Source organism: Myxococcota bacterium (genome assembly GCA_039030075.1).
Classification (GTDB): Bacteria; Myxococcota_A; UBA9160; order UBA9160; family SMWR01; genus JAHEJV01.
In genome coordinates this window covers 1-57,671 of record JBCCEW010000009.1, presented here as the reverse complement: position 1 = coordinate 57,671, position 57,671 = coordinate 1, and the positions used below count along the sequence as shown (strand labels likewise).

The 57,671-nt window shown below is 70.9% G+C and carries 32 protein-coding genes (1 of these 32 running past the window's edge); 8 read left to right on the top strand and 24 right to left on the bottom strand.

The features are described from left to right. The 4 genes from AAF430_11540 to AAF430_11525 all read right to left on the bottom strand — a co-directional run. Nucleotides 1-755, bottom strand: the 5' portion of a protein-coding gene (locus AAF430_11540) for a PLP-dependent aspartate aminotransferase family protein (protein MEM7410859.1). Its footprint begins 409 nt before the window's first position; 755 of the gene's 1,164 nt are visible here — the first part of the coding sequence; it begins with the start codon at nucleotides 753-755; the stop codon falls past the left edge of the window. A 62-nt stretch (nucleotides 756-817) separates the two neighbouring features. Further along, nucleotides 818-1,483, bottom strand: coding sequence for a DUF899 family protein (locus tag AAF430_11535; protein MEM7410858.1), 666 nt, complete (start codon nucleotides 1,481-1,483; stop codon nucleotides 818-820). Nucleotides 1,484-1,505: 22 nt separating this feature from the next. Then, entirely contained in the window at nucleotides 1,506-1,943 is a 438-nt protein-coding gene (locus AAF430_11530) for an SRPBCC domain-containing protein (protein MEM7410857.1), read from the bottom strand. After that, on the bottom strand, nucleotides 1,936-2,289 hold the full coding sequence (locus AAF430_11525) for a metalloregulator ArsR/SmtB family transcription factor (protein MEM7410856.1): 354 nt from the start codon (nucleotides 2,287-2,289) through the stop codon (nucleotides 1,936-1,938). Before AAF430_11525 ends, AAF430_11530 begins: the two co-directional genes overlap by 8 nt. A gap of 119 nt (nucleotides 2,290-2,408) precedes the next feature. Between AAF430_11525 and AAF430_11520 the strand changes: the two genes are divergently transcribed. Next, nucleotides 2,409-2,915 carry a gamma-glutamylcyclotransferase family protein gene (locus AAF430_11520; GenBank protein MEM7410855.1) on the top strand — a complete coding sequence of 169 codons (507 nt, stop codon included), beginning with the start codon at nucleotides 2,409-2,411 and terminating at the stop codon, nucleotides 2,913-2,915. A 112-nt stretch (nucleotides 2,916-3,027) separates the two neighbouring features. Here AAF430_11520 and AAF430_11515 read toward each other — a convergent pair whose 3' ends face one another. Then, nucleotides 3,028-4,650, bottom strand: a complete 1,623-nt coding sequence (locus tag AAF430_11515; GenBank protein ID MEM7410854.1) for an NAD(P)/FAD-dependent oxidoreductase — start codon at nucleotides 4,648-4,650, stop codon at nucleotides 3,028-3,030. A gap of 140 nt (nucleotides 4,651-4,790) precedes the next feature. Between AAF430_11515 and AAF430_11510 the strand changes: the two genes are divergently transcribed. Together AAF430_11510 and AAF430_11505 are read left to right on the top strand one after the other, a co-directional pair. Beyond that, nucleotides 4,791-5,747 carry a hypothetical protein gene (locus AAF430_11510; protein MEM7410853.1) on the top strand — a complete coding sequence of 319 codons (957 nt, stop codon included), beginning with the start codon at nucleotides 4,791-4,793 and terminating at the stop codon, nucleotides 5,745-5,747. Nucleotides 5,748-5,843: 96 nt separating this feature from the next. Continuing rightward, nucleotides 5,844-6,641: a tellurium resistance protein TerC gene (locus AAF430_11505; protein MEM7410852.1), complete on the top strand. Its 798-nt coding sequence runs from the start codon at nucleotides 5,844-5,846 to the stop codon at nucleotides 6,639-6,641. Nucleotides 6,642-6,651: 10 nt separating this feature from the next. On the opposite strand, the gene AAF430_11500 is transcribed toward AAF430_11505, so the two are convergent. After that, nucleotides 6,652-7,605, bottom strand: coding sequence for a CmcJ/NvfI family oxidoreductase (locus tag AAF430_11500; protein MEM7410851.1), 954 nt, complete (start codon nucleotides 7,603-7,605; stop codon nucleotides 6,652-6,654). Nucleotides 7,606-7,806: 201 nt separating this feature from the next. Between AAF430_11500 and AAF430_11495 the strand changes: the two genes are divergently transcribed. Together AAF430_11495 and AAF430_11490 are read left to right on the top strand one after the other, a co-directional pair. Then, complete coding sequence (locus tag AAF430_11495) at nucleotides 7,807-8,511, top strand: hypothetical protein (GenBank protein MEM7410850.1); 705 nt, start codon at nucleotides 7,807-7,809, stop codon at nucleotides 8,509-8,511. Nucleotides 8,512-8,550: 39 nt separating this feature from the next. Next, complete coding sequence (locus AAF430_11490; GenBank protein MEM7410849.1) at nucleotides 8,551-10,521, top strand: AsmA-like C-terminal region-containing protein; 1,971 nt, start codon at nucleotides 8,551-8,553, stop codon at nucleotides 10,519-10,521. A 14-nt stretch (nucleotides 10,522-10,535) separates the two neighbouring features. Here the strand turns inward: AAF430_11490 and AAF430_11485 are convergent, their stop codons facing one another. Next, complete coding sequence (locus AAF430_11485; GenBank protein ID MEM7410848.1) at nucleotides 10,536-11,195, bottom strand: TetR/AcrR family transcriptional regulator; 660 nt, start codon at nucleotides 11,193-11,195, stop codon at nucleotides 10,536-10,538. A 66-nt stretch (nucleotides 11,196-11,261) separates the two neighbouring features. Here AAF430_11485 and AAF430_11480 point away from each other — a divergent pair, with 66 nt between their 5' ends. Beyond that, nucleotides 11,262-14,363: a hypothetical protein gene (locus AAF430_11480; protein ID MEM7410847.1), complete on the top strand. Its 3,102-nt coding sequence runs from the start codon at nucleotides 11,262-11,264 to the stop codon at nucleotides 14,361-14,363. Here AAF430_11480 and AAF430_11475 read toward each other — a convergent pair. The 11 genes from AAF430_11475 to AAF430_11425 all read right to left on the bottom strand — a co-directional run bounded on the left by AAF430_11475 (nucleotide 14,360) and on the right by AAF430_11425 (nucleotide 24,484). Continuing rightward, complete coding sequence (locus AAF430_11475; GenBank protein MEM7410846.1) at nucleotides 14,360-15,001, bottom strand: helix-turn-helix domain-containing protein; 642 nt, start codon at nucleotides 14,999-15,001, stop codon at nucleotides 14,360-14,362. The genes AAF430_11480 and AAF430_11475 overlap by 4 nt on opposite strands. After that, nucleotides 14,998-15,840, bottom strand: coding sequence for a metal-dependent hydrolase (locus AAF430_11470; GenBank protein ID MEM7410845.1), 843 nt, complete (start codon nucleotides 15,838-15,840; stop codon nucleotides 14,998-15,000). Before AAF430_11470 ends, AAF430_11475 begins: the two co-directional genes overlap by 4 nt. A gap of 212 nt (nucleotides 15,841-16,052) precedes the next feature. Further along, nucleotides 16,053-16,610 (bottom strand): hypothetical protein, encoded by a 558-nt coding sequence (locus tag AAF430_11465; protein ID MEM7410844.1) that lies wholly within the window; start codon nucleotides 16,608-16,610, stop codon nucleotides 16,053-16,055. A gap of 14 nt (nucleotides 16,611-16,624) precedes the next feature. Then, nucleotides 16,625-17,134 carry a hypothetical protein gene (locus AAF430_11460; GenBank protein MEM7410843.1) on the bottom strand — a complete coding sequence of 170 codons (510 nt, stop codon included), beginning with the start codon at nucleotides 17,132-17,134 and terminating at the stop codon, nucleotides 16,625-16,627. An 87-nt stretch (nucleotides 17,135-17,221) separates the two neighbouring features. Next, entirely contained in the window at nucleotides 17,222-18,343 is a 1,122-nt protein-coding gene (locus tag AAF430_11455) for an acyl-CoA dehydrogenase family protein (GenBank protein ID MEM7410842.1), read from the bottom strand. 104 nt (nucleotides 18,344-18,447) lie between these two features. Further along, nucleotides 18,448-19,668, bottom strand: a complete 1,221-nt coding sequence (locus AAF430_11450; GenBank protein ID MEM7410841.1) for an acyl-CoA dehydrogenase family protein — start codon at nucleotides 19,666-19,668, stop codon at nucleotides 18,448-18,450. Between the two features lie 127 nt (nucleotides 19,669-19,795). Then, nucleotides 19,796-20,542: an SDR family oxidoreductase gene (locus tag AAF430_11445; GenBank protein ID MEM7410840.1), complete on the bottom strand. Its 747-nt coding sequence runs from the start codon at nucleotides 20,540-20,542 to the stop codon at nucleotides 19,796-19,798. 5 nt (nucleotides 20,543-20,547) lie between these two features. Next, nucleotides 20,548-21,426, bottom strand: coding sequence for a crotonase/enoyl-CoA hydratase family protein (locus AAF430_11440; protein ID MEM7410839.1), 879 nt, complete (start codon nucleotides 21,424-21,426; stop codon nucleotides 20,548-20,550). A gap of 138 nt (nucleotides 21,427-21,564) precedes the next feature. Next, the gene (locus AAF430_11435; GenBank protein ID MEM7410838.1) at nucleotides 21,565-22,431 is read right to left on the bottom strand and encodes a hypothetical protein; all 867 of its coding nucleotides are present in this window, start codon (nucleotides 22,429-22,431) and stop codon (nucleotides 21,565-21,567) included. A 213-nt stretch (nucleotides 22,432-22,644) separates the two neighbouring features. Continuing rightward, complete coding sequence (locus AAF430_11430) at nucleotides 22,645-23,787, bottom strand: aromatic ring-hydroxylating dioxygenase subunit alpha (protein MEM7410837.1); 1,143 nt, start codon at nucleotides 23,785-23,787, stop codon at nucleotides 22,645-22,647. Between the two features lie 79 nt (nucleotides 23,788-23,866). Next, a complete protein-coding gene (locus AAF430_11425; protein ID MEM7410836.1) occupies nucleotides 23,867-24,484 on the bottom strand; it encodes a glutathione S-transferase family protein in 618 nt (205 codons plus the stop codon). A gap of 225 nt (nucleotides 24,485-24,709) precedes the next feature. Here AAF430_11425 and AAF430_11420 point away from each other — a divergent pair, with 225 nt between their 5' ends. Continuing rightward, nucleotides 24,710-25,453: a siderophore-interacting protein gene (locus tag AAF430_11420; GenBank protein MEM7410835.1), complete on the top strand. Its 744-nt coding sequence runs from the start codon at nucleotides 24,710-24,712 to the stop codon at nucleotides 25,451-25,453. 35 nt (nucleotides 25,454-25,488) lie between these two features. Further along, the gene (locus AAF430_11415) at nucleotides 25,489-26,508 is read left to right on the top strand and encodes a tetratricopeptide repeat protein (GenBank protein MEM7410834.1); all 1,020 of its coding nucleotides are present in this window, start codon (nucleotides 25,489-25,491) and stop codon (nucleotides 26,506-26,508) included. A 35-nt stretch (nucleotides 26,509-26,543) separates the two neighbouring features. Here AAF430_11415 and AAF430_11410 read toward each other — a convergent pair whose 3' ends face one another. The 6 genes from AAF430_11410 to AAF430_11385 are packed head-to-tail and all read right to left on the bottom strand — an operon-like array spanning nucleotide 26,544 to nucleotide 57,653. Continuing rightward, entirely contained in the window at nucleotides 26,544-35,996 is a 9,453-nt protein-coding gene (locus tag AAF430_11410) for an SDR family NAD(P)-dependent oxidoreductase (GenBank protein MEM7410833.1), read from the bottom strand. Next, nucleotides 35,993-37,645 (bottom strand): cyclic peptide export ABC transporter, encoded by a 1,653-nt coding sequence (locus tag AAF430_11405; protein MEM7410832.1) that lies wholly within the window; start codon nucleotides 37,643-37,645, stop codon nucleotides 35,993-35,995. Before AAF430_11405 ends, AAF430_11410 begins: the two co-directional genes overlap by 4 nt. A 21-nt stretch (nucleotides 37,646-37,666) precedes the next feature. Then, nucleotides 37,667-37,879 (bottom strand): MbtH family protein, encoded by a 213-nt coding sequence (locus AAF430_11400; GenBank protein MEM7410831.1) that lies wholly within the window; start codon nucleotides 37,877-37,879, stop codon nucleotides 37,667-37,669. Between the two features lie 39 nt (nucleotides 37,880-37,918). After that, nucleotides 37,919-43,894 (bottom strand): amino acid adenylation domain-containing protein, encoded by a 5,976-nt coding sequence (locus tag AAF430_11395; protein MEM7410830.1) that lies wholly within the window; start codon nucleotides 43,892-43,894, stop codon nucleotides 37,919-37,921. Then, nucleotides 43,891-51,480, bottom strand: coding sequence for an amino acid adenylation domain-containing protein (locus AAF430_11390; protein MEM7410829.1), 7,590 nt, complete (start codon nucleotides 51,478-51,480; stop codon nucleotides 43,891-43,893). Before AAF430_11390 ends, AAF430_11395 begins: the two co-directional genes overlap by 4 nt. Continuing rightward, on the bottom strand, nucleotides 51,477-57,653 hold the full coding sequence (locus tag AAF430_11385) for an amino acid adenylation domain-containing protein (GenBank protein ID MEM7410828.1): 6,177 nt from the start codon (nucleotides 57,651-57,653) through the stop codon (nucleotides 51,477-51,479). The genes AAF430_11390 and AAF430_11385 overlap by 4 nt, the downstream gene beginning before the upstream one ends. Nucleotides 57,654-57,671: the final 18 nt, after the last annotated feature.

Below are 57,671 nucleotides of genomic sequence, written 5' to 3'. Positions count from 1 at the left end.
AGGGTCTTCACGCCGCGCGCGACGAGCCAGGTGTCGAAGGGGGACGGGTTGAGTCCCACCGCCTTCTGGGCGAAGACCATCTGTTCCTGCCATGCGGCGTCGCGCGTCACCACCACGCCGCCCAGGCAATCCGAGTGGCCGTTGACGTACTTCGTGGTCGACGAGAGCGAGAGCGTGGCCCCGAGCTCGAGAGGGCGCTGGAAGTACGGCGACGCGAAGGTGTTGTCGACGAGCACCGGCGCTCCGACGCGCGCCGCCACCTCGCTGATGGCGGCGATGTCCAGCACCTTGAGCAGCGGGTTCGTCGGGGACTCGAGCCACACGAGGGCGGGACGGGACTCCTCGAGCACGGCGAGGGCCGCCGGATCCGTGAAGTCGACGTAGCGCACCGACACCCCGAACTTCTCGAACACCCGGTCGAAGATGCGGAAGGTGCAGCCGTAGACGTTCTCCTCGGCCAGGACCTCGTCGCCCTGCCCGAGCGTCGAGATCACCGCGGTGATCGCGGCCATCCCACTCGCGAACACCGTCGCGTACTCGCCGCCTTCGAGCGAGGCCAGGGTCTCGCCGAGACGGGTGAAGTTCGGGTTCCCCGAACGCGTGTAGTCGTAGCCGCGCGTCACCCCCGGGCGCTCCTGGGCGAAGGTGGAGGTGGTGTAGATCGGCGGCATCACCGCGCCGGTTTCGGGATCGGCGTGGTTTCCGACGTGGATCGCCCGTGTTTCGAACGCGGCGTCGGCGAGCGGTTTGGTCATGCGCGGCCCCCCTGGGTTGGCGGCTGCGCATTGTAGCGGGCGGGCTTGCCGCGCGTTCGGCGCTAGCCGCCGTAGCTCCGCGACGGGAAGAAGTCGCCCCGGCCCTCGGGCAGGAGGTCCAGGAAGTGCCAGATCGGGGACAGCAGATCCATGCCGCGGAAGCCCTCGGCGCCGAGCAGCGCCGACTGGGAGTAGAAGTGGGAGACCCGGCCGTCCGCGTGGCGTTCGAAGATCGAGACGCCTGGGTTCTGGCGCCCGTCTGCGTCTTCGAAGCCGAGATCCCGCTTCAGGTCCGCGTCTCCCGCGCTCACCAGCCGCAGATGCTGCCAGCCGCGCTCGCGCGCGTAGTCGGCGAACGCCGCGATGTCCCCCGCGACGAGGACCGCGAAGTTCGCCGTCTCGGTGATGTGGGGCATCGCTCCGTCGTAGCCGTCGGCGAAGGCCGTGCACATCGGACACGGCGACTCCTGGGACTTGCCGTACATGAACTGCATCAGGATCAACGGCTTCGCCGGGTCGTTGAAGAGCTCCGAGAGCGTCACGGGCGCTGGCTGGCCGTCGCGCAGCTCCTGGAAGACGAGATCTTCGACGAAGTGATCGCGCGGAAGTGCCCGGCGTAACGCCGCGACCCGTTCGCGCTGATCGCGCAGGGCGACCTCGGCCTGCTGCAGTTCTTCACGCAGCTTCGCGTACTTCGGGGATTCATCGGAAAAGCGGGCGATCGGCATCGTTTCCTCCAGAGGGCCGCTCTCAGGCGACGGTGAGATGCTGGCTCAGCGCCGCAAGGATGCGCTGCCAGCCTTCGCGATGTCCCTGATAGGCATCGCCGTCGGGAAGATCGCGGTGTTCGAGGGAAAGCCGGGTTCCCCCGTCGACCGCTTCGAAGGACACCACGAGACGCGTCACGGCGTGTTCGGGTGGCATCCATTCGGACACCCAGCGCAGCTCGATACGACGACCGGGCTCGATCGCGAGGTATTCCCCGTGCTGAACGTAGTCGCGCTCGCCGCCATGCATCGCGATCCGGAAGCGACCTCCCACGCGGAAATCCACCTCGACCGTCGCGTGGGAGATCTCATCCGACGGACACATCCACACGGAGAGACTCTTGGCGTCGGCAAAGGCGTCGAAGACACGCTTCGGCGATGCCGACAGCACGCGCTCGATGCGGATGACGTTCTCAGTCATCCGTTGGCCCCGATTGGGCGTCGTCGGCCAGGAACGTTTCGAGTGCGTCGAGTCGAGCGTTCCAGAACGCTCGGTAGTCGGCGGCGAAGGCCGCGGCGGCGCGCAGGGGCTGCGCCTGCAGGTGACACCGACGTTCGCGACCCCGGTTCTCGCGACTCACCAGGCCCGCGTCCTCGAGCACGCGCAAGTGCTTCGACACCGCGGCGAAGCTGATGGAGAACGGCGCGGCCAGGGCCGTGACACTGGCAGGCCCAGCCCGCAGCTGCGCCAGGATCGCGCGGCGGGTCGGATCCGCGAGAGCGCGGAAGGTGCGATCCAGCGTGGATTCCGGAGCCACTCCAGCCATGCGATGATATTAAACCAGTTGGTTTAACAATGCACCGGCGTTCGGCTGACACTCTGCCCGCCCCCCGAGGCCGAGCCGGAGCGATGGGCCGCGCGCGTCCTCCGGATACGCTCGTGGGTATGGCGACGGAGACACAGTGGTCCTGGTACTTCGCCTACGGCAGCAACCTCGACCCGGGCACCTTCGTCGGGCGCAGGCGGATGCGTCCCCGCGACGCGTGCGTCGGCCGCCTCGACGACTACGCCCTCGTCTTCGACCTGCCCGTCGGTCCGGGAGAACGCGGCGTCGCGAATCTACGCCGCACGCCCGGAGCGCACGTCCACGGCGTCCTCTACGAGATCGCCGACGAGCAGGCCCAGCTCCTCGACCGTACCGAGGGCGTGCAGCACGGCTTCTACACGCGCGCCGGAGTCGCGGTCGACCTCGAGCACGGAACCAAGCGGTCCGCGTTCACCTATGTGTCGCAGCGGGGCGTGGCGGGACGGAAGCCCTCGCGGCGTTACCTCGGTCTCCTGTTGCGGGGCGCACGCCACCACGGGCTGCCACTCGACTGGACGGCTTGGCTGCGATCCCTGCCCCTCGCGATCGACGAACGCGATCCGCAGCAGGAACTCCCGCTCCGGTGAGCGGGGAGGAGCAACCGCGCCAACCCAGCGGTCGCACCGCCGGGTCGTGGGCTCGGATGCCGGTCCGACTACGGCAAGAAGCGCGCCGGAAATGCGGGTTCGCCGGCCGCGACTAGCCGCCGAAGACGAACCCGCGGTAGCCGTCGGCCACGATCGCGTCGCACTCCTCGGCGTACTGGACCTGCCCGGCGGTGTAGGGCAACACCACGCGAGCCTTGCCGGGAATGTTGGCGCCCGTGTACCAGGAGGTGCCCTGGCCGACGAAGGAGTCCTCGGCGACTTCGAGCACGTGCGCCCCCCATTCCGCCTGGGCCGCCTGGCTGGCCTCGACCCGCGCAACTCCGCGGTCGCGCATGTGTTGCAGGCAATCCGCGATCCATTCCACGTGGTGCTCGATGGCGACGGGCATGTTCATCAGGACCGAAGGACTCCCGGGGCCGGTCACGGTGAACAGGTTGGGAAACCCGGCGATCTGGAGGCCGAGGAGCGTCTGGGGCCCCTCCCTCCAGGCGTCCTGCAGCCGCAGCCCTCCCAAGCCTTCGATGTCGATCTTGAGCAGCGAACCGGTCATGGCGTCGAAGCCCGTCGCGAAGACGAGGACGTCGAGGTCGACCGGCCCGCTCGCGAGCCGAACCCCCTGCGCCGTGATGCGTTCGATCCCGTCGCTGCGCAGGTCGACCAGGCGGACGTTGTCGCGGTTGAAGCTCTCGTAGTAGTCCGTGTCGATCGGGGGTCGTTTCGCGCCGTAGCGATAGCCGTAGGGACAGAGTTTCTCGGCGGTCTCCGGGTCGTCCACCATCGCGCGGATCTTGCTGCGGATGAACTCGGAGGCGTACTCGTTGGCGACCGGGTCCGACAGGATGTCATTGAAGCCACCCCACAGGAACTTGAACCCGCCTTCCTCCCAGAGCTCCTCGAAGACCGCCTCGCGCTCCTCGGGGCTCACCGACGTGGCTTCGCGTTCGATCGGCAGGTATGGGAAGCCACCCGAGGTGCTGCGCGCCAACGCAAAGATCTCGGCGTAGTTCTCCTTGATGCGCCGTTGATCCTCGGGAGCGAAGGGGGCATGCCGGGCCGGCACCGTGAAGTTCGGGGTGCGCTGGAAGACGGTGAGGTGGCGCGCCGCGCGCGCGATCACCGGGGTCGCCTGGATCCCCGTCGAACCGGTGCCGATCAGCCCGACCCGCTTGCCGCTGAAGTCGACGCCGCCCTTCGGCCAGCGCGCCGTGTGGAACGACTCACCGCCGAAAGCTTCGAGCCCCGGGATGTCGGGAAGGTTCGCGGCCGACAGACAGCCGACCGCGCTGATCACGAACTGGGCCGTGAAGCGCTCGCCGCCCTCGGTCTCGAGCTCCCAGCGATTCGCGGCTTCGTCGAAGCGCGCCGCCGCCACACGCGTCTCGAGCTGGATGTCGCGCCGCAGATCGAAGCGGTCGGCCACGTGGTTGAGGTAGCGCTCGATCTCGGGCTGTTCGGGATACTTCCCAGACCACTCCCACTCCTGGGCGAGTTCGTCGGAGAACGAGAAGCAGTAGTAGAAGCTCTCCGAGTCGCAGCGCGCCCCGGGGTAGCGGTTCCAATACCAGGTTCCGCCGACGCCGGCGCCACTCTCGAAGACGCGCACCCGCATGCCCAGGTCGTCGCGCAGCTTCTTCAGGGCGTAGAGCCCGGAGAAGCCAGCGCCGATCACGAGGACGTCGTAGGGCGCGGAGCCCGGCTGGGGCGGGGCAGGCATCGGGGACTCCCAGTGGCGTCTCCCATTCCTAGCACGGGCGGCCTGCGCGCGAAAAGCCGAGCGAATCCGAGCTCATGGCGCCCCGCGTCGGCCATCGAGCGGCCCCCTGGAGACGCGCCGGGACGGGTACACTGGGCGCCATGATCCACTACAGCGATCCGCCCCTGCTGTTGCGGGACGTCATCGAAGATCCGGGCGACGTCGTCGCGCTGCTCGAACAGAACGCGCCCTATACGCCGCTCGGCGGCTGGTATCGGCCCGACCTCGACCCCGACGTCCCCACCAGCCCGATGTGGTTCCAGAACGATTGGGTGCACGCGGATCTCCAGGTCCCCGGCAGCGAGCTCTTCCTCGATCATCCACGCGTGCACCAGGCCGCGCGCGACTTCTACGGCGCCGAAGTCGTGCGCCCGCACAGCCTCTACGTGAACCTGATGGTGGCGATGGAACGCAGCGGTCCCGCCCACACGGACAATCCGCGCTTCCAGGGACGCGACCGCAGCAACACGCCGATGTGGCTCTTGCGCACGATGCTCTGGTCCGGGCTCTTCGACGAACAGGCGATCGTGCAGGCAACCTCGATCTGGTGGATGAACGACGTGGAGGGAGGCGGCCTCCTCTACTGGCCCGACGGGCCCGAGAAGCCGCCGGCCGAACACATCGGCCAGATGGCGAACACCGCGCTGATCGGCGACAACCACGGCATGTTCCACCAGGTCGGTCCGGTCGGGCCCTTCGATCGCGGTACGCCCCTCGTGACCCCGCGCGCCGAGTTGACGCCGGCCGGCGGGGACCGCTGGGCAGTGCGCGACCGGGGCGAGGTCCAGTTCGAAGCACCGCTCGCCGCCTATCGTGTCAGCGTGCTCTGGAAGGCCGACATCTACCGCGACGCCGAGCACGAGCGCGTTGCCCTCCAGCACCCGCTCTCCTTCGAGGACGTGGCAAGCGTCTTCGACGCCGACTTCGAGGCGCGCGGTCTCGACCTGCGCTTCGACCTCGAGCGCCTCGAGGACCCGGAGCACATCTTCGCGATCTCGGCGGTCTACCCAGAAGCGGTTCCCATCGAGAAGCGCCCCTCGATCTTCGACGCGGCGTAGGGCAAACGCCGCGCGAACCCCGCTCCGGCGTCGGCGAGGCGCTCGGAAGCGCCCCTGATTGGCCTAAGATCACGCCCACACCGGAGGACGTGCGTCTTGGACCTGTTCACGATCGAGAACTTCGCCAACCTGGGCATCCTGCTGTTTCTCCAGCTGGTACTCGGCTTCGACAACCTGCTCTACATCTCGATCGAGTCCCAGCGCGCCCCCGAGGAATCCCGGGCCGCTGTGCGGCGCTGGGGAATCATCATCGCGCTGGCGCTCCGCGTGGTGCTGCTGTTCCTGGTGATGCGCCTGCTCTCGACCTTCGAAGCGCCCTTCTGGGAAATCCACTGGACCGGCGTCATCGAGGGCTCCTTCAACTTCGCCACGGTCGTCTTCCTGCTCGGCGGCGCGTTCCTGATGTGGACGGCGTCGAAGGAGATCATGCACCTGCTCTCGGTCGAGGATCTGCAGCACGAGTCGGGCGGCAGCTCCAAATCGGCGGTGCAGGTCGTCGCGCTGATCGTGCTGATGAACCTGATCTTCTCCTTCGACTCGATCCTCTCGGCGCTGGCGATCACGAAGGTCTTCGCCGTGCTGGCGACGGCGATCTTCGCATCCGGGGTCGCGATGCTGCTGCTCGCCGACGAGGTCTCCGCGTTCATCGAGAGGAACCGCAAGTACGAGGTTCTCGGGCTCTTCATCCTGTTGATCGTCGGCATCGTGCTGCTGGGCGAAGGCGGCCACGTCGCGCACCTGAAGCTCTTCGGCTACCAGGTCGAGCCGATGGCAAAGAGCACCTTCTACTTCTCGGTGGTGGTCCTGGTGATCGTCGACGTCATCCAGTCCGGCTACCAGAAGAAGCTCGAGGCGAAGCGCAAGGCCGCCCTCGGGAAGACCGCCCCGGCCTAGCCCGGACGACTCAGGACCAGAGCGCGACGCAGCGGACTTCGATGCTCCAGCGGTCCGGCGCGTCGTCGGGCAGGTCGGGCTCGCGATAGGCGCTGTGGAAGCTGAAGGTGGAAAGGGCGGCTTCGGACGCGTCGCCCCGAGCCCCCTCACTGCGCGCGAGGGGCCCGGCGGCATCCCACTGCTTGATCAGCAGGCCCTCGTCACGGGTGAGCTCGGGAAACGACACCCAGCGGTGTCGTTGAGCCGACTTCGCGAAGTAGTTCTCACCGACACGGTCGGCGTAGTGGATCTCGAAGACCACGAGGTCGCTGGGTTCGACGGTCTGGGCGTCACACAGGGCAAGCGGGTCGGTGACGACCGGCTCCGCCACGATGTTGCGCCACACGTTGATCAGCGCGAAGCGGCCACCCGGGGCGAGCGCCTGCTCCGCGAGGTCCTGGTCGACGAGCGCCGCTCCCTCGGGCAAGAAGGCCCGCAGCGTGTCGTTCCGACCGGGCGGACGGGTGAGATCGCGCAGCCGGGCGGGCGCGCTCGTCAGCGTGTAGTCGCCGTGGACGACGTGGGCGGGCGCCTGGACCTCCTGCCCGCCTGCGATGCGCGTGCGATCGCGTTTGCCGCTCGCCGAGCGCACGTTGTGGTCGAACGCGAAGACGTGGGTGGCGCCGCTCGCTTCGGCCACGCGGGCTTCACAGTCCGGGTAGTAGCGGCGCACCACCGCCTCGTGGTCCATGAAGTCGGGGGTGTCGCGCAAGGGAGCGTCGGGCACCAGCGCGAAGCCCTGGGCTTCCAAGGTAGGGGTGTCGCCCTCGCGCCCGTTCCGGATCGGGTGGGCGACGACGTCGAGCTCGACGCCGACGGTCTCCGAGTCGCTGCCGTCGAGGTCGCGGCGGGTGCACACACGCCCGTTTCGCATCAGCGAGGAAGCGGTGTCGGCCGTCAGGTATCGGAACGTTCCTTCGGTCATCGCTTCGTTCATCGAGGTTCCCCGTCGGGTGCGCGCGGCGCGGTGCAAGGTAGCCCTTCCTCGAGGGACGCGACCGGCAAGTCGGCAGCAACGCCTGCGCAGCCGCACACGCTGCGCGTCGGCGACTCCCAGTCGCCCGAAAGCGCTTCTCCGGGGTGCGAACCCGGTGATAGGGTCGAAGCCAGTTCACGGGAGGACCCTATGTCGTCGCAGCTGCTCCGCCTGTTCCACCTCGGTCTGCTCGTGGCCTTCGCCTTCGGTGCGGTGGCCTGCAGCATCCAGCAGGAGGTCGTCCTCGCCGTCGAGGAAGGCGCGTCGATCGAAGTGACGATCCCGAATCTCGAACCGCAAACGAGCAACCTGTCCGGCGGGCTGAAGAGCCAGCTCGACATCGACATCTCGTTCCTGCGCATCCTGTTCGGCCTGCCCCTGAACGGCACCATCGACGTCACCGAGATCCTGATCGCGGGCTCCGGGTTTCCGGTGATCCCGCCGTTCCCGCTGCAGTCGACGCTGTGCCAGTACGCCGACCCGGCGGATCCGGGCGGGGGAAGCGTGTCCGTGTCCCTCGCCAGCCGGCAACTCGGCATCCAGACCACCGCGAACGCCCTGATCGTGCCCGTCGACCCGATCGTGCTCTCGCTGTTCGGCGGCGAGCCAATCCCCTTCCCCGTCGCGATCGACGTCACGGCGCCGATCACGTTGCTCGATCTCCTGGGCGTGATCGGCGGAGGCGATCTGCCGCTCTCGTTGGTGCAAGAGCTGGATTTCGTCTTCGAGTCCGAGAATCCGCTGCTCGACGGCCTCACCATTACCGGTGAGTTGCCGCTCTCGACCGCCGAGGCGATTCCGGACGGACCCCTGGTCTCCGAATGTGAGACCTTCTTGGATGGCTTCCTGCCCTAGAGGCGCTTCGCCCGCGGGCTTTGCCGTCGTGGGTTCCTCGTGAAGCGTCCCTCGCTCCTCCGACTCGTCGCCGGCCTCGCGCTGGCCCTCGCGCTCGTCCTGTGCGGACGCGTGGCGATGGTGGCCTGGGCCACCGAGCCCGAGCGCATCGGCCACGCGTTCGGCGCGTTCGTGCGCGCCGAAGCGAAGTTGGATCTCGACTTCGAAGCCGCGGAGCGCCGCCTCTGGCCGCCGGGCGTGGTCCTCACGGGCGTCCACGCCGAGGCCGGCGGCTCCCGTCTGGACGCCGACCGCGTGGGCCTCGGGTTCTCGCTCCTCTCACTCTTGCGCGGCGAGGCCTCGGTGGATGCCGTCGACGTCGACGGGTTCACGCTCGTCCTCGCCACCGACGCAAACGATCGGCCCACCTTTCCGACACCTGACCTCGGCGAGGACGCAGGCTCGGTGTCGGCGGCTGCGGGGGCTCCCGGCTGGGTCATCACGGCGGCGCGACTCCGGGAAGGACGCGTGCGCGCCGGAGCCTGGCAGGTCGAGCAGCTCGAAGCGCGCGTCGGTCTCGGCTGGGATCTGTCCGTCGGCGTCCGCGCGTCGGCGGCGCTCCCGGGTCGGGGGAGCGTGCGCGCCTTCGAGTGGACCCAGGGGGGGCTCTTCCGGGAAGCCACGCATTGGCAGGCAGCGGTCGACTTCGCCGACGTCCGCCTGGACGCCTGGCGTTCCTGGCTCAGCGAGCCGCTGCGAGACGGACTCGGCCTCGGCGGAGAAGCGACCGGCGCGATCGAACTCGAAGGCGACGGCGACACCTGGCGCGCGCGCGGAGGCGAGGTGCGTTTCACCGGCGTCCACCTCGCAGGCACTTCGGGATCACTCGACGGCGATGCCACCCTTGCACTGGGACGCGCGGGCGGCGGCTCCCTCGATCTCGGCTCCGCGCGACTCGCACTCGGCGACTGGCTCACGAAACCCGCCGGCGAAGCGCTGCGCATCCACGTGGCACCTACCTCGGAGAGCGAGGATCCCGCGGCGACCCTCGCCGTCGCGAGCGATCCTCTCGCGGGGGATCTCCGCGTGCGCTGGGCGGAGGCGGGGGCGGAGCTCTCCGACGTCTCCGTGGCACTCGAACTCACCGCCCTCCGGGCCTGGTGGCGCGGTCCCGGGGCACCGCGGGACGGGCGGGTCCGTCTCACGCGCGCCGCGGCCAGCGATCCCTTCCAGGTCCACCTCGAAGCGGCCCGGGTCTCGACGCCCACGCCGGCACCCGAGGCCCAGCCGCTGACCGCCACCTGGAACGGCGTGCTCGCATTCGCCTCGGGCCGGCTCACCACGGACGGCGTCGAGGCGGAGTTCGCGGGGGGCGTGGCTCGCGTGTCGGGACACGGCGACACGCGGAACGGCGACTACGCGCTGCAGGTCGAGACCCGGTCGCTCGACATCGGTCGCTTGCTGACCGCGCTCCAGGGTCGGCCCGGCCTCGAAGGTTTCCTGGATCTCGAGCTCGCTCTCGCGGGCCGACTCGAAGAGCGACCGTCGGGCGCGGGCCACTTCGATCTGCGCGACGGGCGCGTTCCCGACGCCGCCTTTCCCTGGCCCGACGAAGCGATCGACACGCGCACGGCCCACGGCGACGAGGGCGAGCGCTTCGATCACCTCACCGGACGCTTCCGGCTCGAACCCACGCGGCTGGCCCTCGACGCCGTCTCCTTCGAACACCCCTACGCGAGTCTCTACCTCGCGGGAACGATCGCGCTCCCCGACGGCGCCCTCGATCTGGCGGGCGACCTCGTGGTGCGCGAGGAGCTAGACGCCGGACTCGGGGGTCCGGGCGAGGACCGCACACTGGTGGTGGAGCACATTCACGGCGACTGGCGCGATCCCCAGTTCGTATTCGATACCGAGCAGACCCAACCGCTCTTCCAGGCCTATGCGAAAGCCATGGCGGAACGCCTCGGCCGAGAACCCGGCATCGTGCTGCGACCGCGAGAGGTGTCGGCCGAAGCGGGAGACCCGCCGTGAGGCGTTCGCCGCGTCTAGGCCGGCTCGCGGCGCAGGAGGCCGCTGAGGATCAGCCGCAGACCGTCGTCGTAGAGCACCTGGATCGGCTTCCCGAAGAGCACCTGACGCGGTCGGCTGCGCGCCTGGTTGAGGTAGCAGTCGCCGAGGCCCCAGATCGCGTAGGCCACGACCCAGGGATCGCAGTCGGCGAATTCACCGCTCTCGATGCCCTGCTGGATCACGTCCGAGAAGACCCGCAGCTGGGACTCGAAGAGCTGGGTGACGCGCTGGACGACGTCGGGCTGGATCTCGCCGATCCAGTCCTGGTTGTCGACGGCCCAGAGGATCTGGGCGCGATCGGGGTTCTCGTGGAAGAAGTCGACGTAGAAGCGCGCGATCGCCAGCACCTTCTCGGTCGGCGGCAAGGTCTGGGAGACCACGCGCGCCATCTCCTCGATGAAGACCTCGCTGTCGCGGATCAACACCTCGACGAAGAGGTGGGTCTTGCTCTCGACATGCCGGTAGAGGGTGCCCTTCGCGACGCCCGCACGCTTCGCGACTTCGTCGAGGCTGGCGTCGGCGAAGCCCCACTCGAAGAACACGCTGCGCGCAGCGCCCAGGATGCGTTCCCAGGTCGCCGCCTTCTGGCGATCGCGGGCGTTCGTCTTCTCGGCGGTGGCATCAGGAGCAGACACGGGAGCCTTCCGAGGCAGGGGGGTTCAGTATACGACCGGTGTCGTCGCGCGTGCAGCGCCGCGCTGGTGTGGGCCGGCGTCGCGCTGGCGTCGACGGCGACCGCCGCCAGCTTCGAGGGCGTCGGCGACCTCTCGGGCGGCGGCTTCTTCTCCGAAGCGCTCGACGTCTCCGACGACGGAACCACGGTCGTCGGCCGCAGCGCGTCGAGCTCCGGCGACGAGGCCTTCCGCTGGCAGGCCGGCACGCTGACCGGTCTCGGCGACCTCCCCGGCAGCCCGTTCGCCAGCGTGGCCTACGGCGTCTCGGCCGATGGCAGCATCGTGGTCGGCGAAGGCAGCGTGTCGAGCCTCGAGGTCCACGGCTTCCGCTGGCAGGGCGGCGCCTTCACCGACCTCGGCGCGGCCCCCCTCGCGAGCGCGCTCGACGTGTCCGCAGATGGACAGACCGCGGTCGGCATCCGCGGCGTCGGACCGCTCTCGAACCTCGAGCTCGAAGCGGCGCGCTGGGTGGGCACGTCGCTGTCGGGCCTCGGCGATCTGCCCGGCGGCACGTTCCTGAGTGCGGCGAACGCGGTGTCCGCCGACGGCGCGATCGTCGTCGGCGAATCCGACGGCGGTGGCAGCGCGGGCAACGAGGGGTTCCGCTGGGAGGCGGGAACCCTCACCGCCCTGCGCAGCCTGGCCCCGGGCTTCCAGACCCTCGTGGCGCGCGGCCTCTCGGGTGACGGCACGGTGATCGTGGGCGACGAGGACGATCCGGTCACGGGTCTCCAGGCCTTCCGCATGGTGGGCAGCAGCGTGACCCTGCTCCCGAATCTCCAGAGTGCCCAGGGCGCATCGGGCGACGGCAGCCTCGTCGTGGGACGCAGCGGGTCGGGCACGCTCGCGCGCGCGGCGCGCTGGAACGCCGCCGACGGCACCGAAGCCATCGCCGACGTGCTGCGCGACGTCTATCACATCGCCGCCGCCGACGGCTGGACGCTCCAGGAAGCGGTCGCCGTCTCGAGCGACGGCCAGGTGATCGTCGGCAACGGCATCAATCCCCAGGGCGACCCCGAAGGCTGGATCGCCGTCTTGACCGCGGGCTGCAGCGACGGGCTCGACAACGATGGGGATGGATTCACCGACACGGCGGATCCCGGCTGCAGCGACGCGTCCGATCTGACCGAGAACGACGCCGCCCTCCCCTGCGACGACTTCGTCGACAACGACGGCGACGGGGCCGTCGACCTCTTCGACGGCGGTTGCAGCTCGGTCTTCGACACCACCGAGACCGACCCGTCGCGGATCTGCGACGACGGCCTCGACAACGACGGCGACGGCGGGGTGGACGGGCTCGACGCGGGATGCGACGACGCCCTCGACACCTCGGAACAGTCCGCGAGCCTGCTCTGTGACGACGCCGTCGACAACGACGCCGACGGACCGATCGACTTCCCCGCCGACCCGGGCTGCGGCACTCCGACCGACCCGACCGAGGAACGACGCGCGGGCGAACCGCGCGGCGCGGCGCGCACCACCGAGAGCGAATCCGGCTTCGCGGGACCGCTCTTCCCCGGAGACGCGTTCGGCTCGGCCCTGGCGGTGCTGGGGGACCTCGATGGCGACGGCCTGCGCAGTCTGGCCAGCGGTGCCCCGCAGCCCGGCGGCGCGCTTCCGGGCGAGGTCTGGATCCTCGAGCTCGATGCGCTGGGTTCCACCGACAACGCGCTGCGGGTGGGATCCGGCCTGGGCGGCTTCTCGGGCGCGCTGGAGGCCGACGATCGCTTCGGCAGCGCGCTCGCCTGGTTGGGGGACCTCGAGGGTGACGGCTTCATGGAACTCGCGATCGGCGCTCCCGGCGACGACGACGGCGGCACCGACCGCGGAGCCGTGTGGATCGTGTCGCTCGCCGCCGACGGAACCGTGGTGGGCGAACGCAAGATCAGTGACACGGTCGGGGGGTTCGGCGGCACGCTCGGCGACGCGGTCGCGTTCGGCGGCGCCCTCGCGCGCATCGATGATCTCGACGGCAACGGCGTTCCCGAGCTCGCCGTGGGCGTGCCCGGCGATGCCGACGGCGGGCTCTTCGGCGTCGGCGCCGCCTGGATCCTGTTCTTCGATACGAGCGGCAACGTCACTTCCGAGCAGAAGATCAGTGCCACCCAGGGTGGCTTCAGCGGCGCCCTCGAGAACTTCGATCTCTTCGGCAGTGCCCTCACGTCGCCCGGCGACGTCGACGGCGACGGGAACGACGACCTCGCCGTCGGGGCACCGCGCGACGGAGACGGAGGCTTCGCGCGCGGGGCGGTCTGGCTGCTCTTCCTCGACGTGGACGGCAGCGTGCTCGGACATCAGAAGCTGAGCGACACCGAAGGCGACTTCCTCGGCATCCTGCCCGACCAGGGCCTGTTCGGTTCGGCCCTCGCCGGCGCGGGCGACCTCGATGCCGACGGCGTGCCCGACCTGCTCGTCGGGAACCCGGAAGACGGTTCCGGTCGTCTCTGGTCGCTGCTGCTCGGCGCCGACGGACGCGTCGACGACGAGGTCGAGACGGCCGCGGGCATCGGGGTTCCGCCCTCGGCCGTCGCGGCGGGCGATCGCTTCGCCAACGCCCTCGCCTTCGACCCGAGCGAGGTGCCGCCCGCCTGGAACGCGCTCGTCGGGGCGCCCGGCAGCGACGTCGCCGGCCCGGAGAAAGGCGCCTTCTTCCGCATCCCCCTCGACGCCGCGCGCTGCGGCAACGCAACGGTCGACTTCGCCGAAGCCTGCGACGACGGCAACACCACCGGCTTCGACGGCTGTTCGGCCAGCTGCGGTTGGCAGGACCTGGTGAAACTCCAGGGTGTCGCCGTGGGGGGCAGCGTCGAAGTCAGCGTGTCCGGGGTCGCGGTGATGGTCACGACGTCGCCGGGCCAGACGGCGGTGGCGGTGCTCAGCGCCCTGGCCGCTGCGATCGGCAGCGAGCCGACCCTCGCGTCCCAGGGCGTCACGGCCAGCGTACTGGGCGGCGTGCTGGTGATCGAAGGGGGCCCGGTCGACAGCGTCACGCTCCTCGACGCCGGCCTGTCCGAACCCGCGGTCCCCGTTCCCAGTAGCGGTCCGCTGCTCCATGTCGTTCTCGTCGGCGGGCTCCTGGCGGCCGCGGGCTTCCAGGCGCGACGCCGCGGAGCCGGGAAGACGCGCTAGGGCAGATCCTCGAGTTTCACCTCGGGAGGCAGACGGTCGGCGACGAGCACCGCGATCGTGCGCTGCAGGTCGGTGAACACCCGTGCGAGACGCTTCGGGTCGGGCTCGGCCATCTGGCGCAAAGCCGCGCCCTGGAGCAGGTCGAGGATGGTCTGGGCGAGCAGATCGACGCCCTGGATCTGGACGCCGAGCGTGTCTTCGATGCCCTGGATCAGCGCCGCGTCGCCCCGCGACCAGATCTTGCGCAGCGCCGCCCGCGCGCGATCCGAGTCGCCCTGCTCGAGCTGGGCGATCAAGGGCAGCCGCATCAGCTCGGGCTGCTCGAGCAGGATCGTGCGCCATTCGGTGACGAGCCGCTGGATCCGCTGCAGCGGGTGACCTTCGAGATAGACCACCTTCTGCAAGCGCTCGATCCACTGGGAACCCACGCGCTCGATGACGGCACCGAGTAGGCCTTCCTTGCTCTCGAAGTGCCAGTACAGGGCCGGCTTCGCCACGCCGGCCTCGCGACACAGCTCGGCGATGCCCGTCGCCGCGTAGCCCCGCTCGGCGAAGAGCGCCGTCGCCGCCTCGAGCAGACGCTCGCGGCCCCCCGGCGTCTCGCGCGCGGCTACCCGTTTGCGCTGGGCCGGTGTCACGCCGTGGCCTGGAGTCCGACCTCGACGAGCTTCTCGTGAGCCAGGGCGAGCTCGTCGGTGTCGTTCGGGTGGAAGTCGCGGCGCAGGTAGGCGCGCATCGCGGCCTTGAGCCGGCGCGCCTGCCACTTGTGCAGCTCCTGGAGTTCCTCGCGCGCCGCAGCCAGACCCTGCGCATCGACGCGGCCCGCATCGCGATCCTGGCGCAGCAGCATGCGTGTCCCTGCGCCGCTCCAAGCGAGAACCTCGAGGGTTGCCAGGACGAATCCCAGAATGCGCAGGGCGTAGCTCGGATGCGTGGCCTGAAGCACGTCGAAGGCGACGGCCTTGTGCTCCACTTCCTCGGTGGCGTGCCAGATCGCCAGACGCCGCATGGCCGGGTGCGCGCGATCCAGCAGGGGGTTCTCGAAGGCCATCGCGCCCAGCGTCGCGGTGTAGTGCTCGGCGCCTGCGGTCATGGCGAGGCGCAGTCCCCGCGGCAACCAGCGCGTGGTCCACTTCGTGAAGCGTTCGAAGCGGCGCAGGAAGGGGCGGATCTCGTAGCCCTGAGCCTCCATCGCCTCGAAGTAGCGCTCGTGTTCGTGTGCGTGACGCCCTTCCTGACCGAAGAAGCCGCGCACCTGGTCGCGGAGCTTCGGATCCTCGATGTCATCGAGGTGATCGCGCACGGAGTCGATGAAGAAGCGCTCGCCGTCGGGGAAGACCAGGTTGAGGCCGTTGAAGATCTGGGTGGCGATCGCGTTGTCGGCCAGCCAGTGCGCAGGCACGTCGTCGTAATCGATGCGCGGAGCGCGGATGCGGATTTCGTGGCGCGAGCCGGGAGCCAGGGTGGCGGTGGTCATGGAGGATCCTCTCGGGCCGGGAGACAGGGCGCTCCCGGATGGATCGGTCGCCGGCGGGCGCGCCTGTACCGATCGGTACAGGCGAATATACCGATCGGTATAGGCTCGAGCAAGGGACGGCCACGGCCCGGAGGGTCCTTCGCTGGGCCCTTCCCGGCCGACGGGGAGAGTGGGAGACCTCGCCGCGTTCGGACGGGCGACCGGGGGACGGCTCAGGCGAGCCCGCGCTCGACGAGCAGGTCCGCGAAGCGCCGTCCGCGCTCGTCTTCCGGGGCGAGGATGCGCGCCAGCCACTCCCGGGCGTAGGTCACGTCGAAGCGATCGGCCTGGGCGAAGAGCAGCTCGGCGAGGTCCCGCCAGTCCTTGTCGCGGGCAAACAGCACCTTGAAGATCGCCAGGTCTTCCGCAGCGAGGATCTCGATCCGGTCGGAACCGAAGGCCACCCGGCGACGTCGCTCGAGGCAGGCGTCGTGCAGGGCGTTGTAGGAGAAGAACAGATCGAGCGGGGTGTGTTGCCAGAACAGTCGCACCTGCTCGTCGCGCTCGACGGTGCGCCGCTGGGTCGCGTCGGGCGGTGTCACACCGAGCGGTTCGAGGGCCGCGAGGACGCGGTCGAAGTCGCGGACCGGCAGGAAGACGTTGATGTCGACGTCCTGGGTGCCGCGCGGGGTGGCGTAGTAGGCGAGTGCAATCGCGCCGCCGAAGGCATGGGGCACGTCGGCCGCGGCGAGCGCCTGGTGGATCGCAGCGACTTTCTCGTCGAGGTGCATCGGTCCTGGGCGTGCTAAGACGCTTTCGGTAGCGGCAACAGGTCGAAGTGGGGGAAGCGCGCGGTGTCGGGCGTCGGCACGGGTTCCCGGGAACGCACGATGGTGTCGTAGAGCCGCAGCACCTCACGCAGCGCGCGCCCGCGTTCGGCGTCGCTCGCGCCGACCCACTCGGCCACGTCGGACAGCGCGTCGGGCAGCGCCTCGGACGCATGCGGAGCCAGCGCCTCGCGCAGCAGCGTCGCCGTGTGCGAATCGAGGCGGGCTCCGCGGCGCAGGCCGGCGAGCAGATCCCGGGCCGGCGCCTCCACGACGTCGGGCGCGACCGGGACACCCAGCTCCAGCGCCCGCTGCCGCAACGCCGCCCGATCGATGCCCTGGGCGGATGCGGCGTCGGCGCGCTCGAGGTGGGCCTCGGTCAGCGGGCCCTGGAAGCTCACCAGGGTCCGGGAACGCGGGCCGCGCGGCGTGACCCGCGCCTCGCGGATCTCCACCCGGCCGGTCTTGCGTGCGTAGACGTAGGCCATGCTCCGGGAGAGCCTAGCGCAGTATAGTGGCATCTTGCCACTATACGACTCGGTTCCCCGATCGGGCACCCCTCGGGGCAACGGGGACTAGATCCCGAGTCGCCCGGCCAGACGCTCGCGGTGGTGGGCCGCGTCCCCGAACAGCAGATCGCTGGCCTTCGCGCGCTTGAAGTAGAGGTGCGCCGGGTGCTCCCAGGTGAAGCCCATCCCGCCGTGGATCTGGATGTTCTCGGCCGCCGCGTGGAAGAAGGTCTCCGAGCAGAACGCCTTGGCGGTGTGCGCCGCTTCCAGGACGTCGTCCCAGCTCGCGTCGCCGCTCGCGACGTCGGCCGCAGCCCAGCAGGCCGCGTAGGCGGCCGTCTTCGCGAACTCCACCTCGACCAGCATGTCGGCGCACTTGTGCTTGATGGCCTGATAGGTCCCGATCGGTCGACCGAACTGCAGCCGCGACTTCGCATAGTCGACCGCCGTGTCCAGGCACCACTGGGCGCCACCGGCCTGCTCCGCCGAGAGCGCGATCCAGGTGAGGGCCAACGCGCGCTCGATTCCCTCGCGGGCGTCTCCATCCGAGAGCTTCGTCGCAGAGGCGGCCGCGAATTCGACGTGCGCGAGCTTCCGGGTCAGGTCGAGCCCGGACAGACCGGTGCGGGTGACGCCGGAGGCGTCGGCATCCACGCGGAACAGCTCCAGACCCGCCGCAGTCTGCGCGACCACCAGCAGCACGTCGGCACTCTGGCCGTCCAACACGTGTTGCTTGGTTCCATCGAGGACCCAGGCGCCGTCCTTCTCCTGCGCCGCCATACGAACCCCGTCGACCTCCCAGCCCGATTCGGCGTAGGCCAGGCTCGCGCGCAACCTGCCCGCGGCGATGCCCGGCAGGATCTCCTTCTGGGCCGCCGGCGTCGCGGCGTGGAGCAACGCGTTCGTCGCCAGCACCGCGCTCGAGAGATACGGTGCACACAAGAGCGCGCGCCCCATCTCCTCGGCCACGATGCAGAGCTCGACGTAGCCGAACCCGGCGCCGCCGTGCTCCTCGGGAATGATCAAGCCCGTCAGCCCGACCTGTTCGGCCAGTTGCTGCCAGACGTCGGGATCGAAGCCCGTGTCGGAGGCCATCTGGGTGCGCACCGCCTGCTCGTCCGAGCGGTCGGCCAGGAACTGGCGCACGGTGGCGCGCAGCTCGTCGTGTTCTTCGGTGAAACTCTGCATCGTCCATCCTGAGTGCGCTGCGTGCATCGCGCGAGCGCGGAGGGTTCTTCTTTCCTGTCTTGCGTAGCGAGGCGGCTCGGCCGGGTCCGGGAAGGGCGCCGCGGCTAGCTGCGGGGCACGTCCTTCCAGGCGACGTCCTTGTCGACGCGCGGTTCGCCGGGCAACCCGAGCACGCGCTCGCCGAGGATGTTCTTCATGATCTCGCTGGTGCCGCCCTCGATCGAGTTGGCCCGCGAGCGCAGGAACTGGTACTTCGCCAACGCTTCCGGGCTCGAGTCTCCGCCCACGGTCTGCCGCAGCTCGTAGCCCGCCTCGAACGAGAGCCCGCGGCTCCCGAGCACGTCGATCGCCGTCTCCCAGAGACGCTTCGCGCTGTCGGCCTGGAAGAGTTTCACCACCGATCCTTCCGGGCCCGGATTGCCCGCCTTCTGCGCTGCGGCCGCGCGCTTCGTCGTGAGCCGCAGCAGCTCCTGCTCGATGTAGATGCGGGCCACGCGGTCGCGCAGCAGCGCCTCCTGGCTCGCCGACATCGTGCTGGCGTCACGGTCCTGCCACACCTTGAGCAGCTGGCTGATCGCGCCGCCGCCCTTCTGCTTCGACCCCCCGCCGCCGATCGCGACGCGTTCGTTCATCAGGGTCGTGATCGCCACCCGCCAGCCCTGCCCTTCCTGGCCGAGCATGCGGGCGTGGGGAATCCGAACGTCGTTGAAGAACACCTCGTTGAACTCGGCCTCACCCGTGATCTGATAGAGCGGACGCACCTCCACGCCCGGGCTCTCCATGTCGAGCAGGAAGTAGGAGAGCCCGTCGTGCTTCGGCTTGTCCGGATCCGTACGCGCGAGCAGCATGCCCCACTTCGCAAGGTGCGCGACCGTCGTCCATACCTTCTGGCCATTCACGACCCAGCTGTCCCCGTCGCGGACCGCGCGCGTCGAGAGCCCCGCGACGTCCGAACCGGCCGAGGGCTCGCTGAACATCTGACACCAGATGTCCTCGCCGCTGAAGATCCGCGGCAAGAGCTCGCGCTTCGTCGCTTCGTCGCCGTAGGTGAGCAGCACGGGCGCGCCCATGCCGATCGCGATGACACTGGCGAAGGGATCCGCGTAGTACGTCTTCGAGTGCTTCAGCACCTCGTCGCGCACCACGTAGTTCATCTTCGGCGAGAGCCCGAAACCACCATAGCCCTCGGGAAAGTGGACCCAGGCCAGGCCGTGCTCGTATTGGGCGCGACGAAACGTCACGATGTCGTCGCGCTCGGGGTGCACCACCTCGAGCAGGGCGCGGGTGCGCTCGCGCAGTTCGTTCTCGTCCATGACAGGGCTCATGCGGGTTCCTCGCTGGGACCCCCGCTGCCGGGACACGCACGAACGCCGGGTTCGGGCCGGCACGGGGGGTGGACGGCCATGCTAGCGCGCATCGGGGGCCCGACGGCCGGGACGGGAGTCGCGTGCCCTACCAGTTCTCCGTCCACGGGCGCAGCACCACCTCGTAGGACCAGGTGGAGCGATGCTGGCGGTGGAGCTGCAGGTAGGTGTCCGCGATGCGATCCGGGTCGGCCATGTTGTCGTCGACGGACGTGCCGGCCAGCCGGTGCGAGCGGGTCCCGTCTTCCTGGGTCCAGCCGATCGCGGCGTCGATCGGCACGTGCGCCACGTGGATGCCCTGTGGACCCAGTTCGCGCGCCATGCTCTGGGCGAGTCCGCTCTTGCCATGGGAGGCCATCGCGAACGCCCCACTTCGGGGGAAGCCCTTGAACGCAGCGCTGGCGTTGGTGAAGACGATGGTCCCGCGGTGTCCATCCGCGGGCTCGGGCGCGGACAGCATCGCCCGGGCCGCCGCCTGGCCCACCAGGAATGCGCTGTAGGTCGAGTTGATCAGGACCTGACGCGCGAGCTCGGGTTCCGCTTCGGTGATCGTCTTGCGAAAGATCCCCGCCATGCGCCCGTCGATGTTGTGCACCACGAGCCGCGGCGAACCGAGGTCGTTCGTGACGCCCTCGAAGAGCGCGGCGACGGCGGCTGGATCACTCGCGTCACAAGCGTAGAGGCGCGCCCCACAGGTCTGGGCCAGCTCCTGCAACACGGGCTTGTCGGGCGTGCGCGCGGCGATCGCCACCGACAGGCCCTCGGCATGGAACAACCGGGTGCAGCTCGCGCTGATGCCCGGTCCACCGCCCACGATCAACGCAACATCGGCCATGACGACTACCCCTCGAAGGGCGGCTCTTCCCGGAAGCCGCGCAGCGCCGGAAAGTCGGCCGAGACACGCATCGGAAACGACGCGGGCCGCTTCTCGAGGAAGCTCGTCACCCCTTCGCGGCTGTCCGGGCTCCCACCCATCGCCTGCATCGCCTCCGAGTCGAGGCGGTGCGCCTCCATCGGGTGCGAAGCACCGAGCATCTGCCACATCATCTGGCGCGCCAGGGCGACCGAGACGCCGCTCGTGTTCGCCGCGATCTCCTGGGCGAGCTCGCGCGCGCGCGGCAGCAGTGCGTCGGGCGCGAGCACCTCGCTCACCAGGCCACCCGCGAGGGCTTCCTGGGCATCGAAGATCCGACCGGTCGCCACCCATTCCATGGCGCGGTTGATGCCGACGACGCGCGGCAGGAAATAGCTGCTCGCCGCCTCCGGGACGATGCCGCGCTTCGCGAAGACGAAGCCGAAGCGCGCCTTCTCGCTCGCGAGCCGAATGTCCATCGGCAGGATCTGGGTGACCCCGACACCGACGGCCGGGCCGTTGACCGCCGCGATCAACGGCTTCTTGCAGCGGAAGAAGCGCAGCGTGAGCACGCCGCCCGAGTCGCGCGGCACCGAGGGCTTCGAATCCGGGGCGGCGGTCCGGTTCGACGCGAAGGTCTCCGCACCCCCGCCCAGGTCGGCCCCCGCACAGAAGCCGCGCCCCGCTCCGGTGACGATGATCGCGCGCACGGCGTCATCGGCATCGGCGTCGTCGAGCACTCTCAGCCACTCTTGCATCATCCGCGTGGTGAACGCGTTCAGACGATCGGGCCGGTTCAGGGTGACGGTGAGGACACCGTCGCTCTTCTCGAGTGCAAGGGTCTCGAGATCGGGGGGCGTGGACATGCGGTCTCTCCTCGGGCGAACAAGAACGGGTCGCCGAGGATAGAACGGACGTCGGGACGCGCACGCTCCGCCGGCACGTCGGGTGTACCGGGACGAGGCGCCGTGGGCGTTGCCGCTGGCGCGGCGTCTGGCCTCCCGTCAGGGAGCGATGCTGGCGGGCACGGCTCCGCCGGCGCGCATCTCCTGCGCCACCGCCACCCCCGCACCGCCGGCGGCCCGCTCGAGGGTCGCCACCAGCTCGGCCACGACCGCCGAGTGATACCAGCGTCCGGCATCGCTCTCGATGAACGTGAGATACGACTCGATCTGGGCGTCTTCGAGGTTCCGATAGGCGAACAGGCTGCTGAGGTGCAGCGACGAGCGCAGCTGCGCCTCCATCGCGCTGCGCTGCTGCTGGATGGCGGCCCGCAGCTGCTCGGCGGGGATGCGTCGATCGACGGGCTGGGCTTCGTTCAGCCCCTCGGCCACGCTCTGGGCGGTCGTCATCCCGAGATCGAGGGCAAGCCCCATGGCGCCGCTGGCTTCGTTGAGACGCTGAATCAGGTTCAGGCGGCTCTCGGGGGGCGGGTTCTGCAGGAGCTTCTGGGCGTAGGCGGCCATCTGCGGCATGACCTCGGGCTTGCTGGCCGCCTCTTCGAGGCGGGTGATCTGACGTCCGAGCGGCGAGCGCAACCAGGCGAGGGTCGCGCGGGAGTGCTCACTGTCGTAGCGCGCGATCAGCCCCTTGCGGACGTCCTGACGCAGGGCCTTGCCGTCGAAGATGCGACGCATCGCGCGGCGCAGGGCCTCGCGCTCGGTCTGGGGCAGCGTCTGCCCCTGGGTGACCAGCGAGTGGTCGACGACGTCGGAGAAGGACGCGAGCTGGGACTCGAGCCCCGAAAGGAAGAAGATCTCTTCCATCGCGCCCATGCGCGGATCCTGTTGGGTGGGTGCCGCGGCGAGCGGAGCCGCGAAGATCCCGATTCCGAGTGCCAGCACGAGCGTGAGCGAGCGCATCCGATTCATCACGAACCTCCCCCGCGCCCGGATCGGCTCGGCGGGCGCCTGATGGGTAGGCATCGACGTGCCGGAGAAGGCGCTTGAGGGAGGGGACGCGCAGCGGCCGGACTCGGGGGTCCGCGGATTCCTGGATCCGCGGGTCGGGGACGCCTCAGGCCTGGTGGTAGACCTCGGCGCGGGCCAGCAGCGCGTCCAGCGCCTCCGGGGTCTCGGCGGCGATCAGCTGATCGATCCAGCGATGGACGATCTGCGGCCCTTCCTCCGCCCGAACAGGACCCCCGGGTGCAGCCCGCTCTCGAGGCCGCGCTGTACACCGGCCACGGTCGGGTAGTCCTCGCGACGCACGACGCCCGCCAGCAGATCGGCCATCCCACGGAGCGCTTGCTGCTGCGCCGCATCGGGCTCGACCGAGGCCAGGAAGGTGATCTCGGTGAACGATTCTCCGGGATGCGCACCGGGAAACACCTGATTCAGCTGGCTGATCTCGAGCCCGGGACCGGCGGGGAAATTCACCAGCGCCCCACCCGGGAACAGGTTCCAGACCCCACCCGCGAGCCGCTCGGTCTTCCAATCGGCTTCGGGGAGTTCCGCCAGCGACGCGAAGGACGCGTCGAGGGCCGTCGTCCGCACGTGGGGGCCCCACGCGTCGTACACCGCATGGTGGGAGAACTGGGTGCCGAAGCTCTGCTTGTGCAGAACGGGGAGGTGATAGAAATCGAGATAGCCGTCGTAGGCCGCTTTCCAGTTGGGCCCGGGCAGCTGCACGCGCTCGAAGAACACCCGATCCGCGAAGCGGGAATGTTCGAGCATCGCGTCGAAGCCCACGAGCGCGCGATCGAAGGAGAGCGTCGACGCCGGGTCGAGGATGACGAACACGAGCCCTGCGCGTTCGGAGGTGGGCAACCGCACCAGACCCTGGCTCTCGAGATCGAGCTCGCCGAAGTGATCCGGCGCGAAGATGCCCTGCAGACGCCCGGCGGTGTCGTAGCTCCACGCGTGGTAGGGACAGGTGAAGCGGCGGGTCTTCCCACAGGCACGCGATTCCACCGGCGCCCCCCGGTGCGTGCACGCGTTCAGGAAGGCGCGCACCTCGCCGTCGGAACCCCGCGCGAGCAGCACCGGGATGCCCGCCACCTCGGTGGTGCGAAACGCGCCGGGCTCGCGCAGCTCGGCCGAGGTGCCCAGCGCGAGAGGCAACCGCTTGAAGATGCGCTCCACCTCGAGCTGGAAGCGGTCCGGGTCGGTGTAGTGGTCCGCGGGCACGCGCAGCATGTCGTGCGCCGCCGGCAACGTGCCGGCCTGGGTGTGCGCGAGGGAACGACGGGCCATCGCGACCAGGGCATCGCGGCTCATCGAGGACATCTCCCGAGGCTCGGTTCCATCGACGCAGTGGAACCCGCCGGAGCGGTCCCGGTCAAGCGCGCTGACGACGGCGTCGCGTCTAGCCCGCTTCCGCCGTCACCCGGGCGATGCTGGGGCGTTCCGCGAGTCGACCGATCAACGCCGCGAGCTTCGGCTCATCGGCGAGAACGTCGACGTCCACCACCTTCTTCGCGAGTGCGCCCGCCAACCCATACCCGTAGTAGGCGTAGAGGTCCGCGATCGTGAAGTCCTTGCCCATCGCGTAGGGATCGCAGACCAGCAGCCGCGAGACCGCCTTCATGCCCTTGGCCAGGTCGCGCGTGACCTCCTTCTTGGTCTCGTCGCTCACCGGCTTGCCGAAGAGCATCTCGGGCAGGCAACGACGTGCGACCAACTCGATGTCGAGCTTGATGTGGCACGCGAGCTCCATCGTCTTGCCCGCCAGGAACGGGTCGCTCGGCAAGAGCGCGGGCTCGGGCTGCAAGCGCTCGAGGTAGGCGAAGATCGCGAGGGACTCGGACAGGTAGTTCCCGTCCACTTCGATCGACGGCATCTTCCCCATCGGCGAACGCGCGAGGTAGTCCTCGTCCTGGGACGGCGGCGCTTTCACCTCCTCGAAGTCGAGCCCCTTCTCGAGCAGCAGGGCCTTGGTGAGGCTGTAGTAGTTGCTCATGCGCAGGCCGTAGAGCTTGATCATGGGGGTCTCCTCTGGGCGCGCGGTGCGCGCGCTCGGACGGTAGTGCCCCTTGGTCCCTTCGCTCAACCGCGAAGCCGTGGCACAGGGGCCCATTCACTTGTTGTTGAAAATGAATTTCATTATCGTCTGGACGCTGGCGCTTGTCACGCGCCGCGACGACCGCTCCCGGTCCTCGGGCGTGGGGACACGGCGAGCAGCCCCCGAACCAGCCGCGTGAGGCGAACGATGCGCAAGCGGACGATCCACCAGCTCGAAGTCCGCCAGCGCGACTCGGTCACACCGCACCTCGCTCGCGTCGTGCTCGGCGGGGCCGACCTCGAACGCTTCCCGACGGGCTTCGAGGGCGGCTACGTGAAGCTCGTGTTCCCGCGCGCGGTCGGGCGCCCGCTGCTGCGCTCGTACACCGTGCGCCGATTCGACGCGGCCGCACGAGAGCTCGAGCTCTGGATGGTGGTGCACGAAGACGGTGGACCGGCCGCGCGTTGGCTCGCAGAGGCGTCCCCAGGCTCTCCGGTCTCGGTGACCGATCCGGGACCGGTGCGTCGACCGAGTGCCGACGCGGACTGGTTCCTGTTGGCGGGCGACCTGAGTGCCCTGCCCGCCCTCGCCGTGATGCTGGGCGACCTGCCCGACGACGCCCAGGGACACCTCGTGCTCGAGGGCGTCGACCCCGCCGATCACCTCGACCTCTCCGGCCCGTCGGGCATGGAGATCTCCTGGGTCGACAATCCCCACCCACACGCCCCGAGCACCACGCTGGCAGATTCCGTGAAGGCGATTCCCTGGCGAGCGGGTCGCGCATCGGTGTGGGTGGCCGGCGAATTCGGCGCATCCCGATCGCTGCGTCAGTACTTCCGGCACGAACGCGCGGTCGACCGGACCGATCTCTACGTCAGCTGTTATTGGAAGATCGGGGAGACCGACGAGGGCATGAAGCAGGCGAAGCGCAACGACTCCGAGGCCTGGTAGCCATCCGTCGCGTCCGCAGCGCAAGGATCGCTTGGGTGAGGCAAGGATTGGCGCCTTCCCGGCGCCTCGTGTGCCGCGTCCCCCTGCGCCTGGTCGCGGTTCTCCTGTTCCTTCTCAGCCCGGCCGCGGGAACCCCGCCGACGTTGGCGGAGGCCGAGGCGGCCACGGTCGCGGGTGAGCTCGAGCACGCCCAGCAGCTGCTCGAGCGGACGCTGCGCGAACCGCCCCCGTCGCCACGGGCCCTCGAGCTGCTGTCGACCGTCCATCGGCGCCTGGGAAACACGGACGACGCGCTCGCCTACGCCGATCGGGCCGTCGCCTTGGCGCCGAATCGCAGCGCCGCCCACGTGACGCGGACGCGCGCACTCCGACAGCAGCTGGCCGAGGCCGGTGGTCTGTCGGCGGTGTGGGCGATTCGCGCGATCGACGCATCGACGGAACGAGCGGTCGCGCTCGCGCCGAAGGACGTCGACGCGTTGATGGATCGCGGTCACTTCTTCCTCTACGCCCCCTCACTCGTCGGCGGTGACCTCGACGGCGCGCGCGACATCGTTGCCCGCCTCGCGCCGCTCGACCGGGTGGCTTCGGTGGCGCTCGATGTCGCAAGACTCCGCCGGCAGGACGAACTCGAAGCGGCCCTTGCCCGCTGCCGCGCGGGCCTCGAAGCGCACCCCGACGCCCAGGCGCTGCACTTCCTGCTGGGCCGACTGCGCAACGAAGCGCAAGATCCGGCGGGTGCCGAGCGTGCGTTTCGCAGCGCCCTGGTGGGACCCGACGAAACAGCGCGCCTCGACGCCAGCTACAAGCTCGCCAAGCTCCTGATCCAACGCGGCAGTGAGACCGACGAGGCCCTGACACTGCTCCGCGCCTATCTCGACGGTTTGCGCCGCAGCGATCTGCTGAACGCTCCCTCAGCGGCCTGGCTGTGGATCGGTCGCGCCCACGAGGGTCGGGGACGCAACGCAGACGCCCGCGCCGCCTACGAGAAGGCGCTGGAGTACGACCCGGGCCAGGAGCAGGCGCGCAGCGCGCTCGCGAAGCTTCGCGGCCGGTAGCACGGAACGGTGCCGACGCGCGACGCGTCGCCGGCTCAGCCGCGCAGGCGGCGCAAGACGTCCTCGTCCGAGAGGCCCGCCACGTCGTCGATCACGGCGGCGTCGTCTTCCACCGCGAAGTCATCGTCGCCGACTCCCGCATCGGGGCGCGGCTCCCGGGTCGGCTCTGCGTCTTCCGCCGGACCCGGAGCGAGCGACGCTTCGAGGTAGGCCACCAGGGATTCCACCGTCGGGTGATCGAAGAAGAGCGTCGACGGAAGCGAGAGGCCCAGGCTCCGTTCGGCGCGCGCCTTCAGCTCGACCGCCATCAGCGAATCCATGCCCAGATCCATCAACCGACTGCGCGGCTCGATCTCGTCGGAGGACGAGAGTCCGAGGACGGTCGCGATCTCTGCGCGCAAGTGCTCGTCCAACACCGCCAGGCGCTGCGGGCCGTCGAGCCCTGAGAGGTCGAGCCGATTCACCGTCGCCGTGGAGCCCGTGGCCGCCGCCAGACGATGCCCATAGAACGGGCGCTCCGCGAACGACATCTGGGCGAAGCGATCCCAGTCGAGAGGAGCCACCCCTAAGTAGGGAGTCCCGCTGCGCAGCGCCGCCTCGAAGGCGGCGAGGCCATCGGGCGGATCGATTTCGCCGATGCCGAGCGCCGCGAGGCGTTCCCCCGCCCCCTTGCGCGCGGCGGCTCCGATCTGGGCCCAGGCGCCCCAGGCGATGCTGCGACCGGGCCGTCCCTCGCTGCGCAGCCACGCGGCGTGGGCGTCGAGGATGGCGTTCGCCGCCGCATGGTTCGCCTGGCCGGGAGAACCAAAGAGCGCGGCCGCAGACGAGAAGGACACGAAGAAGTCGAGCGGGTCGGCAGACGTCGCCGCGGCGAGATGCGTGACGCCGTGCACCTTGGGCAGCAGGACGCGTCGCACGTGAGCGTCGTCGAGATCTTCGAGGAGCGCGTCGGCGAGGACTCCCGCCCCGTGCACGACGCCGCGAACGGTGGCGCCCTCGTCGCGCAGGGCCGTGAACGCATTCTCGACGGCGCGGGCGTCGGCGACGTCGACGGACCACGCGTCGACACGAACCCCCATGGCGACCAGCCGATCGATCTCCTGCTGGGCCTCGGGCGTGGGGGCATTCCGCGCGATCAGCACCAGGTGTCGCGCACCCGCGTCCGCGAGCCAACGCGACACGGCAATCCCCAAGCCCCCCGTGCCTCCACTCAGGACGTAGGTGCCGTCGGGATCGATGCGGAACGGAGCCTCCGGAGTCGGGGTCTCCCGCACGAGGGCGAGCTTGCCCACGTGACGCCCGGCCTGGAGCTGGCGGAACGCGGCCTCGGCCTCGGCGACCGGGAACGCGGTGGTCGGGAGAACGAGCGTGTCGCCGGCGTCGTTCGCGGCAAACCGCTGCACGAGCGCGTCGAGCGCGCCACCCACCGCTCCCTCCATCGCGACCTGGCCCAGATCGAAGGCGTGGAACTGCACGTCGGGTCGTCGGTGGCGGGCCGTCTCCGCGTCGAGCCCGCCGATGCGTCCGAGTTCGACGAAGCGTCCGCCTCGGGCCGTCACCGCGAGGCTCTCGAGCGCGAGTTCGTCGGCGAGGCAGTTGAGCACCACGTCGACACCGGCACCGCCGGTCCACGCGCGCACGCGATCCGCAAAGCCTGCGTCGCGGGAACTCGCCAGGTGTTCGACGCCCAGCGCGCGCAGGTGTTCCCACTTCGACGGGTGCGCCGTCGCGATCACGCGCGCCCCGGTGCGCTGGGCGTGGCGCACGGCCGCCATGCCCACGCCGCCCGCCGCCGCGTGAATCAACACCCATTCACCAGGCGCGAGCGCCGCCAGGGTGTCGAGCCCGTACCAGACCGTGAGCCATGCCGTCGGCAACGCTGCCGCTTCGGCCCAGTCCAGACGATCCGATTTGGGAACCACGAAGCGCCCGGGCAGCGTCACATGACTGGCGAGGCTCCCCGGCGTGAAGCAACCGATCACCGCATCACCCGCTGCGACATGCGCGACGTCCGTCCCGACGCGGGCGACGACGCCGGCGCACTCGAACCCGAAGGGGATGTGTTCCTGGTCGAGGGCCTCGGCATAGCCCCGCCCGAGCATGCCGAGGGCCTGGAGCAGGTCTCGGAAGTTCAGACCGGTGGCCCGCACGGCGATCTCGACTTCGTCCGCAGCGGGCGCTCGCCGCTCTGCCGGACACTGGACGAGTTGATCCAGATGCCCGGGAACCGCCACCTCGAGTCGGGTCGGCCGGGTGTCATCCACCCAGGGTGCGAGGCGCGAGACGAACCGCCGTTCCCCGCGCAGCGCGACCTCGTCCTCGCCGTCCTCGGCCGTGAGCTCTCGCGCGAGCGCATCGAACCGGACGCCAGGGCCGACGTCGACGATGCGCACGGTGAGTCCCGGCGTCTCGTGTCGTAGGGCACGCGCCACGCCCCAGAGCCCCGCCTCGGCAACGCCCGCCGCATCGGGCGAAGCGAAGCCGCCGTCCTCGCCGACCGATGCGGCGCCATAGGTGACGAAGGTCAAGCGGCTGCCGCGCAGATCGCTGCGACCTGCGAGCCAGTGGCGCGCTGCATCGAGCGCCTCTTCGAGAACCAGGTTGGCCCGTTCGGGGAGGGTCCGGCTCGCGTCGGTGAAGCCGCGCGCCACGATTACGGCGTCCTCGAGCGGGGCGTTCGCGCCATTCGCTTCCGTGTCGATGCCGACCACGGACGCGGCGGCTTCGATCCCGGCGACGCGTTCGGCGCCGGAGAGAACACGCAGGCTGCGGCGAGCGCGGCGGCGCGGAGCGCGAGCCACAATCACGTCCTGTTCGAGGCCTGCAGATCCGTCGACGAGCGAGGTCACCGACTCGAAGCCCGCTTCCACGAGCACACGCTCCCATTGCGCCGAGTCGATGAGGGGATGGTCGGTGCGCTGCGCGTCCGGCTCGAAGCACCACCATCCGTCGGTCAGCCCGAAGGTCAGATCGAGCCAGCCGAGACGCTCGGTGCCCTCGAGCAGGACGAGCCACCCGCCGGAGGCGAGCAGCTCTCGGGTGTTTGCGAGGGTGGTCCCCAGATCGGGAGTCGCGTGAAGCACGTTGGCAGCGACGACGATGTCGGCGCAGGCAGGCTCGAAGCCCTGTTCGCGCGGGTCGCGCGACACGTCGAGCAGGCGCCCCTCGAAGCGCGGATGACGCGGACCCAGCTGCTCGATCGCCGACTGCACCAGTGGCGCGCCGAGGTCGGTGAACCAATAGGAAGAGCGCGTCCCGTCCAGCCGCTCCAGCAAGGCCTCGGTGGTGGCACCGGTCCCTGCGCCGATCTCGAGGACGGCGAGCCCCTCGTCGCGGGGCAGCGCTTGCTGTGCGGACTCGACCAGGCGTGTCACCTGTCGATTCATCAACGCCGGCCCCGCGCCGTCGCGGTAGATCGAACGCAGGGCACGCGCGTCGCCGTTCGGGAACAGGAGCTCGGCGATCGGATCACAGGTGCCGGCGAGTACGTCGAGGCAGCGTGCGGCGCAGCGCTCCAGCAGATCCGACTCGACGGCGACGCGGGGATCGTCCGCCGCGGGCGCGGGCGGAGACGGTGCCTGGGCGGCCAGGTTGCGCAGGCGTGCGAGCAGTCGCCTCGCCTTCGTGGATTCCGCGGCTCGGGCGACCACGTCGAAGCCCTCGCGGGTGACGATCGCCTGGGCCAGGGTGCGTGCGCGGGCCTCGAGCGCCGCGATTCCGGATCGGTACCCGGTGATCGACTCCGCCTCGCGCGAAGCTTCGAACGCCGGTCGCACGTCTTCGACGACGCCGGACGGATCCGGGAGGCGCACGCGAGCGCCGCCGGCCCTTCCGCGCTCGATCCACGCGACGGTGTGCAAGTCCTCCTGGGCGTCGCGCTTCGATCCACGGATCCCCGGAACCGGAGCCAGCTGCACGCCTTCGAGCGCGAACAGCCGCTCGCCCCCCAGCGTGGTGGCCTCGAGATGCGCCTCGCGGGGTCCCGCGAGCCAGGCGCGCACTTCGATCCGCTCGGGCCAGCCGGTGCGGGGGGCCGCGACCCACAGGCGCCGCGCTCCGACGGGCAGCAGCGCTTCGTTCGCGTCCAGGAGTGGCGCGATCGCCTGCAGACAGGCATCGAGTCGGGTGGGAGGCAGTCCGTAGCGACCTTCGTCGGCTTCGGGGGTCGCAGCGACGACCCCGTAGGCGAAGGGCGCCCCGGTCTCGCACGCGGTTCGCACCGAGAGGGATTCGATCCCGCGGAACGCGGGGCCGTAGTGGATCCCGACCTCCCCGAAGCGCGCAGCCAGCGCATCCAGGTCGATGTCGCGCGACGTCTCGTCCGACGGCATCGGCGCCTCGGGAAGCGAAGCGCCCTCGCCTTTCGTGACGACGGAGGTGCTGTGACCCATCCAGGTCGCGTTCGCGTTCGGGTCCGACGAGAACGTGCGCACCCGCATCTGGCCCGCCTCGCTCTCCGACGCGAGCGTGTGCAACCGCACATCGGCGTTCGAGAGCAAGGGAAGTGCGGCCGCGATCTCGAGGTCGCGCAACTCCAGTGGCCCCTCGACCCCGAGCGCGCGGCGTCCGGCGGCCAGTGCCAGTTCGATGAACGCCGCCGCGGGCATCACCGCCGCCTGCCCGACGCGATGGTCCGAAAGCCAGCCCGGAGCTTCGGGGGACACGAGCGTCTCGAACCGATGCCTATCGGGCTCGGGCACGTCGACCGCGTCGCCCAACAAGGGATGGGCCCCCGCGCGCCGGCGGACCGCGTGGCTCGGACCGCTCGCGGCGCTGAACCAGGCGCGTTCGCGTCGGAAGCGCACACCCGGCAACCGAGGCGCCGCGGGCCGGACGTCTTCGTGCGTGGTCTCGCCATCCACGGACGCGCCCCGGACGAAGAGCTCCCCCAGCGCGCGCGCCACGCCCAGATCCTCGCGCACGCCATCGCGCAGGGTCGGCAGCCACGCGATCCCGGTCGCTCGATCGGGCGATGCTGCCGCCCGCGCGAGCGCAAGACTCGTGGCGCGGGGGCCCACCTCGACGAGGGCATCGAGCCGCCCCGCAAACAGGGACTCGAGGCCCTCCCGGAATCGGACGCGTCCACGCAGCTGGCGCACCCAGTAGTCGGGTGTGGCCATTTCGGCTCCCGCGACCTCTCCCGTGAGATTGGACAAGATCTCGCACTGCGGCGCGCGCAGGTCGACGGCGGCGACCGCCTCACCGAACGCGGGCAGCATGGGATCCAGCAGCGGAGAGTGGAAGGCGTGCGAGACGTCGAGCCAGCGCGCCTCGATCCCGTCGGCCGCAAGGGCCGCCGCGATCGGCTCGAGCGAAGATCGCGCACCCGAAAGGACCGATCGCTCGGCGCCGTTGTCCACGGCGAGGGCCACGTCGGCGCGGGCGTCGATCCGGCCCTCCGCCTGCGCGGCCGGCAGCCCCACGGCCAGCATCGCGCCGCCCGACGGCAGGTCGCCTACCAACTCGGCGCGACGCGCGACCAACCGCAACGCATCTTCGCGGTCGAAGACGCCTGCCAGACACGCCGCGGCGTACTCACCCACGCTGTGGCCGATCAGCCGGCCGGGCCGCACACCGCGTTCCACCAACAGCTCGGCCAGACAGAGCTCCACGGCGAAGAGGGCGGGCTGGGTGAAGCGCGTTTCGGCGAGCTGGCGCGCGGCTCCTTCACCGGTCCGTTGCAGCAATTCCACCAGGGAGAAGCCGGCCGCCTCGCGAAGCACGCGATCGCAAGCGTCCAGGCGGCGCCGGAACCCGGGATCGCGGGCATAGAGCTCGGCGCCCATCCCGACCCGCTGGGCGCCTTGTCCGGGAAACGCAAAGGCGATGGCGGGCTCGGCTCCGGCGCGCGACGTGGCCGGTCCGATCGAAGCGGGCGGCCGTTCGCCGGCTGCGCAGGCGCGCAGCGCGCGGGTGGCATCGGCGCTCGTCTCCGCGACGACGGCGATCCGCTCGGGGAAACGCGCCCGACCGACTGCCGCTTCACGCGCCAGCGCGTCCAGCGGCTGACCCGCATCGAGCACATCCGCCGCTGCCCCGGCCAGCGCTGCCAGCGCGTCCGCGTCGCGTTCCGAGAGCCAGAGCCCCCGTGCGCACGAGAGGTCGGGTGTCTCCGCTGCGGCCGGCGCTTCGGGCGCCCCTTCGAGGACGACGTGGGCATTGGTGCCGCCGAAGCCGAACGAACTCACGCCAGCCACGCGTCTGCTCGCGGCGGGCCACGCCCGCGTCTCCGTCAGGACCGCGAGCGGACCACCTCCGGGTGACGCGGCCGCCTGCGTCGCCGAGGAGACCACCGGTGCGTGGGGGTTCGGCGTGTCGAAGTGCAGCTGCCCCGGGAGTCGCTCGTGCGCGAGGGAGAGGACGACCTTCAGCAGCCCCGCGATTCCCGCGGCGGCTTCGAGATGCCCGATGTTCGTCTTCACCGAACCGATGCGGAGCGCTTCGCGTTCCTCGCCACGCACACCGAAGACGGCCTGTAGCGCCTCCGCCTCGATCGGATCGCCGAGGGAGGTCGCCGTCCCGTGGGCTTCGACGTAGTCCACCTCGTCGGGCGTCACCCGCGCGCGTGCGAGCGCTGTGCGGATCACCGCCTGTTGCGCCGCGCCGCTCGGCGCGGTGAGACCGTTCGAGCGACCGTCCTGGTTGACCGCCGTGCCGCGGATCACCGCCCAGACCCGGTCTCCGTCGGCCCGCGCACGCGAGAGCGGCTTCAGCACCAGCAGTCCGCAGCCCTCGCCGCGCACGTAGCCGTTCGCGGCCGCGTCGAAGGTCCGGCAGCGCCCGTCCGGCGAGAGCATCCCCGCTTCGGCGAAGATCTCCGAGAGGTCCGGCGCGAGCAGCAGGTTCACCCCGCCCGCCAGGGCGAGCTCCGACTCGCCGCGTTCGAGACTGGCGCACGCCTGGTGCACCGCGACCAGGGAAGAAGAACAGGCGGTGTCGATCGCGAGACTCGGCCCGCGCAGATCGAAGCGATACGAGATCCGATTCGCGGCGACGCTGAGCGCGTTGCCGGTTCCCGCGTGGACCGGAAGGCTCCGATCCCCGAGGTTCGCGGCCATCAACCGGGCGTAGTCCGGGGAGCTCACACCGACGAACACGCCGGTCGCGCTGCCGGCCAAGCGTTCCGGCGCCACCCCCGCGTCTTCGAAGGCGCGCCAGGCGGTCTCGAGGAGCAGCCGCTGCTGCGGGTCGACGTTCTGCGCCTCGCGCGGGGAGAGCCCGAAGAGCGCGATCTCGTGGCGATCGACGTCGGAGAGGAAGCCCGCCTGGGCGACAGCCGGGTGGCGCTCCCCCGCCAGGCGCCAGGCATCGGCGCCAGGGCGATCAGCCGGGACGGGGCCGACCGCATCGACTCCGTTCGCCAGGCCCTCGAACCAGCGGTGCGCGTCCTCTCCACCCGGGAAGCGTGCGGCGATGCCGATGATGGCGATTCCGTCGTCCGCGTCGAGGCGCTCGCGCAGCGCCTCGGTTTCGACGGCGTCGACGCTCGCGGTGGCGAGGTGACCCGCCAGCGCGTCGATCGTCGGATGGTCGTAGAGGAGCGTCGGAGACAGCGGGCGTCCCAACCATTCGGCGAGACGCCCCATCAGACGAACGCCTTGCAGCGAATCGAGTCCATGGGCGGCCCAGGGCTCGCCGGCGTCGATCTCTTCCGGGAGTACGGCGGCCGCCGCCGCCACGGCATCGATCATCCAAGCGCGCAGGGCCGCACGGCCGGGCCCGTGCATCGATCCGGTCGGCGCGGCGTCGGTGGCGCGCGGCGCCGGCGCCGCACGTCGAGGCGCGTCCCAGCGGCCGAGCACCAACAGCGCGTCGTCGAGGTAGGACTGCCGCGTCGCACGCCGCTGCACCTTGCCGCTGGACGTGCGCGGCAGCGAGGCCGGACGGATGAACACGATCGCCAGCGGGTCGACGCCGTGCTCCTCGACGATGACCTTTCGCAGCGCCCTGCCGACGGCGTCGGCGTCGAGTCCGTGCCGCGCCTGGCGCGCGACCTCGGCGACGATCACGAGTCGCTCTTCCGGTTCACCATCCGGGCTTTGGGCTTCGACCGGGAACGCGGCGACGGGTGCCCCCTGGAGCGCCGCGTGTGCCGCGGCGACGCTCTCCTCGAGGTCGACGGGGTGCAGGTTTCGACCGCGCAGGATGATGAGATCCTTGGCCCGGCCGGTCAGGAAGAGTTCGCCGCCCTCGAGAAAACCGAGGTCTCCCGTGCGGAGATAGCCGCCGTCGCCCGGGGTGAGATCGACGCCGAAGCTCGCGGCGGATGCCTCCGGGTCTCCCCAGTAGCCGTCCGCCACCTGCGGGCCGCGCACCCAGACCTCGCCGACGCGGCGTTCGGGGAGGGCTCGATGCGTCTCGAGGTCGACGATCCGCACACCATCACCGGCGGCCCGCCCACACGACACGATCGGGCGACCGCCCTCGTCGGGCGTGATCTCGCTCCGCTCGAGCGCTTCCGCATCCACCGCGAGGGTGCGTGCCCCGGCGCCGCGCACGCCGCCGCTCACGAAGAGGGTCGTCTCCGCCATCCCGTAACAGGGATAGAACGCCTTCGGATCGAACCCGGCATACGCGTACGCGCTGGCGAAGCGCTCGAGGGTCGAAGCACGCACGGGCTCTGCGCCGCTGAAGGCCAGCGTCCACGAAGAGAGGTCGAGATCCGGCGGTGCCAGCGACGCGACGTCAGCGCACAGGGCATACGCGAAATCGGGCCCACCGCTCGTCGTGGCGCGATAGCGCGAGATCGCCTCGAGCCAGCGCAGCGGGCGCTGCACGAAGGCCGTCGGCGTCATCATCACGGTCTCGGCACCGAGGAAGATCGGCTGCAGGATCCCGCCGATGAGTCCCATGTCGTGGTAGGGCGGGAGCCAGGTCACGCCCCGCGTGCGCGCGTCATCGGCGAAGCCCTGCTGGATGAGCCCGGCGTTCGCAACGAGATTGGCGTGGGTGACCCGGACACCTTTCGGCTGGCCCGTCGAGCCCGAGGTGAACTGCAGGAAGGCCACGTCGCCAGCGTCTGGAGTCACGGGAACGAAGTCCGCGCCCGCCGCATCCGTTTCCGCCACGTCGAACCAGAGGAGATCGTCCGGAGCGTCCGTAGGCAACTCGCCGGAGCGAGCAATGCGCGTCCGGGTCGCCGCATCGGCCACCACGAAACGCGCCTCGGCGCGATCCCGGATCGCGGCCAGCTTGCCGTCGGCGCGGGCTCGGCGCGGGGGCGCCATCGGGACCGCGATCGCGCCAGCATAGAGGCACGCGAAGAACGCCACGACGTTGTCGATGCTCGGTGGAACCAGGATCAGCACGCGCTCGCCGGCCGCTCCTGCATTCGCCAAGCGCGCCGCCAGTACGCGGGCCCGCCGGTCCAGATCGCCGACACAGAGCAGGGATTCTTCGGTGTCGCCGTCGACCAGGAAGCGGTAGGCGACCCGTTCCGGGTCCTCGACCGCCTGCCGCACGAGCAAGTCGACGAAACTCCGGCTCATGACCCGCTCCGAACGACTGCGGTGGCCACGTCTTCGACCACGCGCCCCTCGTCGAGGCGCACGACCCGGTCGGCACAGGCGAAGTAGCGGTCGTCGTGGGTGATCGCGACGACGGTCTTGCCCTGTCGCGCGAGTTCGGGGAGGAGTTCGCGGTAGAAGACGTCCTTGAAGCGCGGATCCTGCTCGGCCGCCCACTCGTCGAAGACGTAGATCGGACGCCGCTCGAGACAGGTCGCGAGCAATCCCAGCCGCTTCCGTTGCCCGCTGGACAGGGCGGTCGTCGAGAAGCGGCGATCCTCGACGCGGACCTTGCGGGTGAGTTCGAGCCGATCCAGGAGCTTCTGGATCTCCGAGTCGGCCCCTGCGTCGGCACTCGCGCCGAGGAGCTCGTCGAAGACGAACCCATCGGCGAACACCCCGGAGAAGAGTGCCCGATAGGCGTCGAGCTGCGCATCGTCGGTGCCGACGGCTTCCCCGTCGACGAGCACGCGACCCGACGTCGGCGGGTACAGACCGGTCAGCACCTTCGCCAAGGTCGTCTTGCCGCTGCCGTTGCCGCCGACCAGGAAGACACACTCCCCCGAGCGAAGCGTGAGGTCGATCGGACCCAGCAGGAAGGGGGACTCGTCGTCGACGGCCGGGAACGCGAAGCCGACCCCCTCGAGGGTCAGGGTGGTGAAGCCCGCCGGCGACGCCCCGCGGTCGGAAGCCGGGTCGGGCCCTGCCTCCTCGAGGTCGAGACCCAGCGACGCGACGCGATCGAGCGCGATGTCGGCCTGACCCACTTCCGGGGCTGCGTTCAACAGACCGCGGAGGGGCGTGATCATGAACAGGATCGTCACCGCGTACTTCATGAGGATGCCGTCGGAGACGGGCATCCACGCGGGAGCCACGTAGACGAGCGCCCCGATCGCGAGGAAGAAGAGCGTGACGCCCCAGGCACCGGTGAAGGCGAAGATCGACGTCCCCCGCACCCGCGCATCGCGAAACCGCTCGGCGTCGGTGCGGAAGACGTGATGCGTGAAGCGATCGCGCCAGTGGGCGTGGAGCTTCAGCTCGCGGAGCCCCTCGGTCACGGAACGAAAGTGCCGGTAGAGATCGTCGCGCGCGACGTGCGCGTCGCGGATGAAGACGAGTCCGCGGGTCGACAGCGCGCGATAGACGACGCCTCCGGCCACGAGAACACCCGCCAGCAGCGCGAGGAGCCCGGGGGAGACCCATGCGAGGTAGACGAGACAGCCCACCAGAACGGTCGCGTTCACCCAGAGCCCGGCCACCCAGGGCGCGGCGCGGGAGACGGCGTCGACGTCGGCGGTCAGGGCCGCGAGCAAGCGCGGCTTTCCGATCTGCTCGAGCCGGGCGAGCGGCGCCTGCAAGATCGCGCCCAACAGACGCTGCTGCAGATCGAAGACGATCCCCTGGGCCAGCCGCACCAGCACCATCTGGGAACCGGCCGTCGCCACCATCACGGCCAGCACCACGCCGAAGAAGCGCACGCCCCCGGCGAGGGTCCGCTCGCCCGGATCCGAGATCGCGCCGTTCGCGAGCGCCAGCATCGCCGCCGTGCCGAGACCGGCGGCGAGGCCCAACAGACCTGCCGCCGCTACCGAGCGCGGTGCGTGGGCGACGAGGGTACGAACCGTCTTCATGAGGGGGAACCCGGAACGCGTTCAGGCGTGGTCGAGGCGCTCGCGGAGGGATCGCGGTCGCATGTCGGTCCAGACCTCGTCGATCCAGGCGAGGACCTCCGACTTCGGGCCTTCCTTGCCGGCGTCGCGCCAGCCAGCGGGCAGCTCCTGATCGAGGGGCCAGATCGAGTACTGCTCCTCGTCGTTGATGACCGCCTTCATCGGGGTCGTGGTGTCGTCGTCGTTCCAACTCATATCGTTCTCCTGTTTCGTGTGTTTCTCGGTTCGCGCGGGTCAGGCGCGGAATCCCGCGGCGGCGAGGGTTCGGACGGTTTCGCGCAGGGCGCTCTCCACGATCTCGAGGTCCGCGTCGCTGTGGGCGTCCGAAAGCGAGCCGCAATCGCCGCGCAGGAACACGCCGTGCTCCAGAAGGTGCAGGCGCAAGAGCGGCCCCACGTCGCCACCGCCCAGGGAGACGAAGCCGATGCGCGATCCGAAATGGGTCACGCCGATCGGCGCCCCTTCGGCCCGCAGGAGCGCGTTCAGCCGCTCGCAGAACGCCGCGCTTCGCTCGTTCAGATCCTTCTGAAAGCTCGGACCGCGACGCTCGAGCTCTTCGAGTACCGCGCACACCGCCGCCATCGAGAGCGGGTGCCCGCCGTAGGTGCTGCCGGCTTCGATACGACCGCCCGCCGGCGCGCCGTCCTCGGCGCCAAACCAGGCCCCGCCATCGATGCGGTCCAGAATCTCGCTGCGCCCGCCGACCACCCCGATCGGCAGGCCCCCGGCGATCGGTTTGCCGTAGATGGCGAGGTCCGACTCGATCCCGAAATGGCCCTGGCAGCCCGCCGGGTGGATGCGGAAGCCGAAGACGGTCTCGTCGAAGACGAGCGGAACGCCGTGGTCGTGGGTCACCGAGCGCAGCCCGGCGAGGAAAGCCGCCGGGTCTTCGTCGAGTCGCGCCGCCCACTGGCTCTGGATCGGCTCCACCAGGACGGCCGCGATCTCGTCGGCCCGCGCTTCGAGCGCGTCGAGGGAGCGCGGATCGTTGTAGTCGAGCGACCAGACGTCCCCGGACAGGGCTTCGGGAATCCCCGGCGGTCGCGCTCCCGGATCGAAGGGGTTCGGCCCGGTCTGGAGTTCGTCGGCGTTGCCGTGGTAGCCGCCGCGGAACACCACGACCTTGGACCGACCGGTCGCGGCGCGGCAGGCGCGCAGTCCGACGATCATCGCCTCGGTCCGCGTTCCGAGGAAGGCCACCCGCTCGACGGTCGGCACGAAGCGACGGATCCGCTCCGCGGCCTCGGCCGCACGCGGCGCGGCCATCCCGAGCGGGAAGCCCCGGTCGACCTCGTCCTTTAGGGCCTCGCGCAGGAAGGCCGGGCGGTGGCCGAAGAGCGTGATGCCGAAGCTCATCGTGAGGTCGACGTAGGCGTTGCCGTCGACGTCCTGGATCCGCGCGCCTTCCGCGCGCTCCGCGAAGAGCGGGTACCCCACTCCGCGAAGCGCCTTGCGGTAGCCCGCTGCGAAGCGCGGGTCGGCCCAGCTCGGGTGATGATCCCGAGCGAGCTGTCGAGAGTGCGGGGTGCGGCCGGCGTGTCGCACCTCGAAGGCGTCGAGGTAGCGCTGCTCGCTCTCGGAGAGGCTCGACATCGGATCGTAGTTCGCCGCCTCGGCGGGAGAGAGCGGAAGCGAGGAGAGCGGTGCGTCCGGGTCGCGCACCACCGCATCGAGCAGCACCTGGGCGTGCCGCAGTCGCAGCATGGTGCGCTCGCGCTCGAAGAGGTCGGCACTCGCCTCGAGGAAGCCCACGATGTCCTCGCCATCGTCGAGGAGCGAGATCGTCACGTCGGTCCGCGCCGTGCCCCAGTCGACGTGGACGCCTTCGACCTCCAGCTCGCCGAGCCGTCCGTCGGGGCGTTCGAGGAAGCGCTTGTACGTGAACATCGCCTGATAGACGGGCGTGCGGGATGCGTCCTCCCCCGCGTCGAGCGCATCCACGAGGCGCGCGAAGGGCACCTCGCCATGGGCGTGCGCGTCGAGCGCGACGCGACGAATGCGCCGCAAGAGCTCCCGGAAGCTCGGATCCCCGGAGAGGTCCACGGGGAGGACGAGGAAGTCGTTGAACGGCCCGACCAACGTCTCGGCGGCTTCACCGCGTCGGCCCGCCGACGACGAGCCGATCCGCAGCTGCTCCTGTCGCGAGTGCGCATGGAGCCACACCGCATACAGCGACAAGAGCGCCATGTAGAGGGTGACGCCCGAGCGGCGCGCGAGTTCGCGCGCACGCTCGACCAGACCCGCCGGGATGCGCAGCGGCAAGACGATCCCCTCGAAGGACTTCACGTCGGGCCGTTCGTAGTCTGTGTCCAAGGCCAAGGGAGGGCACGGCTCGGCGAGCCGGTCCCGGGCCGATGCGAGCCGCTCCCGTGCTGCGTCGCTCTCGAGCCGGTCGGCTTCGTCGACCGCGAGGTCGTCGTAGCGCAGCGCCTCGGACGACTCCGGCGCCGCGACCTCCTCGGAATCGCCCGACAGCGCAGCCCGATAGAAGCGCTCGAAATCCTTCACGAAGAGCTCGCGCGACCAGGCATCGAAGGCGAGCTGGTGATGCACGAGTACGAGCACGTGGTGGTCGTCGCCGAGACGCAGCAGCGTCGCGCGCATCAGGAGGCCGCCGGCAAGATCGAAGGGCGCAGCGAAGTCGGCGTCGGCCCGAGCGCGGACGGCCCGCTCCTGCTCGGCGACCGTGGTATCGGACAGGTCGACCACCTCGAGCGGAAGCGCGCCGGCGGCGACGACGCGTTTGACGACGTCGAGCGGAGCCAGACTCCGCACCTCGAACGCGGTGCGCAGCGGCTCGTGCAGCGCCACCACGGACTCGAGGGCGGAGCGGAGCGCCGGGACGTCCAGGGGACCGCGCAGACGGCGGGCCGTCACGGTGTGGTAGAAGCGGTGGGTCGGTGCCACCTGGGGATTCAGCACGAACAAGCGCCGCTGCGATTCCGAGAGCGGCCGCTCTTCGGCGAGGTCGCGCCGCACGGGATTCGGTTCGCCCGTCTCGTCGCCGCGCGCGCTCGATTCGATCCAGGCGGCGAGGCCCGCCGGTGTCGGATGCTCGAAGAGCTGGACGACGGGCACCTCGCGGCCGATCGCCGCACCGAGCAGCGAGGCCAGCCGCACCGCCAGCAGCGAGTGGCCCCCGAGATCGAAGAAGTCGTCGTGGGCCCCGATGCCCTCGCGCTCCAGCACGCGGCTCCAGGTTTCGGCAACCAGCGCCTCGGTCTCGGTGCGCGGCTCGACGCGCGCGCCCGCGGGCGCGCTACCGAACGCCGCCTCGTCCGGCATCGGGAGAGCACGCCGATCGACCTTGCCGTTCGGGGTGACGGGTAGGGACGACAGCCTCACGAACGCGTCGGGGAGCATGTACGCCGGCAACTCGTTCGCGAGCCAGCCGCGAAGCGCGCTGTCCGGCGTCGGGTCTCCTTCCCGGATCACGACGTAGGCGACCAGCCGTGCGCTGGATCCCGATGTCCCACCGGACCGGGACCGCAGCGCAATCGCCGCACTCTCGACGGCGTCGTGGCGCGCGATCGCAGCCTCGATCTCTCCGAGCTCCACGCGGAAGCCGCGCAGCTTGACCTGGTCGTCGGCGCGCCCCACGAAGGCGAGCGCGCCGTCCGCGCGGCGCCGCACGAGGTCGCCCGTTCGGTAGGCGCGCGAACCGGGCCCATGGACGGCGAGCGGGTCGGGAACGAAGCGCTCGGCGGTGCGCGCGGGCGCATTCCAGTAGCCGTGGGCGAGGCCCCGTCCGGCCAGGACCAGCTCTCCGACGAGACCGTCGGGCAGCGGGCGACCCAGGCGATCGAGGACGTGCAGCACGGTGCCGGGCAGCGCATTTCCGATCGGCGGCAATGTCTCCCAGTCCTGGGGATCGCCGGTCAACCGGTGGGCCGTCACCACGTGCGCCTCGGTCGGGCCGTACTGGTTGTCGAGCACCGCGCCGTCCAAGCGCGAGAACCAGCCGCGAATCGCCGCGGTCACGCGGAGGGCTTCGCCGGCCGTCACGACTTCGCGCAGGGGCGACGGGGCGGGATCACGCGCCACCGCCACCTGCGCGATCGCATCGAGCAACACGAACGGAGCGAACAGGCGCGTCACCCCATGCGCTTCGACCCGGTCGAGGATGGCGCCGGGGTCTCGGCGCGTCGCGCGGTCGACGATCACGAGCCGACCGCCCGCGACCAACGCCGAGAGCAGCTCCTGGAACGCCACGTCGAAGCCGATCGGCGCCAGCGCCAGGGTGGCCGCACACGCTTCGGGACCCGAGCGCTCGTTCTGCCACGCGACCAGGCGCGCGAGCGTATCGAGGGGCAAGACCACCCCCTTCGGCTCGCCCGTCGAACCGGAGGTGTAGAGGACGTAAGCCGGGCGCGACGGGTCGAAGGGCGGCAGCGGGAGCGCCTGCGGCGGCGCCTCGTTCCCGCGAGCCGACGCATCGAGGTCGAGCACGGGGGTCTCGTGGAGCGCGGCCGCGAACTCGTCCGCGAACTCCGATGTCGACAGGACCGCGGCCGGGCGCGCGTTCTCGAGGATGCGCTGGCGACGCCCCGGCGGCTGACCGGGGTCGAGGGGCACACACGTGGCCCCGACTCGGAGCGCGGCCAGCAGCCCCTCCACCAGCCCGGATCCCGGCTCGGCCGCGATCGCCACGCGATCGCCCGCCTGAACGCCCGCGCCGGCGAGCTGCCGTGCGCGTGCATCGACGCGGTCGAGCAACGCGCCGTAGGTGACCGTTCGATCGCCGTCTACGAGCGCGACCGCATCGGGCCGGTCGAAACGCTGCGCGTCGATCGCGGCGACCAGGTCGAGTTCGAGGCCCGGTCCGGGCTCGTTCGGCTCCGCAACCGGCGCGGGCGCGCCCGCGGTGTCCACCAGGGGAAAGGCGTGGGCCGGTGTGTCGAGGTGATCGGCCAGCCGCCGCAGCGTCGATACGAAGAGCGCCACCGCGCGCTCGATCGCCGCGGGATCCGTTCCCGTACCGCCGAGGGCCTCGACCGAGAGACCCGACCGCGGCGAGACGAGCAGGGTCAGCGGATAGTTCGTCTTCTCGAAATCACCGACCTCGGTGACGCGGAGCGCCGGCAGCCGACCGGCCGCCATCTCGAGCTCGGCGAGCGGCGTGTTGCCGACGACGACGATGGTGTCGAAGAGGGACGCGCCGGGTTCGAGTTCGGCGAGCCCGCGCAGCTCGGCCAGCGGAGTGTGCTCGAAGCGCCGATCCTCGGCCTGGCGCCGCTGCAGCTCGCGCAACCAGTCTCGCAGCGGCACGTGGGACGCGACGTCCGCGCGGAAGGGCAGCGTGGTCAGGCACATGCCGACGGTCGGCGTCTCGTCGGCACCCGCGGTGGCGTCGCGCCCGCTCGAAGTGACGCCGAAGACCACATCCGTCCTGCCCGAGAGCGCCGAGAGGGCGATCGACCAGGCGCCGAGGGCCATCGTGCCCAGGGTCACCCCCGCTGCCCGCGCCGCCGACGCGAGTCGCTCGGCGGCGGCGTCGTCGAGCGAGGCGGAAACCCGGATCACCGACGCCTTCTCGACGACGGGCTGCGCATCGAGATCGGCGCGGCTCGGTGTCGCGAACCCCGCGAGGCGTTCCTGCCAATGCGACGTGGCGGCGCTCGGGTCCTGAGAGACGACCCGCCGGACGTGCTCAGCGAAGGGCCTGGAGGGCGGCAGTTCGAGGGTGCGGCCCTCGCGCTCGGCGACCAGCTCGAGCAACAGTTCGCGGGTCACGACGGGCACCGACCACCCGTCGAGCAGGATATGGTGGTAGCTCACGGCGATGCGGTGACGGTTGTTGTCGAGCCGGTAGCGGTGGATCCGCACCGCGGGCGCCTGGGTGAGATCGAAGCCCGAGCGCCGGTCCGCTTCGAGCGCTTCATCGAGCTTCGCGGCCTGGGCCTCCGGCGAGAGACCGCGCAGATCCACGTCCGCGAGCGGCGTCTGCACGACCCCGTGCACGACCTGGTACGGCTGCTCGAGTCCTTCCCAGTGGAAACTCGTGCGCAGGACGGCGTGGCGCGCGGCCACGCGATCCCAGGCGCGCCGCAGCGCTTCCGCGTCGAAGTCGCCCTCGATCGTCCACCACAGCTGCTGGACGTAGACGCCACTTCCGGGACTGCTCAACGTGTGGAAGAGCATCCCCGCCTGGGCGGGGGTGAGATCGTAGACATCGACGACGTCGGCGCGGGGCGGAGTATCGGTGGTCATCGCTCGCCCTCGTCCTGCGCATCGCTTCCGCCGACCCGGGCCAATAGCTTTTCCAGATCCGCGGGTCGGATCGACGTGGCGCTCACGGCGTCAGGGGTGAGAGCCGGCGCGGCGACGGCAGGTGCCTCTTCCGGCGTCGCCCCCTCCGCTCCGCCGGTCAGCTGCGCGGTGATGTCGTCGATCACGCGGTCGACGGTTTCGGAGCGGTGGACCGCGCTCGAGTAGTCGACTGCCAGCTGGCCCGGGGCTCCGGCGTCGCCGGCGATCCAGGTCACCTCGAGGGCGTGCAAGGGGCGCGCCTCCGGGTGCGTCCACGGCGCCGGCCCGGGGATGCGATCGCAGCGGGTGCCCTCGTGCTCGGGAGCGCGCGGCGGAGACGTCACGCGGACCCACACGTCCGAGGCCGCGCCGCTGTCCGTCACAACTACCGCGCGCGCCATCGCTTCACGCGCGTCCTCGACGGACACGCCATCGGCCGCGGCTTCGAATGTCGCCGTCGCCCGCTCGGTGAAGCAGCCGACGCTCTCCGATGCCGCCGCCGCGCGCCGCTCGAAGGCAAGATCGACGCGTCCGACCCCGGTCCAGCGGTGAAGCGCGCACGCGGTCGCGGCGAGCACGCCCTCGAGCCCCTCGGCGACGTTCGCGACGGGACGCGTTGCGCGCACACGGTTCGACGCCAGCGCTTCGCCGAGCGGGAAATCGCGCGGCACCCGGACCGGCGCGCCGCCGGACGCCTCGGTGGGGGCGTCGAGCGAGGCGAGGAGTGCAGATTCGGCGAAGCTCCCGAAGCCCTCGGCCTCGGGATCCGGTGAACGCGCGCCGGACGCAGCGCCTGCGTTCAGCAGCTCCGACACCAGGACGTCGAGCGCGTCGGCGTCGGCGACCAGCGGATGCACGATGACCGCGAGCCGCGTCGCCTCGGGCGATCCCCCACACGCCAACCGCACCGCCGCGGCGACGGGCCCGGCCACCGGATCGAGCTCGCGGGCCAGCGCAGCGAGAGTCGACTCCAGCGACTCCCCGCTCGCAAGCGTTCGCGTGGCGACCGTCCAAGGCGCGTCTTCCGACGAGACGAGTCGCTGGATCCACTCGCCCCCGGCGCGCGCTGCGCGCAGCCGCAGCGCACCGTAGCGCGCAGTGCAGAGGACCGTGGCCGCGCGCAGGCCGTCCTCGTCGGGAAGTGCGTTCCCGTCGACCGCCGAGACGAGTCGCTGGTGGACGGGCGCACCGCCAGCGGCGAGCCAACGACGCTGCTCGGCCGTCCATGGAACGACCCGACGCGGGCGGCGCGTGAACCCGACGTCTTCACCGGTGACCGGGTCGGCCAGCCGCTCGGCCCCCAGCGCCGAGACACGCGGGTCCGAACTCGCCGCCGGGTGCATCACCTCGACGACCGTCGCGACGGTCTGGCGATCGAAGAGGTCTTCCGGGTCGAGGGCGTAGCCCGCCTCACGCACGAGAGACAGCACCTGGAGCACCTGCAACGAGTCCCCGCCCAGTTCGAAGAAGTCGTCGTCGACACCGATCTTCGGGACGCCGAGCACCTGCTCCCAGATGTCGACGAGCAGGCGCTCGGGATCCGTGCGCGGCGCCCGGTAGGCGCTCGCGCGCGCGACGGAGGCGAGATCGGTCGACGCGTCGCCGTCCTCGGGGATCGCGGGGACGAACCCCTCGGCCGGCGCCGCCTCCCCTCCGACGCGGGCAACCGCGGGCTGCACGCGTGCCGATCCGGGCGTGGCGTCGACCCAATGACGCTCGCGCGCAAAGGGATAGGTCGGCAGGGACACGCGTCGGGCGGTTCCGCCGGGCAGGGCCTGGCTCCAGTCGATGGCGGCGCCGTGCAACCAGAGGTCGGCCAGCGCCGCCGAGATCGGATGCGGGGGACTGCCGCCCGGGCGGGGGGCCACCACCGGGAGCGATGTCTCGCGTCGCACGAGGGTGGACAGCGCGCGGCCCGGCCCCACCTCGAGGGCCACGCCGCCGAAGCGTTCACCGAGGGCAGCGAGCGCCTCGGAGAACCGCACGGGCTCCACGAGCTGCTGCGCCCAGTGGTCCGGATCGACCGCCTCCGCGTCTTGGATCCAACCACCGGTCCGGGCCGAGACGAAGGGCACCTGGGGCGCTTGCCGCGGGACCGCGGCGACCGCGGCGCGGAACGGCTCCACCGCTCCTTCCATCTGGGGCACGTGGAACGCGTGGGAGGTCGCGAGCCGACGCACCTGCACGTCCCCGCGCGCGAGCCGCGCCGCGAAGGTTTCGATCGCGTCCACCGAACCGCCCACGGTGACGTCCTCACCACCGTTGATCGCGGAGAGGTGCAGCCCTTCACCGCCGGGCTCGGCGAGCCAATAGCCGACGTCTTCGGCACTGGCCCGCACCGCGAGCATGGCGCCGGTCGGCTGCTGCGCGAGCAGCTGTCCCCGCAACGCCACCAGGCGCGCCCCATCTTCGAGCGAGAACACACCGGCGTGTGTGGCGGCCACCCACTCGCCGAGGCTGTGCCCGACGAGCGCGCTCGCCCGCACGCCGCGCGCGGCCCACGCCTCGACCATCGCGAGCTCGATCACGAAGAGCGCCGGTTGCGCGAGCGCGGTATCGGCGAGGCGCTTCGCGGCGTCCGGAGCCTGCGGGTTCAGCAGGAGTTCTCGCAGCTCGCCGGGACTCGGATGTCCCACCTGCGCCTGCGCTTCTTCGACGGCTTTCTGGACTTCGTCGAAGCGGTAACGAAAGGCGGCGTCTGCTTCGTAGAGCGGCGCCGCCATGCCCGGCATTTGCGCCCCCTGACCGGGGAACAAGAAGGCGATGTCGGCGTCGCGGAGCGTGGCGACCCGGCTGCGGACGCGATCCGGGAGCGCGCCCGAGAGCGCCTGGATCGCCTCCTCGCGGTCGGCGCAGAGAACCGTGCGCCGGTGGGGCGCTGGTCGGCGTCCGTTGGCCAACGTCCAGGCGACGTCGTCGAGCGCGAGCTCCGGTTGCGCGCGAAGCCGCTCGGCGAGGGCTTCCGCCATGCCGTCGAGTGCGTCCGCGCGTCGCGCGGACAGGGTGAGCACGGCGGCGCCATCGTTCGCGCTCGCCGGAGCCGGGTCGGGTCGCGGCGCGGGAACGGGTCCGCCGAGCACCACGTGCACGTTGGTGCCGCCGATCCCGAACGAGCTCACGCCACCGCGTCGCTGCTCGGGGGGACCTTCCAGCGGCGTCAGCGCCTCGGCGATCCGGAAGGGCGTCGCGTCGAGCTGCAGCCGCGGGTTCGGCGCCTCGAAGTGCAGCGTCGGCGGGATCTCTCCACGCGAGAGCGCCAGGACGGCCTTCAGGAAACCGGCGATGCCCGCGGCGGCGTCCAGGTGACCGAGGTTCGACTTGACCGATCCGAGCACGGTGCTCCCGGACGCAGCCGCGGCGGAACCGAAGGCGCGTGCGAGCGCCGCCACCTCGATCGGATCGCCGATCGCCGTGCCGGTTCCGTGCGCTTCGACGAAGTCCACGTCGGCGGGATCGACGCCGGCGCGCGCGAGCGCATCCGCCACGACGGTCGCCTGGCCCTCGATGCTCGGCGCCGTGTAGCCCTGTTTGATCGCGCCGTCGTTGTTCATCGCCGAGCCGAGGACGACCGCGTGCACCGTGTCGCCATCGGCCAGAGCGTCGGAGAGGCGCTTCAGCACCACGGCGCCCACACCGCTGCCGAACACCGTACCGGCGGCGGCGGCGTCGAACGCGCGGCAACGACCGTCCGGGGCGTTGATCCCGCCGGGCTGATGGAGATAGCCACGGCCCTGCCCGGCGTTCACGGTGACGCCACCGGCGATTGCCACGTCGGAATCGCCGGTCAGCAGACTCTGCGCGGCCAGGTGGACCGCCACGAGGGAAGACGAACAGCCGGACTGCACGGTCACCGCCGGACCCGCCAGATCCAGGTGATACGCCACCCGGGTCGCGAGATTGTCCACGCGGTTGGCGTGACGCACCGCCGTCACCCCGGCCGCCGCCACTAGCTCGGGGGCGGCCGCCAGGTTGTGGAGGAAGTAGCTGCTGAGCCCGGCGCCAGCGAACACGCCCACGCGACCGGCCGAGCGCCCGGGCGCGATCCCCGCGTCTTCCAGCGCGGCCCAGGCGATCTCGAGGAGCAGACGGTGCTGCGGATCCATGATCTGCGCCTGGCGGGGCGCGACCCCGAAGAAGGTCGCGTCGAAGCGGTCGATGTCGTCGAGCATCGGGCTCGCCGGCACGAAGTGCGGATCGTCCAGCAGCGACGCGTCCACCCCGGCGTCGAGGAGTGCGTCTCGCTCGAGGCGCGTGACGCCGTCGCGTCCCTCGCGCAGGTTCTCCCAGAACGCGTCGATCGAACCGGCGCCCGGGAAGCGCGCCGCCATCCCGACGACGGCGATCGGCTCGTTCGGGTCGAAGCGCCGTTCGCGTCGGGCCCGGTCGTCCGACGCGGCGGTGCTCGCCCCGCCGGCCCCGTCCAGCCAGTCGGCCATCGCCGCAACCGTCGTGTACTGGAAGAGCTCGGTGATCAGGATCTCTCGCTCGAAACGCGCTTCGAGGCGACTCATCAGTTGCACCAGCAGCAGCGAGTGGCCTCCGAGATCGAAGAAGTTGTCCTCGACGCCGACCCGCTCGAGCCCGAGCAGCTCGCACCAGATCGCAGCGATGTCGCGCTCGGCCGCGCCGCGCGGCGCCACGTAGGCGTGCTCCGTCGCGGGCTGGCTCGTGTCGGGCTCCGGAAGTCCGGCACGGTCGACCTTCCCATTGGGCGTGAGCGGCAACGCGCGCAAGAGGACCCAGCTCGCCGGTCGCATGTAGACCGCGATGTGCGACTTCATCCACTCGCGCAGGTCGGCCGCTTCGAGTGAGACCCCGGTGCGCGGAGCCACCCACGCCACCAGGCGCGCTCCGCCACTGGTCGCATCACCGAGGGCTTTGACGGCGGCCTGCGCGACGTCCGGGTGGTCCAGGATCGTCTTCTCGATCTCGCCGGGCTCGACGCGGAAGCCGCGGATCTTCACCTGGAAGTCGGTCCGACCGAGGTACGCCAGCGAACCGTCGGCGAGCCGGCGCACACGGTCGCCGGTCCGGTACATACGCGCGCCCGGCTCGGGTCCGAAAGGATCGGGGAGGAAACGCTCGGCGGTCAGAGCGGGCCGCCCCGCGTAGCCGCGCGTCACCGTCGGGCCGGCGACATACAGTTCTCCGGGCACGCCGACGGGAACGGGCGCGAGGCGCTCGTCGAGCACGTAGGCGCGTGCGTGGCCCAGCGGGTGACCGATCGGGACGCGCCCCTCCGCGTCGCTGGGCATGGACCGCGCATCGCCGACGACGACGCCCACCGTCGTCTCGGTCGGCCCGTAGTGGTTGAGCAGGGTCGGCACCGCGTCGCCGATGCGTTCCACGAGGGCCGACGGCAGGGGTTCGCCCCCGCAAAGCAGCGCCTGCGCCGGCAGCAACGCGCGCTCGGCCTCGGGTCCGCCAGCGCCGTCCAGCAAGGCGGCCAGGTGGGAGGGCACGATCTTGAGGACGTCGATCGGGCAGGCCCGCAGCTGCTCCGCGAGCACGCGCGCGTTGCCCATCGACTCCTCGCCGAACAGCCGCAGGGTGCCGCCAGTGGCGAGAGCCGGGAAGAGCGTGGTGTGACCCAGGTCGGCGGCCAGGGTCGACAGGTTCCCCCAACACGCGCCGGCGCCGACGCCGATCCGGGGCTCGATGGCCGCGATGTACGCGGCGAGCTGGCGGTGTTCGACGGCGACCGCCTTCGGCTTCCCCGTCGAGCCCGACGTGTACAACAGATAGGCGCAGTCGGCGGGGGCCGGGCCGCGGACCTCGGGCTCGGGTTCCGCGTCGAGATCCAGCTCCTCGAGGTTCCAACGCGGGCAAGGCTCGGGAACGCGCGCGTAGAGGAGCGGTTCGGTCAGTACGACCGCAGCGTCGGCGTCCTCGAGCCGGAAGCCGATCGCCTCCGTCGGGAGCACCGGGTCCAGGGGCAGGAAGGGGGCGCCTGCTCGCATCGCACCCAGCATCGCGATGAGGGCGTGGTGGGTTCGATGCAAGACCAGCGCGACGGGGCGATCGGGCCCGGCGCCCGCGCTGCGCAGCTTCGCCGCGAGCGCGCGGGAGCGGCGATCCAGATCGGCGTAGGAGAGCGTCGTGGTGTCGGTGATGACCGCGGGGTGCTCCGGGCCACTCGCAACGGCCGCGTCGAAGCGCTCCACGAACGAACCCGGTGTCGCTTCGAAGGACGTGTACGGTCCGCCCAGCGCCCGCTCCCGCGCCGAGCCCGGAGCGACCAGAGTGTGCTCGCCCACCGCGCGCTCGGGATCGTTCGCGATGGACGTCCACAGGTCCGCCAGGGCCGCAGCGAAGGTCGCCGCAGCGCCGATATCGACCCGACCCGTGTCCACCTCGAGCGCGGGCTCGGGCGACCCGTTCCCCGCGTCGAGGAGCGTCGCCAGCAGCGGCGCGTCCGTTTCCACCGCGCGCAGCCCCTCGATCTCGGCAGCGCCCTCGAGCGTCGCATCGACCGCCGCGAAAGCGATCGCATCGAGCTCCAACGAGGTTTCGTCCGTCGAGGGATCGGGGTCGCGGTGGCCATGCGCGTGTTCACGCGCGCGCTCCAGGGCGCGATCGAGTGACCGCGCGAGCGCAGCGGCCGAGGCCTTCTGGTCGACGCGCGTACCGACCGGCAACCAACGCGACAGGGGGCCGAGCAGGGTTTCGAGCTCTTCGAGCCCCCGACCTCCCGAGGCCACACGCACCCCGGTTTCGGTCGTCTCGCTGGTGCGGGCGAGCAGCGCGTGAAGCCCCGCGAGCCAGAGCGCCTCGGTCGACACCTCGGCGCGCATAGCAGCGGCCGCAAGGTTGCTCGCGGCCTCGCGCGAAACCGGCACCGGCAGGCGCACGTAGCCTCCGCCCTGCGCGCCGTGCTCGGGGCGGACGGCGAGCGGCGGCCAGCGCAGGGGTTCTCCACACGAGGCGTCCGAGAAGTGCGCGCGATCCGCGCGCGCGTCCTCGTCCGCTTCGTCTTCCAGCCATTCGCGGAAGTACGCGGACGCCCCGAGCCAATCGAGCGCCTCCGGGTCCTCGTCGAGCGGGGACACGTCGCCGCAGAGTTCCTCGGCCAGTGCGATCGACGAACGCGTATCCAGGGCGAGCGCCGACGCGGTCAAGATCAGGCGCGACGCGTCCGGACCTTCTTCGAGACGCACCAGACGCAGCGGTGCTTCCGTCGTCAGGTCGAAGGGCCGCGCCCACTCGGCGCGACACACCTCGCGCGCGTCCTCGCGCGCGCTTCGCAGGATTCCCTCGGCGAGCGGGTCCTGGCTTCCTTCGGCGACGAAGCGCTGCAGCGGACGGCGTGCGCCCGGGCGCGGCACGAGTCGTAGACGCAGCGCATCGTGACGATCGATCGCCCGACACAGCCGGGCCGCCAGCGTCTCGAGTGTGAGCGGCGCGTGCAGACGGAGGAGCCACTGCACGCGGAAGCCACCGCCCGAACCCAGCGCCGAGAGAGCCTCGTGGCCCGGCGCCCGTCGCGCGAGCGCATCCGCCACGCGCTCCTGCTGGGGCGCGAGCCGGTATCCCACCTCGGCGCTCATCGGTCTTCCTCGCTGGTGCCCAGGATCCCGTCCGGCGTTCGCATGCGGCCCATCGCGACGATGATCTTGCGCTCCCCGGTGAACGGGTTCCGGGCATGGGAGACGCGCTCGTTGTCCACGACGAGGACGTCGCCACGGCGCCACGGGAACTCGACGCGCGCGGCCTCATAGGCCCGATCGACGCAGGCGAGGTCGCGCTCCTCGATGACGGATCCATCGCCGAAGGTCACGTTCCGCGGCAACCGTTCGATCCCGTACTTCCCGAGCAGGGCCTCGCGAACCGCAGCGTCGAGATAGCGCGGATGATGCAGGGCGATCTGATTGAACCAGACGGGCCAACCGTGGTCGGGGTGCGGACCGATCGCGGGCCGGCGATCGGCGATCCGCAGCGTGCCGTCCGCGTCCCATTCGACCTCGGTGCCGGTTTCCGCGCCGCGCTGCTCCACCACCCGCGGATCGTCGGTGCGGAAAAAGTCCTGCCAGCGGACGTCGAGGCCCGCCGTGAAGGTCCGCGAGTAGCGCAGTCCAAGGGTCTCGAAGCGCTCGCGCACGTCGTCGGGCAGCGCCGCCAACACGGCACGGCCGTCGGCCACCGGTGTCTCCCCCCGCGTCTCGGCGGGAATCACGCAGCCGAAGAAGATCCGGGTCGGCCAGCTCGTCAGGTGGGCGCTCTCGTTGTGGAAGAGGATCGAGCGATCCGGCGGATAGGGCGTCGACCCGTAGACCCGCCCGCTCACCGGCGAACGGGGCAGGTCGCCGTACTCCCCGTAGAGCTCACCCACGACAGCGCGGCCCAACGCCTCGAACGCCTTCTCGTCGTGAAAGGGCCCGCCGCGCAAGAGGACGGCGCCGTGCTGCTGCAGCGCCTGCTCGAGCACGCCGCGTTCGTTACGCACCCAGCCGACCAGGTCCGCTTCGGTGCCCGTCGCCGCGATGCACAACGGAGCGCTCGCATCGCTCGGTCGGAGGCCCTCGACCGCGGCACCCACCTCGATCGGGGACGCCGCTTCGGTCGCCACCGGGCGGGCCGCGGCGCGCCGCAGACGCGAACGACGTCCGGCCTTGCGCCGCCCCGAGCGATCGCGCTCGGCCTCGCGCTCGGCGGGGGTCCGGAGGTCCAGCGCATCGATCCCGACGTCGGGGGTGGCCGCGACCGTCGCGAGCAGGGCCTCGAGACGGCGCGCGAGCCGCTCGACCCGGTCGGGCGAGAAACGCCCGGCGTCGTACCGCCAGGTACCCGCGAGCCCCCCACCGTGGCGGCGGAAGAACAGCGCGAGGTCGAACTTCGTGGTCGGCTCGGCGGGCTCGAGCACCTCGGCGCGGACGTCGCCGAGCTCGATCGCGACCGACGGCAGGTTCTGCAGCACGAAGAGCACCTGGACCAGCGGCGAACGGCCGTCTTCACGCCGCTCGCCGATGGCGCCCGCAACGCGCGCGAAGGGAACGTCCTGGTGCTCGTACGCCTCCAGGCAGGTCTCCCGAACGCGTCCGACGAGCTCGGCGAAACTCGGCGCGCCGTCGAGTCGCGTGCGCAGCGCCAGCACGTTCACGAAGAACCCGATCAGGGATTCGGTCGCACCATGCGTGCGGTGTGCGACGTCGGTCCCGACCACGACGTCTTCGGTGTTGCCCTCGCGTCCGAGCAGGAGCTGGAACGCCGCCAGACAGACCATGAACAGGCTCGCGTCGTGCGCGCGCGCCAGTGCCTCGAGCCGATCCAGAACGGCTCCATCGATCTCGAAGGAGGCTTCGGCCGGCCGGGAGGGCTCTTCGAGATCCGGCGCGACCAGCTGCTGCGGGACGCCCGCGAGCGCGCGCCGCCAGTGCGCGATCTCGCGTTCGAGCGCAGACTCGTCGAGCACCTGCCGCTCGTGGATCGCCCAGTCCGCGTACTGGATTTCGAGCGGCGCGAGCGGGCTCGGCGCCCCCCTCGTCTGCGCGGCGTAGAGCGCGGTGAGCTCGCGGGCGAGGACGCCCGCCGACCAGCCGTCGCTCACGATGTGGTGGGTCACGAGCGCCACCACGTGCACGTCGGGCGCGAGTCGCACGAGGGTCGTGCGCATCAACGGTCCGGTCGCCAGGTCGAAGGGCTGACGCGCTGCCGCGAACACCAGATCGCGCGCGCGGGCGTCGCGCTGCGCGAGGTCTTCCTGGGATGCGTCGACGACGGCGAGCGACGCCGCCACACGCGCGAGTTCGGATCCAGATGGGTGGACGCACTGCTCCGGAAGCCCCTCCACCGCCGCGAAGGTCGTTCGTAGCACCTCGTGGCGATCCACGACCGCCTGGAGCGCCGCGTGTAGCGCGTCCACATCCAGCGGGCCCGCGAGCCGCAGCGCGAAGGGAATCGCGTAGGACGCGTCACCCGGGTTCAGCTGGTCGAGGAACCAGAGCCGCTCCTGCGCGTAGCTCAGTGGAATCCTGGCCGGCCGCTCGTCGACCCGAATCGGCGCGCTCGGTGCGCCGGCTTCGTGCCCCGCGACTTCGCCCGCGTCCACCGCTTGCGCAAGGGCGGCGACCGTCGACGCCTCGAAGAGCATCCGCAGCGGGATCTCCACGCCGAGTTCCTCGCGAATCCGGATGGCCACGCGCGTCGCCAGGAGCGAGTGCCCTCCGAGGTCGAAGAAGCTCGCATCGACGCTCACCGCATCCCGGCCGAGCACCTCCGCGAAGATCGACGCGAGAGCCGTCTCGGTCTCCGTCCGCGGCGCCGCGAAGGCCGGCGACGCGCCGTCGTCCGCGGACACCCGCCCCGCGAGCGCAGAACGATCGATCTTCCCGTTGGGCGTGAGCGGAAGTGCGTCGAGACACTGGACCCGACGCGGCACCATGTACGCGGGCAGGGTCGCCGCGAGCCCGGCGCGGAGACCGTCCACCGCAGGCGCGGAATCGGCGTCCTGTGCGACTACGAACGCGACGAGCGTTTCGTCGACGGGAACGACGGCGGCCGCGGCCACCGCGTCGTCGGCGACGAGTTGGGCTTCGATCTCACCCAGCTCGATCCGGAACCCGCGCAGTTTCACCTGGCCGTCCCCGCGACCGCCGTACTCGAGGCCCCCGTCGCGGCGCAGCCGACACAGGTCTCCCGTGCGATACAGGCGAGCGCCGGGTTCGGACGCGGGCGCGAAGGGATCGGGGACGAAGCGCAGCGCGGTCTCTGCCCCCCGACCCTCGTAGCCGCGCGTGACGCCGCCTCCGCCGATCGCGAGTTCACCCCAGACACCGACGGGCGCCGGCCGGCCCTCGGCGTCGAGGACGGCGAGCCGCGTCGCGCCGAGCGGCGTGCCCAGCTCGACGGTGCCCTTCGCCGCCTCGGAGGCATCGGCCTCGAAGCGATGGGCCGTCGACCAGACGGTGGTCTCGGTCGGTCCGTAGAGGTTCCAGACCTCTCCGGCGCGCGCGGCGATCCACGCGGCGAGTTCCGTCGGCAGGGCCTCGCCTCCGACGAGCGCTTGAAGCGCTGCGCCGCCTTGCCACGCTGCGTCGCGCAAGAGCCGCCAGGTGGCCGGCGTGCCCTGCAGCGCCGTAGCCTCGCTCCCCGCGAGACACTCGGCGAGCGCCGCACCCGACGCCACGACCTCGAGCGGCGCGACTTCGGAACGGCCGCCCCGCCAGAGCGGTCCCCAGCGTTCGAGCAGTGAGATGTCGAAGCTCAGGGTCGTCACCGCCAGCACGCGCGTGTCCGCGTTCCAACCCAAGCGTTCGGTCATGGCGTCCAGGAAGAACGCCGCGGCGCGGTGGGACACCGCCACGCCCTTCGGGCGACCCGTCGAGCCCGAGGTGTAGAGCACGTAAGCGCTCCCCTCGGCGCCTCCGGGCGGCGCGTCGAGTGGCTCGGACGAAGCGGCGTAGTTCGCGGGATCGGTGAGCGCGAGGGTCGTCACCCCGGCCGGCAAGGCGTCGGCTGCCGCGGCACCCGCGGTCATCACCCATTCCACGCGACTCGACTCCACCATCCAGGCGAGGCGTTCCTCGGGGAAGCTCGGATCGAGCGGCACGTAGGCGGCGCCGAGCTTCCACGCGGCGAGCATGCCCACCCACTCGTGGACGCCCCGTTCCGCACAGAGCCCCACGCGGTCTTCGGCGCGTACGCCGCGCTCGCGGAGCGTGCGGGCGAGCTGGTTGGCCCGCCGCTCGAGCTCGCCGTAGGAAAGGAAGGAGGTCTCGACCGGGCTCTCGCCAGCGAGTCCCACCGCCGGCGCGTCGGGTTGCTGCCGCGCCCGCAAGTGGAAACGATCGGCCAGGGTTTCGTCGGGCCGCAGCGCGCGCACCGCGCTGCCCGGTCGCTCGCTCGGGTCGGGCCGCAAGGACGCGGGAAGACCGGTCGGCAGGTCCCGCACGCGCGCGTCCGGATCGGCGACGATCGCATCGAGCAAGCGCACGTAGGCGTCGCGCCACCCTTCGACCGTCTCCCGCTCGAAGAGGTCGGTCGCGAACTCGAAGTTGCCGAGCAGGCCGCCCTCGGTCTCCTCGAGCAGCACGGTCAGATCGAACTTCGACGTCGGAACCTCCGCGCCGACCGGTTCGAAGGAGAGGCCTTCGAACGCCACGGGGTCGCGGGGGGTGTTGCGCAGGGTGAACACGACCTGGAAGAGCGGGTTCGCCGACAGGTCGCGCTCGACGGGAAGGATCTCGACGAGCTCCTCGAAGGGCAGGTCCTGGTGGGCGTAGGCGTCGAGCGCCGTGCGCCGCACGCGGCCCAGCAGGTCCCGGAAGGTCGGCCGACCGGAGAGATCCGTGCGCAGCACGACGGTATTGCTGAAGAAGCCGAGCAACCCCTCGAGATCCTGCTGGCGGCGATTCGCGATCGGTGAGCCCACGACGAGGTCATCACGGCCGGTCAAGCGGCCGAGCAACACCTGAAACGCGGCGAGCATCACCATGAACGGCGTGGCGCCTTCGCGGCTCGCGAGATCCGAGAGGGCCTGGCTGGTTTCACTCGGCACGCGCAGGAGGACCCGATCGCCGCGGTGGGTGGGTCGGGAAGGACGGGGACGGTCTGCGGGCAGCGAAAGCAGACCCGGAGCACCTGCCAGCGCGCGACGCCAGTAATCGCGCTCGGCTTCGAGCCGCTCGCCTGATAGCCAGCCGCGCTGCCACGCGGCGAAGTCGGCGTACTGCATCTCGAGCGGCTCGAGGGGAATCGGCGCGCCGTGCGAGAGCGCGGCGTAGAGCAGCGACAGCTCCCGGAGCAGGACGCCCCGCGACCAGGCGTCGAAGATGACGTGGTGACACACCGCCAGCAGCACGTGCTCCTCCGACCCGACCTGCAAGAGCGCCACACGCAGGAGCGGGCCTTCCGCCAGATCGAAGGGGATCAGCGTGCGCGAAGCGAGCTCCTGCGCGATCGCGTCCTGCTGCTCCTGTCCCTCGAGCCCGCGCAAGTCGATCGACGCGACGCGCACCGGCGCGGCTGTTCTCGCGTCCTGGATCACCTGCACGGGCTCACCGGATGCGTCGGTGGCGAAGACGGTGCGCAGCGTTTCGTGGCGCTGCACGAGCGCGTCGATGCTGCGCGAGAACGCGTCGACGTCGAGCGGACCGCGCACGCGCGCCGCCATCGGGATCGCGTAGGCCGCGCGGCCCTCGGGCTCGAGACGATCCAGGAGCCACATCCGCCGCTGTGCGAAGGAGACGGGGAGTGGTCCGTCGCGAGGCACCCGCTCGAGCGGAGGTAGCGCTGCGCCCTCGCCCTCGGCCAGCCGGGGCGCCAGCCCGCGCACCGTCGGCTCTTCGAAGAGCGCCGCCAGGGGCAGCTCGGTCGAGAACGCCTCGCGAATCCGGGAGACGGCCCGCGTGGCGAGCAGCGAGTGGCCGCCCAGCTCGAAGAAGCTCGCCGTCGCCGAGATGCGGGATTCGCCGAGGACATCGGCGAAGATCTCCGCCAGCTTCTGCTCGGCAGCGCCGTCCGGCGCCACGAACGGGACCTCCGCGACCACGCTCTTGGGTTCGGGAAGCGCACGCCGGTCGAGCTTCCCGTTCGCGGTGAGCGGCAGTCGCTCGAGACACACGAGGCGCTCGGGAACCATGGCGGCGGGCAGACGCTCCGCGAGCCAGCGCGACACCTCGTCGGGTTCCACACCAGCGCCGGTCAGATAGCCGACGAGTCGTCCGTCGAAGGCGCGCACCGCGGCGTCGGAGACGGTGGGGTGCGCCATGAGCGTGCGCTCGATCTCTCCGGGCTCGATCCG

Coding starts and splice junctions, on each gene's coding strand:
- AAF430_11535 (MEM7410858.1), bottom strand. CDS start 1,483: ATGCCGATCGCCCGCTTTTCCGATGAATCCCCGAAGTACGCGAAGCTG.
- AAF430_11530 (MEM7410857.1), bottom strand. CDS start 1,943: ATGACTGAGAACGTCATCCGCATCGAGCGCGTGCTGTCGGCATCGCCG.
- AAF430_11525 (MEM7410856.1), bottom strand. CDS start 2,289: ATGGCTGGAGTGGCTCCGGAATCCACGCTGGATCGCACCTTCCGCGCT.
- AAF430_11520 (MEM7410855.1), top strand. CDS start 2,409: ATGGCGACGGAGACACAGTGGTCCTGGTACTTCGCCTACGGCAGCAAC.
- AAF430_11515 (MEM7410854.1), bottom strand. CDS start 4,650: ATGCCTGCCCCGCCCCAGCCGGGCTCCGCGCCCTACGACGTCCTCGTG.
- AAF430_11510 (MEM7410853.1), top strand. CDS start 4,791: ATGATCCACTACAGCGATCCGCCCCTGCTGTTGCGGGACGTCATCGAA.
- AAF430_11500 (MEM7410851.1), bottom strand. CDS start 7,605: ATGACCGAAGGAACGTTCCGATACCTGACGGCCGACACCGCTTCCTCG.
- AAF430_11495 (MEM7410850.1), top strand. CDS start 7,807: ATGTCGTCGCAGCTGCTCCGCCTGTTCCACCTCGGTCTGCTCGTGGCC.
- AAF430_11470 (MEM7410845.1), bottom strand. CDS start 15,840: ATGACCACCGCCACCCTGGCTCCCGGCTCGCGCCACGAAATCCGCATC.
- AAF430_11465 (MEM7410844.1), bottom strand. CDS start 16,610: ATGCACCTCGACGAGAAAGTCGCTGCGATCCACCAGGCGCTCGCCGCG.
- AAF430_11460 (MEM7410843.1), bottom strand. CDS start 17,134: ATGGCCTACGTCTACGCACGCAAGACCGGCCGGGTGGAGATCCGCGAG.
- AAF430_11455 (MEM7410842.1), bottom strand. CDS start 18,343: ATGCAGAGTTTCACCGAAGAACACGACGAGCTGCGCGCCACCGTGCGC.
- AAF430_11450 (MEM7410841.1), bottom strand. CDS start 19,668: ATGAGCCCTGTCATGGACGAGAACGAACTGCGCGAGCGCACCCGCGCC.
- AAF430_11445 (MEM7410840.1), bottom strand. CDS start 20,542: ATGGCCGATGTTGCGTTGATCGTGGGCGGTGGACCGGGCATCAGCGCG.
- AAF430_11440 (MEM7410839.1), bottom strand. CDS start 21,426: ATGTCCACGCCCCCCGATCTCGAGACCCTTGCACTCGAGAAGAGCGAC.
- AAF430_11435 (MEM7410838.1), bottom strand. CDS start 22,431: ATGAATCGGATGCGCTCGCTCACGCTCGTGCTGGCACTCGGAATCGGG.
- AAF430_11430 (MEM7410837.1), bottom strand. CDS start 23,787: ATGTCCTCGATGAGCCGCGATGCCCTGGTCGCGATGGCCCGTCGTTCC.
- AAF430_11425 (MEM7410836.1), bottom strand. CDS start 24,484: ATGATCAAGCTCTACGGCCTGCGCATGAGCAACTACTACAGCCTCACC.
- AAF430_11420 (MEM7410835.1), top strand. CDS start 24,710: ATGCGCAAGCGGACGATCCACCAGCTCGAAGTCCGCCAGCGCGACTCG.
- AAF430_11410 (MEM7410833.1), bottom strand. CDS start 35,996: ATGAGCCGGAGTTTCGTCGACTTGCTCGTGCGGCAGGCGGTCGAGGAC.
- AAF430_11405 (MEM7410832.1), bottom strand. CDS start 37,645: ATGAAGACGGTTCGTACCCTCGTCGCCCACGCACCGCGCTCGGTAGCG.
- AAF430_11400 (MEM7410831.1), bottom strand. CDS start 37,879: ATGAGTTGGAACGACGACGACACCACGACCCCGATGAAGGCGGTCATC.
- AAF430_11395 (MEM7410830.1), bottom strand. CDS start 43,894: ATGACCACCGATACTCCGCCCCGCGCCGACGTCGTCGATGTCTACGAT.
- AAF430_11390 (MEM7410829.1), bottom strand. CDS start 51,480: ATGAGCGCCGAGGTGGGATACCGGCTCGCGCCCCAGCAGGAGCGCGTG.